This window comes from uncultured Roseovarius sp. (genome assembly GCF_947489715.1).
Taxonomy (GTDB): domain Bacteria; phylum Pseudomonadota; class Alphaproteobacteria; order Rhodobacterales; family Rhodobacteraceae; genus Roseovarius.
The window spans coordinates 1-51,204 of record NZ_CANLER010000017.1; the positions used below are offsets into that span (position 1 = coordinate 1).

A 51,204-nucleotide genomic window follows, 5' to 3' on the forward strand; every position below is an offset into this window, starting at 1 on the left:
ATTTCGCCCTTGTACCAGGTGCCGGGATCGAACCAGTCCCCATTGCTGATGGCAATGTGAGTCGCCTCGGAACGGGGAACAAGATCAAGCAACTGGCCATGTTCCGTCGCTTTTTGTGCGTCGTCCATATGCGCCGAGTGATCAGCTTCTGCCTTTACAGCGGCGACATAGGCTTCGACTTCACTTGGGTCAGGCTGGAGCCGGTGATCGTTTCGCGTGCGCCGCCGGAATCAGGGCCCGACCATTCTAACCTCAGCGTCTGACTGCCCCTATTTTCGATATAAAAAATTTCTATCGAATGTGAACCCGAATTCAACTCGATTTCACTGAAGCCTGACCGTAGCCCATCAAGACTGGGGTCATCGTTGCTGACAACAAGATTGCCGTCGACATATACAGCCGCACCATCGTCGGTAGTCAGGAATATTTCATAGGTTCCTGCTGTCACAACATTTAAGTTGCCACTGTAGCGCGCTGCGAACTTGTTAATTGCACCGTCTTCCCAGAACGCCTCGCGAGAGCGGTAGATATCCAAGCTATCAATCGACCCTTCCGCAACCGGTTCTTGATCGAAGTCTGCTTCCGAGAGAGTGTCAATCAAATCTGGAAGAAGATGGTATTCAACTTTGAGACCCAAGAGTTCTTTGTTTCCTTGGGAAAAACTTCCTCCGCTTATTATCTTGCGCGTGTTTCCTGAATCAGGGCCCGACCATTCTAACCTCAGCGTCTGACTGCCCCTATTTTCGATATAAAAAATTTCTATCGAATGTGAACCCGAATTCAACTCGATTTCACTGAAGCCTGACCGTAGCCCATCAAGACTGGGGTCATCGTTGCTGACAACAAGTTTGCCGTCGACATATACAGACGCACCATCGTCGGTAGTCAGGAATATTTCATAGGTTCCTGCTGTCACAACATTTAAGTTGCCACTGTAGCGCGCTGCGAACTTGTTAATTGCACCGTCTTCCCAGAACGCCTCGCGAGAGCGGTAGATATCCAAGCTATCAATCGACCCTTCCGCAACCGGTTCTTGATCGAAGTCTGCTTCCGAGAGAGTGTCAATCAAATCTGGAAGAAGATGGTATTCAACTTTGAGACCGACAGGCCCCCTTATACTGGATTGTTCATTGGTGGCCATGGACACCACTCCTATTGTAGTTGCTCGATTAGTCTTCTCTACTCTCACGCGCTCGATCTGCTGGGGATCATGGCAAAGCAACATAGGGTCAGATCTGTTGAGGTCCGGTTAAGAATTCGGAACAAATTCTTCTGAAAATTGAGGTAATAATTGAGGAAATTGCAGGTATACTTTTGAGCTTATGAAATCATATGCAGATCGTGTCTGACGTCAGCGCTCATTAGGCCTACCAGGGCGATTTGATATCTCAAGTTAGTCCGCTGGGGCTTGTTCTATCTGTAGTAAACCACTCCGGGTTTTCAAAGGAGCCAAATCAAGGAAGGATTGGAGCCACGGAAAAGGACAGCGGATGTGACCAGCATACCGGATCAAGCAATGCAAGCTGCGACCAGTTCACCGTTCTGCACAAGCCACGGCTGCTCAGCAAAATTAGTACCAGCTATATCTCTAGCGAGCTGGCAGAATGGCTAGAAGACCAGAAAATGGATCATGTCCGCGGCGCACCATATCATCCGCAAACCCAAGGCGAGATTGAGCGAGGACACCAGACCCTGAAGAACCGCATCTTGCTGGAGAACTATTATCTGCCCGGAGCGCTCGAACAGGCCATCGGCGACTTCATCGATCACCAAAACCACAACCGATACCACGAGAGTATCGGCAATCTGACACTCGCCGATGTCTACTTCGGTCGGGCCGAAACCATCCTCAGACGCAGAAAGGAGATCAAAAACCAGACAATCCAGAAACGACGCTTGCTGCATCAACAGAAAGCGGCATAGATTGAAACCACAGCAAGCCTGATCCTCCTGAACCAATCAATCGCTTGTGTTCCAAATCATTCGATGACGGACACATGAAACTCCAAAAGCTCAGATCGCCCTTGAGCCCAGAAACTCTGGTGACGGACACCCCGTTGACGCTGAAGCCAGATAGCTTAAAGCCGCCATAATCGGCACAGGTGATAACTAAGTAAACCTCGGTCAAACCCTTAAGAACAGGTTTCCGGAGCTGAGAAGTTCGTAGTGATTGAGGCAATTGTGACTACAAAAGTGTCTCCTTAACCAGAAAATCATAAATGGTAGAATATGGCAGGTTCAAAGCCGCCAAAGCCTCATGTTCCTTTTCATAGAGTTCCACCTTGATGCCGTTATCAAGCTCTGCAAGTTTTTGATACATGTGACTCAACCCAAAAATGTAGTCGTTCGGGCAGAATATAACGGTTTTTGTTTTGACACTTTGATACGTGGATTGCGAGTTTACATTCCTTAAAAGGCCTCGCATTTCGTGAAAACTCACATCGAAATCGATCATCTCTGATGTATCGATCAATTCGGAGCGACCGGGCATATAATGATCACCCTGCGTATAAGCATGAAACACATCAATAAACTCATTTACGGAAATGCGGCCTTGCCATTTGGCGTACAATACATCTCGCTTAAGGCATGTTTTGAAAAAAATAGTCATGTTTTAAGCTCTCTTGCAAAAATCAGTCCGGGGTATCACGCCACTGCACAAGCAGTTACTGCTGATAGTAACACAATGACCCTACACCACTATTTCCATGGACTATATGAAAGTCAAAATCCGCTTCAGTCATATGAGAATGTTTAATCCAAGTGAGGCCAATCAGATGCGTACTGAAGTGGTTCCACCTTTTCGAACAGTTTTCAGCGTTTCCAAAGTGTATCGTGTTTAGGTTTCATGCTGCGTTTCGTGGCTCTTGGGTAACCTAGTTTGATTGGTCTTGTTCGATTGTTAATGCATGGCAGGTTGTCTAGCCCCCTGTTTCCGTACCACTGATTTGAGGTTTCTCTAATAAGGTTTCAGGTACTGGTGGGCGCATGTTCAATGCGTGATGAGGTCTGACCCGGTTGTATTGCCTGAGCCACATATTGATGGCGACCTGGGCCTGTTTCGTGCTGTGGAACCACTCGGCATTCAGCACTTCTCGTCTTAAGGTTCCGTTGAATCGCTCGTTGTATCCGTTCTCCCACGGGCTGCCTGGATAGATTTGCATCGGTCGGATGCCGACCTTCTTCAACCAATCCTGCAGATGCGCCGCAATGAACTCTGGTCCGTTGTCGGACCTTATGAACTCGGGTTTGCCATGTTTCATCAACAGCGGATGTAGCACGTCCAGAACATCGTTTGCATTCATCTTGGGCCGAACTGCTACGCACAGAGCCTCACGAGTGTATTCGTCTAGCACCGTCAGCATTTTGTAGGGTCGACCATTGCTCAGCTTGTCATGCACAAAGTCGATCGCCCAAACGTGGTTGGGATGTGTTGGCCTCAAAGCCCGAAGAGATCATCTCGAAGTTACGACTGGTTGAAGTTCTGATGGGGCAAGGCATGCCGCTTCTGGACGCGATCAAACAGATCGGCGTTGTTGAACAAATCTATAACCGCTGGTGCAAGCAGTATGGCGGAATGGGCGTAGGTCAATTGAAGGAATTGAAGCGTCTTTAGAAGGAGAACGAAAGGCTGAGGCGAACTGTGTCGGAATTGACAATGGATAAGCTGATCTTGGCGGAAGCTGCAAAGGGAAACTACTGAGCCCCGCTTGTCCCCGGGCCTGCATCGATCATGTGCGATGCCAGTTCAAAGTAACCGAACGCAGAGCCTGCCAGGTGCTGGGGCGGGCTGTAAGAGACTAGATCGCGGCCGTCGGTTCGTAGACAGCTTACATCGAGCCACGAAGCCTTGGGAAAACGGATTCGGCGAAAGTTTCAATGGCCGGCTCCGGGACGGATTGTTCGATGGCGAGATCTTCTACACTCTGCGTTAAGCACAGATCATCATCATAAAATATCGCCCACCAGCGCCGGAAACCATCATCCCAATGGAACCCAGGCCGATCATGCACTAACAATCACAATGGACCAGTCAGATGAGGCTGCTCACTTCGATCAATTTTCAGCCTTCTTGACCCTCTCTCTCTGCACCTGAGACGCGGAACCGATCTTCAAGAAATATCCAAAGTGTGACAGACCGATGGTTCTAATATTGCGGGTGATTGCCCAGAGCCATACTAACAGCATGCTCGCGCACTTGGAGAGAATGCTTGTTCATCGCCTTGTTTATGACGTTCCAATTTGTTCAATATATGAGGCCTCCGTCAAACTTCACGCAGTTCTAATTATTGGCCAAAAAATAATGGGTTGATTTGAAGTTCTTTGGATTTCTAAGTGAAGTACGGGGCGATTGAAACACTGTCAAATTATTTTTACCATCGTATAAATAAATTGAATGATTATTCACCTTTATCACAGATGCCTGCAAATGGCGCAGGACATCGCCCACTAAACTTATCAACTGACTACTAAGAAAAAATTTCCCGAAGGCTTCAGGGCCTTCGGGGTTTTCATTTCAATCGTTTCGGTAAAAAACGATTCATTTGACCGACTGAAATGAGCAAGGTGATGATGAGAAATCATCGCTTTATTTTAAGAAGTCGAACTCATCAACGCCCATAATTGCATTCTCAAATAATGTTTTTTTGAATTCAGTACGAACCCTATTATTTGGACACTTGAGCATTTTACTAGGTTTCAAACGAATAATGCCAATATCAATTATTTTATCGAATTCATATTTGGCCTTTTTGTGTGGTACAAAATAAACTTTACCATCAGATGATAAAAAATATTCGCCCGAGTTTTCAAACAATGCGTTTTGCAAACTAGAGGCCGATCCAAAATTGTGATGTACATTGAGCTTCTTTTCGACTTCAAATTGGACAGGAACTGCTGAAACTCGTCCGGGGCCAGTATTTACTCTCTTTGAGTAGATGATTGGAAAGCCCAATGGCATTATAGATTTCTCCTTATTGGGTAGGGCAAAATAATGGCCGTAGTGATACCAAATTGGAGCCAACAATTACCCGGGACAGCTTACTGATTTAATTTAGAGAGCTTTTATTTCCGTTAAGGTAGGGCACTTGACCCAACCCCCTGAACCGGGCCGATCAGGTGTAGAATCCGTTCCTGTTTCTTTCTGTTGATTTTGTTGCGGTCAAAGCCTGGTGAGCGGAACCATTGCGTAGCTCAAGCGAAGCAGGCCGAGTAGGCACGGTTGAGATTGGCGTAGACGGGCGGAGCCAATCCACCAAGCGATGTGTGTGATCGTTGTGTGTTGTAGTCGATCCTCCAGTATTCGATGATCTGACGCGCCTCGTCGCCGTACTTGCATCGATCATGTTCGCAGTTAGTTCAAAATCTCGGAACGTCGAGCCTGCCGCGTGCTGGGAGAACACCGATCCACGCAAAGGCGTATTCCAGGGGGCAGACCGGATGAAGAACAACTGGTGACAGACATGATCGAGCTGGCCAGGAAAGGGCAGCTTTGGCTGAATCCTCTCGGGACATTGCTGCGCAATGCCCTGCCGGGCAGTGGATGGCTCATGTGTTCGGCTCAGGCCGGAACATCGCAATTATGTCTGGAGCTACGACTTCGGGCATTGCCGCACCGATGACGGAGAGGCATTCCGGATGCTGAACATCATAGATGATGACAGTCGTGAATGATGAGCCGTGTCGCGCCATTGGTCCGAGAGACAATGGCGAATGCGATCAGGGTGAAGCGGAAGCTAGATTCCATCGATGTCATCGATGCTCCTACGGATTTGTTCATTCTGCGAGGCACACCCTCCTACATCCTTTCAGATAACGGCTCTTAGTTCGTTGCGCAGGCTGCCAAAGACCGGATTGCGGCCGTTGGTTCGCGAACTGCCTATATCGAACTAGGAAGCCCTTGGGAGAACGGATATTGCGAAAGCTTCAACGGCCGCATAAGGGATGAGTTAATAAACGGGGCAATCTTTTACTCGCTCAGAGAAGCGCAGATCATCATCGAAGAATGGAGGAAACACTACAACACCAAACGACCGCACAGTGCACTGGGTTATCGCCCACCGGCACCAGAAACCATCATCCCAATGGAATCCAGGCCGATCACGCACTAACCATCAAAGTGGACCCATCAAATAGCGCTGCTCACTACTGGCAATGCTGGAACTAGAATGACAACCAATAACCTTGTGAGATAATTATTGATGTGGAACACACGCGACGCTCAGTGATGTCTTTGCGAGAGTTTCGGAGCCTCTGGTTTTTGCGCTGCCCCACTCAATCGCTTAATCTGATTTTGCAGGTCTTCGTTCAGTGCCGCCCTTGCGTCCCTTAACAAGTCGTCGGCATTTGGAAAATTCTGCTGCTTTGAAAAGTTTTCAATGTCGTTCAGCAAGTCAGCACAAAGCTTATAAATTGTCATATTTTGCATTCCCCAATTGAAATTGTGGCGTGTGAGTTTTTGCCGACAAGAACAACCTCTGGGAGAAATTTGTTAACAATTAGTAAAAACTGACCTTTCTTGCTGGTAACCTATCCGAATGCTCAGTGAATGTGATCGAATTCAGACGAAAGAGCAGTTATCTCTCCACCCGGAATAGTCGAGTTGGACTTCAATAATTCCAATAGATTTTCGACTATTTCGTCAAAAGCATCTGCAGTGTTGTAGAACCCTCGTTCACGTGCTTCCTTTGCGGCATGAATGGTTCTTAATAGAAGCTCGTTAGTAACCATGAGTGCGCTCCTGAATTGATACTTTGATAGACTGCTTATTGATTCAAGTTCTTAATAAAATGCTAAGGATTTCTTAGGGTTGATAAACTAAGCGTTATCTCGCCTAAATGGGATAAGTCTGCTGAAAAGTTCACCAGAACGGGCGCGTAGATTCAGCTTTGCATCCTACGAATGAAAATCCCTCAAGGTCAATCATGAGAATGCCAAGGAGACTTTCCATGCTGTTCTCGAGGTTGATACCTATCACCGTTTTTTCGCAGTGTATGACGTCAGCGCCAAGCAGCTAGTTTAGAGTGATTTAATAGAGAGAGTTGTGGCTGTTCAGCACCTATTTCGAATGGAGCCAGATATTAGAAGTGTTGGAACACAATTTGGAGAACATGCTGCAACCTTCCTTAAGTTAGAATCTTCGAATACCGGGCCACCAATAGATACTATCTTTAAGTCTGGAAGCTAAATTGCATTCACTCTTTGTTAACCAACTATGTTTCTCTTTGGATAAAAAGATTGGGGACAGTTGGAATGGCAAACTACGAGTGGATAATACACGTTATCGATGATCTAGAAAGTTTCTCCGAAAACGAGAACTTGGAAAATTTGCGACAATGGCTCAAGCAGGCGCGCACGGCGGTCAAATTGGATATACAATCTTTAGATGGCTTAGTTTCAATTTCGCAAGAGCCTAATAGAAGCGAAAAGGCTCGTTGAAGGAAGATGCGAGATAAGGTTACGATTCCAACTGAAAGGAGTAGATCAAAAGCTTAGGCGGAATACTCGTTTGACAAAGAACTATTGCGACTAATTGGGTCTGGGAAACGCGTAGAAATGGTTCGCAATGCCCCCAGTGTTTCCAGCGTCCAAAAGTTCTTCTGACGCCTTTGATCGCGTCTGGCTTAACAGATAATGAACATGATCAAGCCCGTTTGAAGCCGCATAAATCTCCAAATCTTTCAGGACGTCAACTAGCCATCTGTGATCTTTCAGCATGCTCTTTTCTCACCAGTAGCGAAAGCTATTTAATTCGATTAACAAATCGGTAGCACAATCCAAAGGGGAATCTTAATTACGTCGCGTCGGCGTCACTCATCTGGCGACTCCGAAAAGAGATAGCAAAACCGCAGTTCGCCCAGTGTTGGTCTGTCTTTTGCCAGTGCTTTCCCAATCATGAAGGCGAATGCTGGGAGACCGCAGCTTGAAAATATCTTGGTTCCCACAAGTCTTTAATTCAGTTCGATTGTTTCTCAATTCTTAACATCATTTTTGTTATCTGCGATTTTCTAGGTTGTGCGACTCCGGTAGCGAAGGAATTGGCCTTGGCTGGAAAATGTCTTGCCCACGCGCTCGCTGGCTATTGGCCCTAAACACAATTGAAGCAAATAGTTCTAACCTTCTACCGTGAGATGGCAGAAAGGCGTCTACGATTGCCAACGTCACGAGGCCTAGTATTCCGCAGCAAATGTATGCCGCGATTGCTAAAAGAAGAGGCCAATCGGTAAATACAAGAATAACGGCAAGTAGTGACGACCACGATACCGCGGTGAATATGATTCCAACCATTGTTTTTCCCACTGAAGCTCACATTTGCAACCATAGCGTGAAATATTTTGGTTAATTGAGAATTAATGCCATTAAAAAAACGTCACTATTCTCTTTCAGATTAAAGGGGTCTGACGTCAGCGCCAATGGGGCAATTTAGGGTAATTTGATAAGAGAGGGTTTCTGGCACATCGTAACCACCAAGGAGTGGAGCATTCGTCTTGGTCAAAGTCGAATTTCGGTCCATAGACGATTGTCTCTGAGCAGGGCGTTTGCCGCCACGAGCAGCTTGCGCATGATGGTTGTGAGAGCGATCTTTTTCTGTTTGCCTTATCTTAGCGGCTGATCGTATTTTTTCTTAGAGCTGGTTTAAAACGCGTCCGTCGTCAGGGATATTGGTACAGATGGCGGCTTGTAGCAGTTGAATTAGATGGTAATTGGGCGGATTCAGCCTTTCAACCTACACGGATATTTCTCGTGCTGGTTCACAGACAGGCGACAACCGTTAATAGTCACAATCCAGGGAGATTAACTAGCTAATCCAATTGATAACCTTGCACCCATAATGATTGGTTAACCTCGATGGAATGCTCGGCCCTTAAAAAAAGCCGGACGTAAGTTAGATATTTAGTCAGCAATCAGCCCTTTTAACCTATTTTCAAGCTAAGTATGGGAGGCTTCTCCGTCGGAGATAGAAATGAAATTTTCCATGGGCAACAGCAATCTCATACGGCTGTTGGTGGTCGCTCTAATTCCTGCATTGCCGGTCGCAATCGTGAGTATCTACAGCAACCTCTACGAAGATCCATATCTGCTACCGCTTGAGCCCACCAAAATAAATCGCGCTGCTGTCAGAGAAGGGAGGGTAGAAGAGGACCTTGCTACTATTGAAGTAAATGTGGGCTGGGGGAGCGATTGGACCGGCTCGATGACCCAAGTAAGGCTGCGCGAACTGGTTGCTGCCGTTCTGGAACATCGGACTGAATTCTACCGTTTTAAATTCGAGGATCAGCCGGGAGAACAAGTTAACATCACTTTTGTAGTTGGTCCCAACAGTTATGGTCCTTTTCCACCAGATCAGATGATTTCAGGTATCAAATCTGCGCTCATTGCATTGAGAATGACGAACGGGCCAGAGTTTTATTGACGGCGCTCGTCCTCGATTATTCAGCACTACCCTTGGCTGGCAGCTACGCCCCCGGTTGTCCAGAAACTGAATGCCTTGGGCTTCTAGGGCGAACTTCCATGCAATTTAGTCGATTTTGGGCATCATGGGAAAGTCGATAACATCGGCAGTTGTTTACTTCTTTGTCACTCATTTCTTCAACCTCATCCCATGACCTCCACCGTTGTCAGAGATACGGGAATCCCCGAATAGCTAAGGAAGTAGTGCGGCTTTACAAAGTGGTATCAACTCAAAAATGGTTTTCAATTATGCCCAAGATTAAGAAATCCCGAATTACACATTTGAACACGTTCACCGGCAATTTACCTACAAGGCCTGTAGAGAATGAAGGTGGGAACGAGAGTTCACTTGATTGCCCCGAGACGTTGGAAGAATTTGAAAACACAATTCTGGAGCTGTTTTCCCCTGCTCAAAATAAGAGCATGAGGCTTAATTGAGTTCCTGAGCGAACATCGGTGAATGTGTAAACAACGTCCCGTCAAGACCAGCGCACATCACGTCCCCTAAGTTTCTGTTTTAGCTCATTTATTCAAAGCGACACCCGGCCCAGCCGCCATTTCGCCATTATCTAGAAACTGAATGCCTTGGGCTTCTAAGGCTTTGCGGATCGCTTCGGCGCTAGCGTGCTGCATGCCGCCCCTCTCAGTTTCGAAACGGCTGATTGTGGTGAAAGACACGCCAGCCTTTTCTGCTAATTCACGCGTTCCAATTCGCAGGGCATTTCTTGCCATTCTTAACTGCGCCGGGGTCATTCGGATGCCTCGTATGTATTTTTGCATACAGGATACTGATATAGTGCTAACCCTGTAGCTATATTTAACACACTGTAAGCAGAATAGCAACGAGATTAGCAATGACCTATACCATCGACCGTTCAGAAATCTTTTCCTTCGCCTGGACCCTTGCCCGCAAGCAGCTTTGGTCAAACCGTCTGCCTGCGTCTGAACTCCGCAACCTGTTCCCCGATGCCCTGCGCCGTGCATGGGCTGAGATGAAACGCCGAGCTGTGATTGCCGCCGAGCGCGCCGCGTTGGTGCTTCACCCCGTCAGTGAATATCGCTGCTGAAATCGAAACCCTGGATAACCGCTCTTATCTGAGCCACGAGGGTATCACCCACCTGTCTGCCCTGCGCAGTGCCTATCACGCTTCCAGCACCCGTGAGGCCGAGGAAAAAGCCAAGGCGGAAATGGAAGCCAAGCGCCGGATGATTGCCGCTGCCAAGGGACAGTTTGTTTCGGTCACCTTCGCCAAGAAAGATGGCAGCGAACGTGTCATGTGCGTGCAGCCCGCCAAGCTCAAGTTCCACCTCAAGGGCAAGACAGCTTCAGAGAGCGCCCGTAAGGCCGCACTGACACATGCCAAGCGTCACCCCCACACCTCATGTCAGGTCTGGGATGCTGACAAGGCCGCGGCGCAGTCTGTGAACCTCATGACCATTTCGCGGATTTCTGTCTCATCTCCACTCCTTGGTGGTTACGATGTGCCAGAAACCCTCTCTTATCAAATCGACCTAAACTGTCCCATTGGCGCTGAAGTTAGACAGTCGCGGTATCTGACGGGGACGGTGGGGGCGCAGCAAGATGAGTGAAGACAGAGAATTCGGCATGCTTCAGATTACTTTTTCCTAAGCAAGCAACATAATCACGGCAGGATAATGCCGAGTTTACCAACGGTGAGCTAGGCTTAAGAAATCCTTAGCATTTTGTTAAGAACTTGCTTCAATAAGCGGCCTACTAAAATATCAAAACAGGCTTATTATAATGGTTACCAACGAGCTCTTAATAAGGACCATTCATGCCGCAAGGGAAGCGCGTGAACGAGGTTTCTACAACACCGCAGATGCGTTCGATGAAATAGTCGAGAATCTATTGGATTTGCTTAAGCCCAGCTCGACCATTTCGAGCGAGTTGGCAACAATAGAACTGTCTAAATTAGATCACATACACTGAGCAAATGGATAGGTTCTCAACTAGATAGGTCGGGTTTTACTATTTTTTAGGGATTTCTCCCACTGGTTGTTTCAGCGGTGCGCACTCACACGCCACAATTTCAATTGGGGAATGCAAAATATTACAATTTACAAGCGTTGTGCTGATTAGCTGAACGACATTGAGAGCTTTTCAAAACAGCAGAACGCCCCAAATGCCGAGGCACTGATACGGAAAGCAAGAACGGCACTTAACGAAGACCTATGTAACCTATTTGAACAACTAAGTAGCGCATAGAAGCAGATAAATGATGATGCTAAGAGCTGATCGAACCAAAGCAAGGGGCGCGCTTTAGATAATTAACCAATTTTAAACAACTTATAGATGAATTAAAGCTTCGTACAGCACGATATTGAATTTCTGCGGAGACCGAAGATGCCGAAAGAAACCACGACACCAGATTCCCTTCAACCAATTGAAATAATGCCGCTGAAGGTAGTCAGCGGCAAACGCAACAGGCTTCCAACTTTGACAGATGCAGAAGAATGCACAGGTCATAAAGGGATGTGGCTTTCGAAATTGGCCTTGACCATGCGCGATTTGGTTAAGCGTTAAACTTCGCCGAAACATTGCGAAAGCGGGATGTGTGAGAGCAACTGGTGCTTGTTGGGAGCAGCGGTGGGTTTAGCTAGCGACCCTCACACAATGCCCACAGCTAGAGCCAATTGATAAACAAAACGTGCCTAGCTGATAAACGAAGAGTCAGCGGTTTGATTTACCGTTCGCTTTACTACTTCAAGCGATAGCTTTTGGCGTGTGAGCTTGGTGCAAGTATCTCAGGAATTTCGATAAATTAGATGTGGTCCTTACTCAACCGACTCAGTTGTTTGCTCGTACTTTGCACCAAGCTTCTTGGCTGAGTTTTGCGAAGGTAGGCGCGTGAAGCAAGCCGCCAGTCACGACGTGGTTTACCTGCGCTTCATGGCAATCCCAGGCGTTCGGTCGTCGATGATCCGGCACGCTTCACCAGCTCTCGCACTGTCGCCGCGCCCTTCGGACTGACACCGCGATGATATCAATCTGGCGAAATGGAAAACCCCGGTCGCATCTCCAAAGCTAGCGACCGTGATGATGATGCGATCTGTGGCCAGTTCCGAGATCAAAAGTTGGGACCTTCGGCTGATGCGCCGCAAGGGCCGCGGCCGAGCCGTCGTTGCCGTCGCAAGGAAACTGGCCGTCATCATGCATCGCATGTGGGCCGATAAAACCGAGTTCCGTCACTGACCTTTGGAGGCCGCGCTATGATCTGACAGCTCGTGGATGACGCCGAATATGTCTGCTGCGACGATCAAGCGCGAGACGAAGCGGGGCGCCCCTCGTCCATTCCGAAACATGCATGCAGCGGCCTGACCGAACCGGGCCAGTAATGACTGCGAAGAGAAGCGTTACCCGGATGAGAGACAATGATCCCAAACGACGGAAACGAAACTATGAAATGAACTTGACCCAAACGCCCGATTAGAGAAGTTGCCGTTAGCCTGATGTAAGATACAACCACTTAAAGGTTGCCCTCGTCATTTTGGCTGAACCAATTCAAATTTACCGCTGCGAGTTCCGAGCGGAACGTGACTTCTACCAGATCCGGTGTTTGGTAGATGAGTACTTGTTCCGTGGTGAAAATCCTATCGCGTTACGACCGATTGTTAGTTTACACCTGATTGGTTCAATCCAAAGAAATAGAAGTTACCAAAAGCTCGTTACCAACAGAGCAAAGCTGCGCAAAAGTACGATGATAAACATCAAGCCCGAAAGTAGAATGGAAAGCCTGCCTAGCTTTTTCAAAATCGACGGTTGGCGGTTGTCATTTGCAGGAAACAAAGTTGATCCTTATTAGCAGATAGGGAAAAATCCTAACAAGATTCACATAACTTGCGCGAGATAGCGCCGACTTTACCCTACATATTCCAACCTTAAGGAATCATTAGTGTTCTGTTAATAACGTTGACTCATTAAAGCTAAAGTTTTTGACAAACCAGGAGTGAAACATGGATACGAATGAGCTGCTCGTGCGAACCATGAACGCCGCCAACGAGGCCCGCGAAAGAGGTTTCGAGAACACTGCTGAAGCTCTTGCTGAAATCGTAGAGAGTTTACTCGAACTATCGAATTCACCATTTCACTCTGTAGGTGAAAAACGCGCCAATTCACGTCCGGAATTCCAACAGATTCACTGACTGAAATGACGACTTCACATTTGTTACAAGGCACGTTTATCTTTTTTAACGATAATCCCTAAGCTTGTGTCGGTGGTGGATGTCACAGACTAACCATCCTAGGGATGCAATAGTATGACGAGTTACAAAGATGCAAATGTACTATTGAACGACCTCGAAGAAATTACCGACAGTCACGGATTCCCAGAAGCTGAAAACCTTATCGCCAAGGCTAGAATGGCTTTGGAGAAAGACCTGGGTGGCTTGTTCCCATCAGTACGAAAATCACCCAGGTCATTCCAAGTTTACCTGATCCAATAAACTGGCTTGGCGAGCACGCAAAGAATACCCTGTTTTCAACACACTCACGGATCAGTTTACCATTCTTCACATATAAAACTGTTCTCGTCGCATATCGTGCAACCCTACCTGCGATAGCATTGCCAATATGTCGGAGGCGTTTCTCGTGCTGGTTCACATCTCTATGGTGACAGGCGACAACCGTTAAAAGTCAAATCCAATAGAGGTGAACCAGCTAGGCCATTTGTTAACCTCGTGCGCTTAATGATTGGTTAACCACGAGAGGGGGACCAAGCTAATATCCTATAGGTGGCGAACATGGCGAAGTTAGCCAGACTACTGAGTTCCAAATGTATGGGTGTTACGCCCGCTGATCGGTTGCTTGGGAGGAGGCGCAACGCGGAAAAGCGGGCTGAGAAGCAGTAGTAGTAGTGGAAGTGGGGGAGGCCGCTTCTTAGCCTGAATATTAACGAACATGGTTAATTGCAGGTTAATTCGCCGTCCTACTGGTCTTGCTTATCGAGGTACATGAATTTCATTTGCAGTAGCCGTGTCGAGGCAATGCGCGACTTTGCATTGTTCCAAATTCGGCGTATCTCCCACTTGAATAGCGGGGCAATCGCGTGCCTGACCTGCCACAACTGCCAGAGCGCCAATGTCATTTTCTCTCAGGTAGCAAACGCCTATCCATCTATCCTTGTTCTTTTTGCCAGTCAGCCAGAATCGAACAGGCTTGCGCAGTAACAATTTCTGCATCCAAAGCTTGGCCTTCTTTCCACCGCGTTTATTCAACTCGGGTCCGTCAACACCTTCGAGCCGGACAGGAAGGTTGTTGACCTCAATCGTATCTACATCGTGGACGTGCGTTACACGCCCCTCGATCCACTCGCCAGCATCGGCATGACTCGCAATAGCCAGTGAGCCGACAAGAATTAAGAAATAGACTTTAACAATGTTTCTTTTACGAGCTGATTGATCACGCGCAGCACACCAAATGGTGGATTAATAAAGCTCATGGTTGCATTTTCTGCGATTTCGCGAGCGATTCACAGAAATGTATTTTCTGAGGCAATCCATGTATCTAGAATTTAGCTCTGTACAAGAGCCGAGTTTTAATAGTGCCCATAACGCATGCCGAGTTGATCGAGGAATTTGTTGCTGATTTCATCGTATCGAACGAGGACTATTCAGTGAGAGATGCCATTGCGGCAACAGTGAAGAAATTCCCCAATTACATGGCTATAGACGCGGTTTTTGCATTCGTCTCGATGGCCTCTGCACTTGAACAACCAATTTTTAGATACACTGACAATGACAAAAAAATCTCCGCACAACTATACCGTTCGATAGCAATGTTCATTGCAGACATTTATGCAGTTGAAAAGCTAAAGGGTTGGCCCGTCACTTGCGTTCAGGTCAGTGATTTTTGGGCGGAACAGGGGGACACGTTTTTTCTCCCCCCAGACCTCACACAGCTGAATACTAATCTGACTTAAGAGCCACATCAGGGTCTGCCGCCACTTCGCCGTTATCCAGAAACTGAATGCCTTGGGCCTCGAGGACCGCACGCTAATCAGTCACCATCGCGACCGGCTCGAACCCACAAGGGCAAGGTTGTTCCGCATCAATAGGCTCTTGGTGCAATTCCGCTTTTAAGCCGCGCCAAATTAGTTCAGACATTTCTGTGCCTGTTCTTTCGAAAATTTCACGCCGTGCAGCAAAGTGTTCGCAGGGTGTCCTATGCGCATCCTTGGCGGCGATGTCTAGAATCTTCGAGGTCGTTTTGTTGTTTTCGTTTGCAGTCACTTCCTCAATCTCACCCCAAGTCCATCGCCGTTTTCGGGGATGAACTCGAATGCTGGAGTAGCTTAGGGTATTTGTGCTGATGAAGGACCGAACATTAGACCAAGAATTTTTGCATTAATTTAGCTTATCTGGATCCGGCCTGCCTCGCGCCACGACATGCTCAAAGACGTCCACACGTTCTTCGGTGGTTTTCCCGTGATATGCCGCGATTAGTTCAGTAGCATCATCTTCGAATTCGTAGTTCTCTTCCTCAGAATTCAATTTCATCGAGAGAGCTTTCAATCCCTCAAAAAAATATGTCACAGGCACATCAAGAGCGTCAGCCATTTCAAAGAGCTTTGAGGCTTCAATTCTATCTAACCCCAGTTCGTATCGTTTGATTTGAAGAACGGTACACCCGATGACTCGGCCCAGAGACAATTCCGAGACCCCTAAGAGCAGACGACGCAAGTGAATGCGGTTGCCGACATGTGTATCAATAAGCTGACCCATTTGAACCATTGGCTGCGCAGGTGGCGAAAGGTGGAGCTTGCAGTTGCAATTTATAAAGTTGAGAGAACAGTTTGGATATAGGCATTACTACTAAGCCACGTGCCCTCAAATTCATCTTTTGCAAATTCCAAGAATGATTTCCGAATTGCCCTAGTGTTGCCGCGCAACTTTAAGTTACTCCAAGTTGGGTTCAGTCTTGTTCGTGGAGAGTAATTGAAATGCGAATTCATTTAGGTTTGGTGTTCTCGTTGGCGATTGCGGCTGCATCCAGCGGAGCTGAGCAACTAAACTACAGTCCGAGTCTGTGGCAGGCTCCTGAAGGTGCGTTTTCGCAGCAGAGCCGCAACCTAAAAGATAAGCTCGACGGGACCCAGTGGAATGCCGCTTGTTGTAAGGTTTGTAGCAAGGGCAAGGCCAGTGGGAACTCATGCATCAAACGCACGTACACGTGTCACAAGGGTAGAGGTTGTGCCTGTGACGGCTAACTACTTGCAATATGCATGTTAAGACAGACGAGGCGTTTCTCGCACCACAAAAAGCCCCGAAAGCGGATACTAATCTGACTTAAGAGACACACCCGGCCCAGCCGCCACTTCGCCATTATCTAGAAACTGAATGCCTTGGGCTTCTAGGGCTTTACGGATCGCTTCGGCGCTAGCGTGCTGAATGTCGCCCCTCTCAGTTTAGCGCCGGGCATCGGTGTTCTCTATGACGAGGTACACGACAACGCCACACCGGCCAGCAATGCTACGCACGCGCTCATTCACGAGGTCATTGCCAAGGCTGACCGGTTGGCGCGCGACCTTGATGCGCTGGATAGACACATGAAGCGCATTGTCGGCAGCCACCTTCTGGAAACCGCACTTGACCCATAGATCGGACACTCTAGCGGCTTTATTACCGCCTCCTTCGAGGTTTAAGATCCAGTTCGCAGACAGATATTGGTCGAATTAGGTAGCCACGTACATGCTGCTTGGTGTACCCGTCGTCGTCTTTCTTGCGATGACACTTTATTTTTCGCACGCTCGCCGCAAGGACGACTCTAAGTCCTTACGTACACTCAAAACGACTCTGTCCTTAATGTTCGCCGCTTTGACCACTATTGCCGCTGCTCCGTTGATCTATATTTTTCGCAATAATATGCGCACAAGGAAACTGTTGGCGCAGTTAATTCGCAAGGAATAGCCGCTCAAATACCCAAAATGTTGCGCTAAGTACCAAGGTCAGCATTCGGAAAATTGGAGAATTGATTTTCGGAATGGTCGAACGGCAGGTCAGGGCCGAGAACGTTAGATCAATAACTGATCTTCTTTCTTTCCAGACGCTAATGCCTTCTTGAACCACTCGGGCTGACGTCCTTTGCCACTCCATTTCTGCGACTTGTTTTCAGGATTAGCGTATTTCGCTACTGCTTTGGTTTTGCTTGTGGCTTTGGGTGCATTCTTTTTTAGTTTTGCGCTTGCCGCGATTTCGGCAAGGGTAAAGCCATGTGCATTTGCAGCCTTCTCGGCCGCGATGAGCGCTGCTTTGCGCTCTCGCTCAATCAATTTTGCAAGGGCAATGTCTACATCAACGCGAAGCCTTTCGAGCTGCTTTCGTGTCATGGACTTTAAGTCGATTTTCATTTTCGCATTCCTTAAATGGTTGATTTCATAAACCACAGACCATGACGGGAAGAAACTCCCCAGTAGCGCAACCTGAATTTGTGCAAGTTTTGCTTGATGCGATTTTACCTAAGACTGTGAGGTAGCTAATAAGAACACTAAAAGGTTGTTGATTTTTGGGATGGAGATGTGTTTTTGATTGTAGGTTCAAGAGTTTGTGAAGATAGAAGGACTGAAGATGAAGAGAATACTAGCTGTGACAGCTGCACTGTTTTTTTCAATAATCCAACAGAATGAAGCTAAAGCTGCCAGCTTCACATTCTACTTTGACATGCCTGCATTCACCGAAAAGGGCGGTAGCTATGATGCCTTCGCGGGCAAAACATCTGTCTTGGCGCTCGTTTTGGATAACGGTAGTTCCGATCCTTTCGATGAGGTTTTCGCAATGCGAGACCTATTGGGCGCTCAAGTTGTATCGATAGCCGGTTCGAATCTGGTCGGGCAGGCTGCACGGGTCAACGGGTTCAATAACACATTTGATGACCCCAGCCAGGTTTTGGTGACCACAGACAAGTCCGGGAAAGCGGTTCTAAATGTTGTTTCTTCCTCTCGGGGGACTGCACTTTTTTCGTCTGAACCCAACACCAGATACGATGGTTATCAGTTAGCCTTTACGGGCCCCTCGCGCTTCAAGGCTTGCACTTACTCGATAAACATCGGCGGTAAACGCGGCGGATTGTGCGATGGCGGTCAACCATTCATTGCATCCGGTCATCTGGGGGATGCCTTAGTGTTTCCAGCGATAGTTCCGCTGCCCGCATCGCTACCACTGTTATTAGGTGCTTTGAGCTGTGTTGGTTGCTTTGGCAGACGTGCACAGAAGCGTCGGCGGATTACGTAGCTTGCCCGCTGTTGACCTCGTCCGCCGCTATCTACCCATGGCGACCAAGCATGCTGATATAGCCTTTGCGCTCGTCTGCACGCGAGCAAAGCGTTCCTTAGCAAAATGACACAGGCTAAACTCTGGAGTTTTTGGACGAGTTCGAGCGAGCAAACAGAGAACTCTGAGCTTATGACCGCTTTGAGCCCAAAGCGACCGATGCTGTGCAACGTTCAAATGGCCGCTTGCGGATGTTTGTCATCCCAATCACATTGGAGAACAGGAACAATTTATGAAGAGAAACAGCGCTTAAAATGAGAGTTTTGAACTATTGGGGTATAATCTTCATCTTGCTCTGTCTCCTGGCTTACCAGTCCTTGATAGCTTGGGACGTTCGTAATGTCCGCGGTTTCCAGCGTGCCTATGGTCAGTTTGTCAAAGATGCCGCAACTTCAGGGTGTGTAACGAGATTATCTATTATTGAGGCGGCAGAAGCACGAGAATGGGAATTTGAAGACGACCGGCAACCTCCCTTTAGGAGCGGTTCGCCTGAGGTATGGTCCGTCGCTGTACGCGTATTTACTGTACCGCCCTTGAATTTTTCAAAAGAACCCGGCGTCATGTTTTTCTTTGACAAAAAGGACTGCATGATCGGAAAATGGTGACGGATCGCTTGATCGGTGTGCATCTCGAAGCGGTCATTGACATGTTCTACACAGATGACAGCAAAGTCCGCGTTGCAGCCACTCATGCCGTGCGCACCGTTAACCCGGCAAAACACCGAATTTCATACCGATATAATACCGACAAAATACCGACGTTATACCGACATGGGTTTTTCAGCGTTTTCAGCGTGTTAACCCGATTCTCACCGGCTTTCTGGATTTAGGCGGTTTTCACATCACTTTCGGGCCGATCCGAACGGCCCTTCCACGGCGGTGAACCGCAGCCTCAGACCCCGGCTTTTTCGGCCGCCTCGGTCAGCATGGGCGCAAGGCGACCGGCCCAGGCCTCCTGGCTTTCGGGCGTCTCGATCAGATCGTTGCGCAGCTCCAACAGGATATTGGGCCGCTCATAGGCAATCGCATGACGCGCAATCGTGTCGCCTGCCAGATGGCCGCTATAGGGCTCATTGTCACCGACGCACAGGTCGCTCTCCTCCCCCAACCTTGCCAGCAGGGGTTTGGCCAGCCGGTCATCCACGGCATAGAGCAGCCCCACATGCCAGGGCCGTGGCGGACGGCCCACGAACTGCCGCGTAAAGCTATGCACCGAACAGATGATCGTCCCCGGTTGCCGCGTCGCCATCTCTGACAACGCAGTGTGATAGGGCCGGTAGAGCTTGTTCAGACGGCGTTCCAGCTCGGCCTGATCCGCGTGGCGATTACCTTCGATGATCGTGCCATCGTACAGCTTCATCAACAGGGTCGGATCATCCTCGCCCCGGTTCGGATCAATCACCAGACGCGAGAAATTCGAACACAAGACCGGCGCATCCAAAAGCCGCCCCAGCGCCCGCGCCACCCCTGCGGCACCCACGTCATAGGCGATATGACGGGCCATATCCTCCGCCGCCAGCCCCAGCGTGCCGCCGTTGACAAACTCGGGCACGGTGTTGGCTGCGTGGTCACAGGTGACCAGCCACCGGGCGGGACGATCGGCCCCCTCGATCATGAAAGGTTGGTATGTCATCGGGTTGTCTTGTTCCTTCTCCACTCCTCTAGGACAGTTGCCCCGGAATGTGAATTGGGTAATAAGGATCGCAAGATTTGTTAGCGATAACGTCGAAAAGCGGTCACCATCACCGCAGACCCGACAAGCGTGTTGACAAGACAGGAAACTTCGCCCGACGCTTGGGCCCTTAAGAACGGCAGGTCAGACCCATGAGACGTCATCGCAATGTCAAGATCGTGGCCACCCTCGGCCCCGCCTCCGAGGATTACGATACCATCCGCGCCCTGCACGAGGCCGGTGCCGATGTGTTTCGCCTGAACATGAGTCACAGCGACGGCGCCCATGAAGGCATCGTCGAAAAGCATCGGATCATCCGGCAGGTCGAAAAGGACCTGAACAGCCCCATCGCCATTCTGGCTGATCTCCAGGGGCCAAAGCTGCGGGTCGGTGTCTTTGCCAACGAGGAAGAAGAGCTTGAGAACGGCGCGGCTTTCCGGCTGGATCTGGATGAGGCCGATGGCGATCTCACCCGGGTCTGCCTGCCCCATCCCGAGATTTTTGCGGCCCTTGAACCCGGCTCCAGCCTGCTGGTCAATGACGGAAAAATCCGCCTGAAGGTCACCGAATGCGGCAAGGATTTCGCCGATTGCGTGGTTGTCGCGGGCGGCACGATCTCGAACCGGAAGGGGGTGAACGTGCCCGATGTGATGCTGCCGCTGGCAGCCCTAAGCGAGAAGGACCGCGCCGATCTGGAGTTTGTCTGCGAGCTTGGCGTGGACTGGCTGGCCCTCAGTTTCGTGCAGCGGCCCGAGGATGTGAACGAAGCGCGTGCGCTTTGCAAAGGCCGCGCCGCGATCTTGTCCAAGATCGAAAAACCCTCGGCAGTTGAACGGTTTAACGCCATTCTTGCGGCGTCCGACGGGATCATGGTGGCACGGGGCGATCTGGGTGTGGAGCTACCTGTCCAGAACGTGCCGCCGATACAGAAGCGCCTTGTGCGAACCTGTCGGACTGCGGCGAAACCTGTGATCGTTGCCACACAGATGTTGGAATCGATGATCGAAAGCCCGATGCCCACCCGCGCCGAAGTCAGCGACGTGGCCACCGCCATCTACGAAGGCGCAGATGCGATCATGCTGTCAGCGGAATCGGCGGCGGGCAGTTATCCGATCGAGGCGGTGACGACGATGGATAACGTCGCCCGCGAGGTCGAGGACGATCCGACCTACACCCAGATCATCGAAGCCTCGCGCAAGGCGTCCCGGACCACGGTCGCCGATGGCATTGTCGCCGCAGCCCGGGAAATCGCCGAGACCACCGACATCAAGGCGATCTGCTGTTTCACCCAATCCGGCACCACCGCGCTGCTGACCGCGCGTGAACGCCCGCGCGTGCCGATTCTGGCGCTGAGCAGCGAGATGGATACCGCGCGCCGGTTGGGCCTGAGTTGGGGGGTGAACTGCGTGATGACCGAACGTCTGGATCGTTTCAAGATGGCGGTTATCAACGCCGCACGGGCCGCACGCACCCAAGGATATGCCAGTGCCTTAGATCAGATCGTGGTAACGGCGGGCGTGCCCTTCAACGTGCCCGGCACCACCAATATTCTCAGGGTTGCGCCCTGTCAGGAAAGTTTGATTTATTCAACGGATCGCGGGTAAACTCGGTCAGAGAACCTAGTTTTTCTGGGAAAGAGTGACGTGGATCCTGATCTTGCACTGACAATAGGATTGATATTGGCGGTCTTTTCCGTCCCGTCGATCCTGTCTGCTTTCTCAGAGGGACGGGCACCGCGCGTGGCGGCGTTTACCATCATCGCCTCGGGTGCACTGGTTGTCTGGGCGATCAGTCAGAAACCCGGTGGCTATGCGCTGAATGAAATACCGGATGTCTTTGTGCGGGTCATTGCCCGGTTTATTTCCTGACCAAGCCTTCTGTACCGCTCGAATCCCCCTTGCGTAACACGGGGATGGGGCGTATACGGCGCCTCTCACGCGCGCGTCCGGCCAAGTGGCATGCCGAGTCGCGCGTCCGACCGACTGACTAAAGAGGAGCCGGAAATGCCCAAGATGAAGACCAAATCGAGCTGCAAGAAGCGGTTCAAAGTGACGGCCAGTGGCCGCGTGGTGGCCGCACAGGCCGGCAAGCGTCACGGCATGATCAAACGCACCAACAAATTTCTCCGCAACGCGCGTGGCACGACCACGCTGTCAAAGGCTGATGAAGGTATCATCAAGCCAATGATGCCCTACGCTCGCTAAGGAGGATTTGACAGATGGCACGCGTTAAAGGTGGGACAGTTACCCACGCCCGTCACAAGAAAGTCGTCAAAGCCGCCAAAGGCTATTACGGACGTCGCAAGAATACCTTCAAGGTGGCCGCACAGGCCGTCGACAAGGCCAACCAATACGCCACCCGTGACCGCAAGAACCGCAAGCGCAACTTCCGCGCCCTGTGGATCCAGCGGATCAACGCCGCCGTGCGCAGCCATGACGAAGCACTGACGTACTCGCGCTTCATCAACGGTCTGAACCTGGCCGGTGTCGAAGTGGATCGCAAGGTGCTGGCCGATCTGGCCGTGCACGAACCTGCTGCGTTCAGCGCAATCGTCGATCAGGCCAAGGCAGCACTGGCAGCATAAGCCGGTCGCCCGAGGGACAATCAAAGAGCGCCGCTGGTCACCCGACCGGCGGCGTTTTTCTTATGCGCCCTGCTCTTGTTGATTTTTATCCGATGGCGGCTACGCTTTGAGATATCAATTTTTAGCAAATTTCAAAGCAGGATCATTCTATGCCCGAATTTCTGACCCCCGGTGTCTTTGTCTCTGAGATAGGGGCGCCACCCCCGCCAATTGCACAGGTGGCTACGGCACTGCCCGTCTTTATCGGCCATACGGAACAGGCATTGGACGGAGAAACACCACTGACCGGCGTTTCGCATCGCATCAGCTCGATGGCCGACTATCACCGCAGTTTCGGGGGCGCACCCAAGCCGATTTTCCGGATCGAAAAACATGTTATCCGCAATGGCATCTCCCCCCTCAGCGACGCGGGCGCAACCCTGCCCCCGGACCTGCCCGAGATACTCTTTGCTGCCGGGGCTGAAATCTATGCGCTGGTTCAGACCAACCCCGCCTATACGCTCTATGGTACATTGCGGCATTTCTTCATGAACGGCGGCGGGCCATGTCATGTGATTTCGGTCGGGTCATATGATCATCCGTTCGATGCCACGAAGATGCAGGCAGCCCTCTCTGCGCTCAACGACGAAGATGCGCCGACCCTGCTGGTCATTCCCGAGGTCACAAGGCTGCCGCGTGCGCAGGCCGCGCAGGTCAGTCAGGCCATGCTGGCCCATTCTGGCGCAGGGCAGCGAAACCGCTTTGCAATCCTTGATATTCCCGGGGGATTTATGGATCGGAAAAGCCCGCGGGGTGACCCGATAAAGGCGTTTCGCACGGATATCGGCACCGACGCACTGGAACATGGTGCAGCCTATTATCCGTGGTTGAACACTTCGGTTTTCCTTGCCCGGGACTTCACCTACCAGAATATCGAACCCGGCAGCCGCCCATTATTGGCAACGCTGCTTTCAAATTCCGAGCCGACGCTGAACACCGGTCAATTGACCGCGCCCCGCTTGACAGGTGATTTCACCATCGTCGCCGCGCCAGGGCAGACCGTCCTACTCAGCCCCGATGATTTCGAGGCACAGGACGACAGTCCTGATCGGAACCTGCGCTTCAGCGTTCTGGATGATGGCCGGATGACCGGGCATATCATGCGAACCGGCAAGACCAGACCACGGGCAGGCTTTCGTCAGAAGGGGTTGAAGAACGGCAAGATAAGTTTTGTCCGCGATGCCGACGCCACGACACCCGGTCAATTTGAACTGATCGTGACCGATGGGGATGGTTTAAAGAGTACAAGGCGCACGGTCTTTGTCGTTGATGACGATGCCCAGGCAGGCTTGCCAGATGTATTGGCGGGCATTTCCTCAGACGCGGCTGAGCAAGATGAAGCCGCGCAAAGCCTCGACACTGATCTGCGAGCGTCATCACAGCTCTATCGGGACATCACACAGGCAATGGCAGACAGCGCCAATGCGTTGCCCCCCGGCGCAGCAATGGCAGGCATCTACGCCAGAACAGACAGTACACGCGGTGTCTGGAAGGCCCCGGCTGGCACATCGGCAAACGGTGTGATCAGCCCGATGGTGCCCATCAGTGACCGGCAGCAGACAGACCTGAACCAGACTGCCAGCGGCAAGTCGATCAACGCAATCCGCAGGTTCAGTGGGAGAGGTATTCTGGTTTGGGGCGCACGCACAATGGCGGGCAACGCCTCGGAATTCCGCTATGTCCCCGTCCGCCGTTTCGCAAACATGATCGAGGAATCGCTTTATAAGGGGATTGAATCAGTGGTCTTTGCACCGAACACCGAGGCAACCTGGACCGCTTTGAAATCACAGATCGGAAATTTCATGACCCTGCTCTGGCGACAGGGCGCCCTGCGAGGTAGCAGAACATCAGACGCATATTTCGTCAAAGTGGGTCTTGGTGAAACCATGACACAAAGTGATATTGATCGCGGCGTGGTGAATATCCATGTGGGTTTTGCACCGCTGCGCCCGGCGGAATTCATCATCCTGAAAATCCAGCAAAAGACCGCTTCGACATAGGCCGTCAGGCAAGGACGCCAACCCGTTCAAAGAACCAATAGCCGGCAATCATCGCGATCACGACCGACGCGGGTACGACAACCCGCGCGTGATACCAGTTCCGCGCCCCGAACCAATATCCGACTGCCGCGTAACATAGCAGCACAACGGCCACCTGCCCCAGCTCAACGCCGACATTGAAACCAATTAAGCTGGCGGCGAACTGCCCATCGCCGATGGCAAGTTCACGCAACACACCGGCAAACCCCAGCCCGTGCAGCAACCCAAAGCCAAAAACGATGACCATGCGCCAGCGATGCAGGTTCTGGGTGAAGATGTTTTCAATTGCCACGAATACGATCGACAGGGCGATCAGCGGCTCGACGATCGATCCCGGTATGTTGATCCATCCCAATAGCCCCATGGCCAACGTAACCGAATGCGCCAGTGTGAATGTCGTGACTTGCAGCAACAACGGTTTCAATCGTGCGCTCAGCAGGAAAAGTCCGACAATAAAAAGCACATGGTCCAGCCCCTTGGGCAGAATATGGTCAAATCCCAGCTTGATGTACCGCAGCACTGTATCGCTGGTCGATGCCGCTGCCACGGCAGGGGTCAGTTCGATGGTCTCACTTGCGCCCGCGGCCAGCAGATTTGCATAGAACGGGGCCACCTCTCCCTGGCGGGTTATCCGCAAGACGACCGGACCAAATACCTCTTTGTAATGCCAGGTAAGCGACGGCGCCCCTGTAGGTAACTGTCCTGAGTAGGCCAGCACGGTACGCCTTGGCAGGTTTGGATCACCAATCTCGGGAATATCCAAGTCGTCGCGTTCCAAAACCAGACGTGTTTGCTTTTCCTTCAGGCTCAACCCTTCCAGAAACTGTTGCTCGAATTCAAGGAACGCTGCCTTCAGATCAGCAGGCGACAGACGGCGCAGTGCCTCGTATCTCTCGGACTGCGGTGCATTCTCTGTTCTATCATGCTCGGGTCCGATTCCGGCGATCAAGGCTTCCAAATTGGTCGCCAGTTCCAGCCGAACCGCACCGTCATCTCCCAATTCCATATTGACGATAGCAGGGTTCAATTCGTGGGCCTGTGCCAGACTTGCGCACAAGGAAGCCACCGTCAGAAACCAAATAGCCAGGATTTGTGAACGCCAACAATACGCTTGTTCACGCCACTTGGATCGGATGTTAATGCTGCGCATGATACCGCGTTTCCTTATTGCCGTTCTCGCTCTGCTCGTCGCTTGCCCTTTCAGCGTTGGCGCGCATGAGTTCTGGATTGACCCCATAGACCACATCCTGTCGCCCGGTGACACTCTTGAAGCAAATCTGAAGGTCGGTCAAAACTACGCGGGCGCGGTTTATCCGCTGCTGCCGGGGCGGTTGACGCAGTTTTCTGTATCCGGCCCCAAGGGCACAAACGACATCACCGGCACGGTCGGTGATGTTCCGGCGGCGCGCTTGCCTGAAATATCGACTGGTCTGCATATTCTGGCCTACGAATCCACCACCGATCGGTTGAAATTCGACGATTGGGAGCTGTTCAACACCTACGTTGCCTACGAGGGTAATGACTGGGCAGTCGCGGCGCATCTCAGGGCCGGGCTGCCGAAGACCGGCTTTACCGAAGGGTACCGCCGCTACGCGAAATCGCTGGTACAGGTCGGTGAACCGCAAACCGGTGACGCAGACAGACGGATCGGCCTGGCGATTGAATTGGTGGCTCTTGTCTCGCCCTACCTGCTTGCACCGGATCAACAGGAACTGCCTGTGCAGCTTCTGTGGCAAGGCGCGCCATTGGCGCAGCAACAAATCAATGTCTTTCACAACAGCAAGACAACAACGCTGAGCGCGGTCACCACCGATCAGGATGGCCGCGCGATGGTGCCAGTTACCAAAGGCGGGCGATATTTGCTGAATGCCGTGCATATGGTGCTGAACAATACGGACACCGACCTTGCCTGGGACAGTCATTGGGCGTCTCTGACATTCGAGATTTCCGCGAGAGATTCGCACTGAAAAGGCGCTGATATTTGCGGATCGGGCATTCTGTCTTCCTTTGGCGCGGGCACAAGAAGACACGTTTGAAAGTGAAGGTTAGTTTCGCCGACCGTCGAAAAAGATCCCGCTTTGTGGGGATCAGGTAGCCTTGTAGCGGGCCAGGAACATCTCGACCGCACCGTTGATCACGCGCTCGACGTTTTCCTCAGACACATCGCATCCGACACCGCACAGGCAACGAACGAACAAATCGCTCTTGCATAGTTCACCAAACTGGTTCGCCGCCAAATCCATGTCGTCTATCTTCAGAACACCCTGCTCGACATAAGGTCTCAAGACCTTGCTCATGCGCTCGCGCACCAAAGCCGGGCCGGAATTGTAGAACCTTTGGCCAAGCTCGGGAAAGCGATAGGATTCCGAAACACAGATGCGGAACACCTGCAGGCCGAAATCCGACAGAAAGAAGCGTACGATCCGGCTGGCGGCTTCGTGCAGCACGACCTCGATCGGCGCACCGACACCGATCACCTGTAATGCCTCTTCTGCCTGCCGGTTGCATTCGATACGTGCAACCTCGGAAAACAGGAGTCGCTTATCCGGAAAATAGCTGTAGAGGGTGGCTTTCGACACACCAGCTTCGCGGGCGATGTCATCCACGCTGGCCCCTTCAAAACCGTCGCGCATAAAGATACTGCGCGCGCCTTCAAGGACCTGGTCGAATTTCCGGCCTTTTTTGATTTCTGCGGCCATTGCCGTCATGCACGTCCTCCAACTGGCTTTACCAGTCTAGTCAGGTCAGGGTGCCTGCCGCAAGCAAATCTGCGTGATGCGGGCAGGCTTCCCTGCCCGCATGCCGTGAGTGGATCACTTGTTAATGCCAGAATTGTTCTTGCTCACCGGTTCCGGTTTGGGCTCCGGGAAATCCAGTGTGGGGGTCAGACTACCCATATCAAAGCTCTGCGCCATCACGGGCGCGGCAGTCAACGAAAGGGCAACGGCCAAGGCGATAAGGGGGTTTTTCATCTCATTTTCCTTTCTGAACTAAACAGTTCACATTACGATAAATAAACCGTGTAGTTCAGTTTACAAGAGGAAAATGAACTAAATAGTTCACTTTTTTGACGTCACGTTACAGAAAAGCGTTTAGGCGCTGATTTCATTGTGTTTTTTCTTTGACCATCTCCCGCATGGAAAAATACGACGCAAGGTCAATTAGTGGATGACACCGATCCCAACCGCCAATGCGAGGACGCCGCGCAAAGCGCGGAGGACAAGAGATCAGGCGTGAGCGACAGCGCACTCAATCTGGGAACAGAGAGCTATCCGGCCTGACTGGGCAGCCAGAGCACGATCCACGGAAACGCCACCAACAAAGCGATGGTAATCGCATCAGCGACAAAAAACGGCGTCACGCCCCGAAAGACATCCTGCACCGTCAGGTCATCGCGCACACCGGCCACGACGAAACAATTCAATCCGATAGGCGGGGTGATCAGGCAGAATTCGGCCATTTTCACAACCAATATCCCGAACCAGATCGCGCACATCGTGCCTGACATGCCAAAGGCGCTGTCCGCTGCCGCCACGCTCTCGCCGCCGTTCAATGCCATGACCGCCGGATATACCACCGGCAGGGTCAGAAGCAGCATGCCGATCGCATCCATGAACATGCCCAGCACCGCATAGGCCAGCAGGATGCAGACCAGGATCAGCAGTGGTGCCATATCAAGTGACGTGATCCAGTCGGCGAACGCGCCCGGCAGATCGGCAAAACCCAGGAACCGCACATAGATCAGCACGCCCCAGATGATGGTAAAGATCATCACCGTCAACTTGGCGGTCTCGATCAGCGCCTCTTTCAACTGCGCCCATCTCAGACCTCGTGCCAACGCCATCAGGAAAACGATGAACGCGCCCACGGCCCCGCCTTCGGTGGGCGTGCCCCAGGCATCGCCGAAAGGGTTGTAGACAAAGAAGATGATGATCACGACCACCGCCACGATGGGCAGTGCCGGCAACAGCGCCACGAACCGCTCGCGCCAGGTGAAGCCCCCCACCGGCGGGCCGACATTCTTGAACACCACCGCAATCGTGATGATCAACAGCGCATAGATCACCGCCGAAAACGCACCCGGAATGAACCCCGCCAGCAGAAGTTTACCCACGTCCTGTTCGACGATAATGGCGTAAATTACCAGAATGGCCGACGGCGGAATGAGCGAGGCAAGCGTGCCCCCAGCTGCCACCACGCCAGCCGCGAATTGCTTGTTATAGCCGATCTTCAGCATCTCGGGGATGGCGATACGCGCGAACACCGCCGCCGTTGCAACCGAGGCCCCGGATACGGCCGCAAAACCCGCGGTCGCAAACACGGTCGACACGGCCAGGCCCCCCGGCACCCAGGCGATCCAGCGTTTCGCCGCCTCGAAAAGCGCCGTGGTCAGGCGCGCGTAATAGGCCAGATACCCGATCAGGATGAAGGTCGGGATCAGGCTCAGCGCATGGGCCGACACCTTGGAATGCGGCACCTGACCGGCCACCTTGACGCTGATCTCCAGCGCCTTGCCAAACCGCGCCGGATCGTAATCGAACCCGTTCCAGCGCAGCCAGACCAACCCGACGAAACCGGCCAACCCGGCGGCAAACGCAACGCGCATGCCGATCACCACCATCGCCAGCATGCCCGCAGTTACCCAGAGGCCAATTTCGATCGACCCCATCAGTCGGCCCCTTCCAATGTATGCGCTTCGGCCTCGGCCTGTTCGGCCACCGACCGGTAAAGCGGGACTGCTGCGGGCCGTTCCAGCCCCAGCACCAGCGCGCGGCCATAGGCCCAGACCTGTAACGCCAGACGCAGGCACAGCACCGAAAAGGCGACAGGCACCAGCAGTTTCATCGGCCAGATCGGCAGGCCGATGTCGATCGAACTATCCCGGCTCCATAACGGTTTGGTCATGTCAAAGCTGCGGTCGAAATGCGCCCAGCTGCCCCAGACCAGCGCAATCATCAGCATCAGCATCAGCGATACGGTGAGTAATTCCAACGCCCACAGGGCCCGCCCCCGCAAAACACCGATCAGAATGTCCATCCGGATATGCCCGCCCTCGCGCTGCACATAGGCGACGCCCATGATCGCGATCAGCGGCATCAGCGCCTCGATCCAGTCGACATAGCCCGCCAGAGGCATTTCGAAAAACTCGCGCCCGCCGACCGAATAGGCCGCAAGGAACATCAGCGAAAACGCGGCCACACCGCTCAGCAGCGCAAAGAACCGCTCCAGCTTCAAAAGCCCGCGGTCCAGCCGGCTCAGCAGGCTGTCATCCTGCAATACGGTTGAATTTCCCGACATGTTACCCTTGCCCGATCAGCAGGGCCGCGCCACGCGGTGCGGCCCCGCCAAGGATCAGTTCGACATCCGCTTTTCTTTCAGCGTCGACATCACCAGATCATAAAGCTCCTGACCGGGCAGGCCCTGCGCTTCCATATCGGCGATCCAGGCAGCGCGGATCGGATCGGCGGCTTTTTCGCGGAACGCGGCCAGCTCGTCTTCGCTGATCTCAACTTTCTGAACGCCTTTTTCCTCCAGGATGCTGTCCCATTTGGTCAGCAGCTCGCCATAGTTGGCAAGGTAATGGTCAATCGCTTCGGGGATCGAACTGTCCAGCGCCTCGCGTTCGGCATCCGACAGCGATTCATACGCGTCGATATTCACCACCACCGGGCAGTTGACCGTGCCGGGGTTCAGGTTCGCGGTCCACCATTTCGCCTGATTGATCGTGCCAAAGCTCAGATGCGCATGCTGGGCAAAGGCCACCGTGTCGACCGTACCCGATTCCATCGCCTGATAGGCCTCGGTCGCGGTCACCGAGGTGGGCACCGCACCCACGGCCTTGAACGCATCGCCCAGCCCGCCGGTTGCTCGCACGCGCATGCCTTCGAAATCAGCCAGCTTTTCGCGCGGATCGCCAGTGCCTACGATATTATATTGCGGCATGGGCGAGGTCATCAGCAGCTTGGCGTTCCACTGTGCCAGTTCGTCCTGCACCGCCGGATGGCCATAGACCGCATGGCTCACGGCCACTTCCTCATCCAGATTGGCAACCCCCAGGAAGGGCAGTTCCAGCACTGTAATCGTGCGGTTCTTGTCGCGGTGATAGCCCGCGCAGAACTGCGCCATCTCGAAAGCGCCGATGGAAATACCGTCCAAGTTTTCCTTATTCTTGCTCAGGCCGCCATAGCTGATGTTCAGCGTGAACTCACCGCCGGTCTTTTCACTCACCAGCTCAGCCAGCTTTTCAACATGTTCGGTAAACGCCCGGCGTTTCCCCCAGAGCGAGACATTCCACTCCGTCGCCAATGCCTCGGATGCGAAGGCGAGTGTCAGTGTCGCGGCGGTCATACCACCCAAAATCTTGCGCATTTTCATTCCTCCCTAGAATCATATGCTGATTTCATGGGGGCGAGTTTAGCGATTCATTTCCGATTGGCTACCGGCTGTCCCAAAGCCTCTTGAACCGAAGCGCAGGATCGTTAGTTTAGAATTATTCTAATGTAGGAAAATGTCATGATCCCCGGAGTCACCTCGCGCCGCCGCTTTGCCGATCTGAGCGAACAGGAAATCCTCGCGCTGGCCATTTCATCGGAAGAGGATGACGCGCGCATCTACCGCAGCTATGGCGAAATGCTGCGCGCCGATTTCCCTGACAGTGCGCGCGTGTTCGATGGTATGGCCGAGGAGGAGGACGGCCACCGCCAGCAACTGATCGAGCTTCACCAGCAGCGCTTTGGCGACGTGATTCCCCTTATCCGGCGCGAACACGTGGCTGGTTTCTATGCCCGCCGCCCAGTCTGGCTGATCGAAAACCTGGGGTTGGAGCGTATCCGCGAAGAAGCCGCCGCGATGGAACGCGACGCCGAACGTTTCTACCTCAAATCCGCGGCCCGCACCTCGGATGCCGCCACCCGCAAATTGCTGGGCGATCTGGCCGCTGCCGAGGCGGGTCACCAGAATCGCGCTGGAGAATTGGAGGCCGAGCACCTTGATGATGACGCGCTGGAGGCCGAGGACAAGACGGCCAAGCGGCAATTCCTGCTGACCTGGGTGCAACCCGGACTGGCGGGGCTGATGGATGGCTCGGTCTCGACCCTGGCGCCGATCTTCGCCACCGCCTTTGCAACGCAGGACACCTGGACCACCTTCCTTGTGGGCCTCGCGGCCTCGGTGGGGGCGGGCATCTCGATGGGCTTCACCGAAGCCGCCAGCGATGACGGAGAGCTTTCGGGCCGCGGCAGCCCGGTCAAACGCGGCTTTGCCAGCGGCATCATGACCACGGTCGGCGGGCTGGGCCACGCTCTGCCCTACCTGATCCCCGATTTCTGGACCGCCACGATCATTGCGATCATCGTGGTGTTTATCGAGCTTTGGGCCATCGCCTGGATTCAGAACCGCTTCATGGAAACGCCCTTCTTCCGCGCCGCGTTTCAGGTGGTGCTTGGCGGTGCACTGGTTTTTTCGGCGGGCGTGCTGATCGGATCAGGTTGATAACGCTGATATTGGGCACCCCTGACCGCTTTTCAAAACATGGAGACCGTTTAACCCCGCCGCCCCGCCCGGCATCAAGTCGCAGACGCCGGGCGAGCGGTTACCATGATTGCGCCATTGGTTGGCGCACCTCTCGTACGATGGGCTGATGCTTCTGCTGAAGGGGCACGCTCTGGTGAAGGTGAAGGCATTTAGCCCAGTTACCCAATCGCATTGACGCGCCTTCTCAGCGTGCTACCACGATGCGATGCTAGCGATATTCCTGCAAACTCTGCCATTTTTCCTGATCATCGGGCTGGGCTTTGGCGCCGGGCGCACCGGGTTCTTCAACGAAGAGGCAACCGCCTGGCTGACCAAATTCGTCTTCTACTTCGCGTTGTCGGCGATGCTGTTCAAATTCGCGGCCAATCTGTCACTGGCCGATGTGCTGGACTGGCAATTCGTCACGGCCTACCTCTGCGCCACCGGCGCGGTTTACCTGCTGGCGACACTGGTCGCATTTCTGCGCAAGCTCAATATCGAGCAGGCCGCTGTCGAGGCGCAATGCGCGGTCATCGGCAATGTCGGCTTCCTTGGTGTGCCGATGCTGACCCTGCTGATGGGCGAGGCCGCCATAGGCCCGGTGATGCTGGTGCTGGCCGTTGATCTAATCGTTTTCGGTTCGCTGATCGTGATCCTGATCACCGGTGCGCGGGATGGCCGGATGAGTGTGCGCATCCTTGCCACGGTCGGCATGGGCCTGCTGAAAAACCCGATGATCGTGTCGATCGTGCTGGGGCTGGCATGGTCGGCCCTGGCACTACCAATCCCGACGGTGATGAACGACTTCCTGTCGCTTCTGGGCGGGGCCGCAACACCGGGTGCGCTATTCGCAATCGGCGCGTCACTGGCCGGTAAATCGGCCGAACGGCCTTTCGTGGCAGGCTGGCTCTCGCTTTGCAAACTGGTGCTGCATCCGGCGGCCGTAGCCCTGTCCGCGCTCTGGCTGTTTCCAATTGCGCCCTATGCCGCCGCAGTGATGATCGCCGCCGCCGCCCTGCCGGTCGCAGGCAATGTCTATATTCTGGCACAGCATTACCGCGTCGCCCCACAGCGCGTCTCGGCGTCTATCCTGATTTCGACGGTCGCTGCGGTTATCAGCGTCTCGCTGGTAATCGGCTGGGTGGCGGCGCTTTATTGATATGCCACCTCACGCAGAACCGACCGGGATGACGCGCCATGATTGACCAGATCAGACTGGACGCCTGGATGCGCCGGGGCCGGGACAGCGGGCGCCGTTTTCTGCTGATCTGCGTCGATGTGATGGACGCGCTCAAGCAGGACCCGGATGGCGGCTATTACCCGGTTTTCGTGGAGACGCCTAATGAGGTGCACGAGCGTCTTGCGAAATATCAGGGGTCCGACTGGCGGTCCAATGACCTGATTACCGACGCCTGCGAAGGCATCATCGACCTCAACACCGCGCCGCAAGACCGCGCCACCCGGATCGAGACCCCCGAAGACTGGTTACGGCACGCCAGCAGACACTAGGGGTTTGAACCCGGCTGCACATGCGCGCCACATCGTGAAACTGTCGCAGGCGTGACCTGCTGCGCCGGATTTCAATTCCACGGCGGCGCCGGGCCTGCTACAGACGTCTCAACAAATGAATACAGACGGAGGAACCCATGGAAACCCAATCGGAAAACGCCTGTTTCGGCGGTGTACAGGGGGTCTATTCCCACAAATCCGAAGCCTGCAACTGCGACATGACTTTCGGGCTGTTCCTGCCGGAAGAGGCACGCGACGGCCCCGTGCCGGTGCTATGGTACCTGTCCGGCCTGACCTGCACCCACGAAAACGCCATGACCAAGGCGGGCGCACAGGGCTGGGCTGCCGAACAGGGCATTGCGCTCGTGTTCCCCGACACCTCGCCGCGTGGCGACGACGTGGCCGATGATGACGCCTATGATCTGGGCAAGGGCGCCGGGTTCTATGTCAACGCCACACAAGATCCCTGGGCGCCACATTTCCGCATGTGGGACTATGTGGCCGAGGAATTGCCCGCACTGATCACCCGCAACTTCGCCGTCGATGCCGACCGCCAGGCGATCACCGGGCATTCGATGGGCGGTCACGGCGCGCTGACCCTCGCGATGGGGCTGCCGGGGCGGTATGCTTCGGTGTCGGCCTTCGCACCCATTTCCAACCCGGTGGCCAGCGATTGGGGTCGTAAGCAGCTGACCGCCTACCTGGGCAGCGACGAATCCAAATGGGCGGCGCATGACGCCAGCCTTTTGATGCGCGAGCGTGGCTTTGACGGGTCGATACTGGTCGATACCGGCACCAGCGACCAGTTCATCGACCTTCTGCGCCCCGAGGCATTGGCCGAGGCCGCCACCGCCCGCCGCCAGCAGGCAATCCTGCGGATGCAGCCGGGCTATGACCACAGCTATTTCTTCATCTCGACCTTCATGGAAGATCACGTCGCCTTCCACGCCGAAGCTCTCTACGCGGGGTAGCGCATGAGCCATTATGATCTGATTGTCATCGGCTCCGGCCCCTCGGGGCGCTCGGCGGCCATTCAGGCTGGCAAACTCAAGCGCCGGGTGCTGGTTGTCGACCGCAAGGACCGTCTGGGCGGCGTGTCGGTGCATACCGGCACGATCCCGTCCAAGACCCTGCGCGAAACCGTCCTGAACCTGTCGGGCTGGCGCGAACGCAGCTTTTATGGGCGGGCCTACCGGGTCAAGGATGATATCCACGCCGATGACCTCAAGGCCCGTCTGCACCAGACGCTGGATTACGAGGTTGACGTGCTGGAGCATCAGTTCAACCGCAACCATGTCGACACGATGATGGGCATGGCGCGCTTTACCGATCCCAACACTGTCGAAGTGGCAACCGAGGCGGGCGATGTCAGCACCGTCACCGCCGATAGGTTCCTGATCGCGACCGGCACCAAGACATACCGCCCCGATTACGTGCCCTTCAACGGCACCACGGTGGTCGACAGCGACGAATTTCTGGAACTGGGCCAGATCCCGCGCAGCCTGACCGTGGTCGGCGCGGGGGTGATCGGCGTCGAATACGCCACGATGTTCTCGGCGCTGGATGTTCGGGTCACCCTGATCGAACCGCGCGAAAGTTTCCTCGATTTCATCGACCAGCAGACAATCCGCGAATTCACCCACCAGATCCGCGAAAACGGTGTCGACCTGCGGCTTGGGTCCGAGATCGAAAAGATCGAGGATATGGGCGAACATGTCGAGGTCACGATGGGCAATGGCCGCCATGTGCGCAGTGAAATGCTGCTCTTTGCGGCGGGTCGGATGGGGGCCACGACCAAGCTGAACCTGGAGTCGGTCAGCCTTGAGACCGACCACCGGGGGCGTCTGGCGGTGGACCGGAAAACCTATCAGACCGCCGTGCCGCATATCTATGCTACAGGCGATGTGATCGGTCATCCCAGTCTCGCCTCGACCTCGATCCAGCAGGGCCGGGTCGCCGCCTGCCATGCGCTTGATGTGCCGACACTGGAAGAAAGCCCGTGGTATCCCTACGGCATCTATTCCGTGCCCGAAATCAGCACCTGCGGCATGTCCGAAGAGGAAATGCAGGAACGCGGTATCCCCTATGAAATCGGCGTCGCGCGCTTTCGCGAAACCAGCCGGGGGCATATCATGGGGCTGGAACACGGGATGCTGAAGATGCTCTTCTCGCTCAAAACCCGCCGGGTGCTGGGCGTGCAGATCGTCGGCGAAGGCGCGACCGAGCTTATTCACATCGCCCAGGCGGTGCTGAATTTGAAGGGCACAGTGGATTACTTCGTGCAGAACACCTTCAACTACCCGACCCTGGCCGAGGCTTACAAGATTGCCGGTCTTGATGCGTTCAACCGGATGCCGATCCCCGAGGAATTCAAAGTGAAACGCAGCAAGAAACCGGCCAAATCCAAGTGAGCGCGATTTATGTCGATGCCGATGCCTGCCCGGTCAAGGCCGAGGTCGAGCGCGTCGGCACCCGTCATGGGCTGCGCATGTTCGTGGTCTCCAATGGCGGGCTGCGCCCGTCGCAGAACCCGCTGGTTGAGACCGTGATCGTACCCGACGGTCCCGACGTGGCCGATATGTGGATCGCCGACCGTGCCGGCGCGGGTGACGTGGTGATCACCGGAGACATTCCGCTGGCCGCCAAATGCGTCGAAGCCGGGGCGCAGGTGCTCAAACATAATGGCGAGGCGCTGACACAGGCCAATATCGGCAACGTGCTGGCCACGCGTGACCTGATGGCCGATCTGCGCGCCGCCGATCCGTTCCGCCAGGGCGGCGGTAAGGGGTTCACCAAGGCCGACCGCTCTCGGTTTCTGGATGCACTGGAACGCGCGATCCGCGCGGCCAAGCAAGCCCGCTCATAAGTTTCAGAAGACGGCGCTCAGCCCCAGCCATCGGTCCATTCGTCGATCTTGGCCTCGATCCGGTTCTTGCGGAACCTGATCCACCGCACCCGGATGGCCCAGAACGTCGCGAAAAGGAAGGTCAGCAAGCCGATGTTGAACCACGGGATGATCCGCACATCGGGCCCCGCGACCGGGCGCACACCGACCGCATTGGGAAAGATCGACAGAAATTCGTTGCGCCAGCCATAATGCTTGACCGCCACCCATTTCGGCGCCTCCGAGGTTGATTTCAGATCCGCCGCCTCGGCCTGCAGATTGGACGTGTCGAACTTGAAATAGGGCGGCCATCCCCAGCCGGTATCCTCGTTGCGATAGACCATCACCCGGCCATTGGTGCGCACCGACTGGATGAAAAACACATCGCGGTTCTGAACCGTCGTGTCATTTCCCACATCCGCATTTGACCAGAAAATCGAATTCTCACCGAAATCGATCCGCTTTTCATAAGTGTCCGTTACCCGCGCGATATCGTGATGTGGTAATGTGTAATGCAGGAACGCGATCACCAGCAGCCAGACACACACCTTGAACACCCATTTCACATAGACCATTCAGGCCCCCTATCTGACACGCTTCATCTGGCTCATCGCCACATTCGGGTCCGTCGCGTGGATTTGACTCGTCATCGCCACATCCCATGCTACCCTCAGATCGATCTATAACCGGAAACGATGGGAGAAAACTATGTGCGATGCATGCGTCATGAAAGCGGTGAAGGAAAAAATGTTGTCCCGCCGCGCGTTTTTTACGGCCAGCGCCGCTGCCGGAGCCGCCGCGACACTGGGGGCGGTCACAGCGCCACCTGCCCTGGCCGCGGGTCATGGCACGGTCGAGGATCTGACCCATACCATCGACGCCGATTTTCCCACCTATTTCGGCAAGCCCGGTATCGAAATGACGCAGGCGTTCAATTTCGCCGATAACGGCTTCAATCTTTTCACCATGGACCTCAATGAACACACCGGCACCCATATCGACGCACCGCTGCATTTTTCCGCCGATGGCGCCTCGGTCGATGAAATCCCGGTCACCTCGCTGGTGGCCCCGCTTTGCGTTGTCGATATCGCCGCCCGCGCGACCGAGGATGCCGACACCCAGCTGACCCCCGATGACCTCAAGGCCTGGATCGACGCCAATGGCGACATTCCCGACAATGCCTGCGTCGCGCTCTATTCCGGCTGGGGTGCCAAGACCGGCAGTGACGCGTTCCGCAATGTCAAAGATGAGGTGATGCATTTCCCCGGCTTTCATGTCGAGGCAGCGCAGATGCTGCTGGAAACCGGCGCAGGTTCCATCGCCAGTGATACGCTGTCGCTGGATCACGGTCCATCCGGCGATTTCGCCACCCATTACGCCTGGCTGCCCACCGGTCGCTTCGGGATCGAAAACATCGCCAATCTCGACAAGATGCCCGCCAGCGGTGCCACCATCATGATCGGCGCGCCCAAGCATCGCGGCGGCTCTGGCGGACCTGCCCGTATCTTCGGCATGGTCTGAGGGCCGCTTTACCTAACAAGGGTCGGGATCACTCCCGGCCCTATCGCACGAACCCGTCTTTTCGCGGCGACGGGCTGACCAAGCAAGGCACGGTGTTTCGCCACCGTGCGGCGCGACATCGCGAAATTCGCCCGGCACATCAGCATGCAAAGCGCCTGATCCGACAGCGGTCTTGCCTTATCCTCGGTCTGGATCAGCAAGCCCAGCCGTCTCAGGACCTGGGCCCGCGTCCGATGCGCGGCGTGTTGACTGAAACCCCGGACAAAGAACGTGTCGGCAGGCAATACTCCATGCGGGGTCTGCACCGTACAACCCGCCATCGCCCGGCTGATCGTACTTTTGTGCAGGCCCAGCACCTTTGCCGCGCCCTCCATTGTCAATGGCACAAGATCGGCCAAACGACCGGTTGTCAGAAACCGCACCTGAACGCGGGCCAGGTGCTGCCCGATCCGCAGCATCGTATTGGCACGTTTTTGCAACGCGATGACAAACCCGGCCGCGGCCCCGTAGCAATCTTTGTAATAGGCCCACGCTGCCCCCTCGGTCTCGACCCGCTGAAGACGCGAGAACATGGCGTCATCGGCCAACACATCCGGGATCGCATCGGGGCACAGCCGGACGGCTAACCGACCTTGCGCATCATGGTCCATTTCCAGATCGGGACAGATCACCGGATCAGCGGGTGCGCCGATCATGGCAAGCGGGGCCGGGTTCAGCTCGCGGATATCCTCCACCATCTCCTCGGCATCCTCGCGGTCCACGCCACAGAGCGCGCAGATCGCGTCGAAATCCCGCTGGGCCACCAGATCAAGCCGCTCCAGAAGCACGGCAATGACCGGATCGAAGCGGTTTTTCTCCAGTAACTGCAACCGGAAACACTCAGTCAGCGAACGCGCAAAGGTGCCGATAGGCTCGACAGATGCGTGCAACCGGGCAATCGTGCTGCGCAGCGTTGCGGTATCAACCCCCAATTCGCCACAAAGCACCGCTTCCGTTTCAACCAGAAACCCCCTTTCATCCAGGCAATGCACCAGATCCCGAGCCAGATGCGCCTCGCCCCCGTCAAAGCGGATCAACCCGATCTGTTGCAGAAGCGACTGCGCGGCGTCTTCAAGCTGGACCAGCTCTGCGTCAGGCAGTGACGGGCGCAGCGGGGAACTGGCGCGAACCCTCAGAAATGGATTGCGTCGGCGCTCAGCAGCAAGCTGTTCGGCCACGTCACCTGGCGTCATGTGCAACAGCGACAGGGACGTGCGCATCCCCTGTGACAGGGCCAGTTTCTGTTGGGCAATCTGTTGATGCACCTGCCGCACGGCCACGGCCCCCTTTCCGTTTCCTGCTCCACCACGCACCCCGTCCGATGCACGCAAAACCGGTGGCGCGCAGATTTGGCACGGTTGTTGCTTGTTGATGGTAAGTGGGAGAGCACGACGTGTCAAAAGTAGGGATCATCGCCAATCCTGTTTCCGCGCGGGACATCCGCCGGATCGTCAGCCATGCCGGCAATCTACCGATCAATGACCGGGCCAACATCGTGCTGCGCCTGCTGACCGGGTTGCATACGGCGGGCGTGGATGAAGTGCTTGTCATGCCCGAAAACGGCGGCATCCGGACGCAGTTGATGCGCACCATCGACCGTGAAACACGGGTCGGCGGCGCGCGCTTCCCCAAGGTCACCTATCTGGACATGCCGGTGACCTGCACCGCTCAGGACAGTGCCATCGCCGCCCGGATGATGCACCGGCACGAGGTTGGCGCCATCGTCGTGCTGGGCGGGGACGGCACCAACCGGGTCGTCGTATCGGAATGCGGCAACACCCCAGTTTCGGGCGTGTCCACCGGCACCAACAACGCCTTCCCGGAAATGCGCGAACCCACGATCACCGGGCTGGCCGTCGGGCTGGCGGTGACCCGGCAGATCCCCTGCGATCACGCCTACAGCTTCAACAAGCGGCTTGAGGTCAAGGTCAATGACCGGCGCGAGATTGCGCTGGTGGACGTGGCCATCGTCGCCGAACGCTTCGTCGGTGCCCGTGCGATCTGGAAAACCGAGAATTTTCGCGATCTCTTTGCCACCTTCGGCTCCCCCGACGGGATCGGCATGTCCTCGATCATCGGCCTGCTGGCCCCGCTCAGCCGTGCGGAACCCGAAGGGCGGCGCGTGCAGCTGCACCCCGTGGATCAGGCCTCGCGCCGGATCACCGCCCCCATCGCACCCGGCCTGATCGAAGAGCTGGGCATCGGTTCGGTCGAAACCCTTGAACGCGATATTCTCTACCCGCCCAGCATTTCGGCAGGGTCCATCGCGCTCGACGGCGAACGCGAAATCACCTTCAGCGAGATAGACGAGGTCAGCATCCGGCTTCAGACCGATGCTTTCCGTACCATCAACGTGCCCGAATGCATGGCCTACGCGGCCCGCCACGGGCTTTTGACCAGCGATGCCGACACCCGGCGTCGCACTGCTCAGCACTAAAGGGAGGACAAGATGAGCAATAATCCGTTCCCATTGGACAAGGAGGGGCTTCTGGAAGCCTATCGCCGGATGAAGACCATCCGCGAATTCGAAGAGCGCCTGCATGTCGATTTCGGCCGTGGCGACATCCCCGGTTTCGTACATCTCTATGCCGGGGAAGAGGCCGCAGGCGTGGGCATCATGATGCATCTTGAGGATCACGACCGCATCGCCTCGACCCACCGGGGCCACGGCCATTGCATCGCCAAGGGCGTCGATGTGAAGGGCATGATGGCCGAGATCTATGGCAAATCCAGCGGGTCCTGCGCGGGCAAAGGCGGGTCAATGCACATCGCCGATCTGTCCAGGGGCATGATGGGCGCCAATGGCATCCTGGGGGCCGGCGCGCCACTGGTTTGCGGTGCGGCGCTGGCGGCGCAGAAACTGGGCCATGACGGCGTGGCGATCACGTTTTTCGGCGACGGGGCCTCGAACCAGGGCACGGTGCTGGAATCGATGAACCTGGCGGCGATCTGGAACCTGCCCGCGATCTTCGTCGTGGAAAACAACGGCTATGCGGAATCGACCTCTGTCGATTATGCGGTGGCCTCGGATTCCTATGTCGACCGCGCCACCGGTTTCGGCATGCCCGGCATCACCGTCGACGGCATTGATTTCTTCGCCGTCTACGAAGCCGCCGGAGAGGTCATCCGTCGCGCCCGCGAAGGTGCCGGACCAACGCTGATGGAATGCAAGATGATCCGCTTTTTCGGCCATTTCGAAGGCGACGCGCAGACCTATCGCGCCCCCGGCGAGAATGAGGCGAACCGCGCCAATAACGACTGCATCAAGATCTTCCGCGCCAAGGTGACCGAAGCTGGCGTCGTGAGTGATGCCGAACTGGACGCCATCGACAGCGACGTCATGGCGCTGATCGACGCCGCCGTGGAAGAGGCGATCGCCGCCCCGCTTCCGGGTCCGGCCGACCTGACCACCGACGTGTACGTGACCTACTGACACGTTTGAAAAGAAAGGAGAATTACCATGGCACGTACCTTAAGCATGAAAGACGCGATCAACGAAGCGCTGGATCAGGAGATGAGCCGCGACCCGACGGTGATCATGATGGGCGAAGATATCGTCGGCGGCACCGGCAGCCCCGGCGAGGAGGACGCCTGGGGCGGGGTGCTGGGGGTCTCGAAAGGGCTCTATCACAAGCATCCCAAGCAGATGATCGACACGCCGCTGTCGGAAAGCGCCTATGTGGGTGCCGCAATCGGCGCGGCCACCTGCGGGCTCAGGCCGGTGGCGGAACTGATGTTCATCGACTTCATGGGCGTTTGTCTCGATCAGATCTACAATCAGGCGGCCAAGTTCCGCTACATGTTCGGCGGCAAGGCCGAAACCCCGGTGGTGATCCGGGCGATGTGCGGCGCGGGCTTTCGCGCGGCGGCACAGCACAGCCAGATGCTCAGCCCGATCTTCACCCACATCCCCGGCCTCAAGGTGGTCTGCCCGTCCAACGCCTATGACACCAAGGGCCTGCTGATCCAGTCGATCCGCGATAACGACCCGGTGATCTTTCTCGAGCACAAGAACCTCTACGCCTCGGAATGCGACGTGCCCGAGGAATCCTATGCCATCCCCTTTGGCGAGGCCAACGTGGCGCGCGAAGGCAAGGACGTCACCATTGTCGCCTACGGTCTGATGGTACCCAATTCGCTCGCTGCCGCCGACACGCTCAAGGGCGAAGGCATCGAGGCCGAGGTGATCGACCTGCGCACCCTGTCGCCCATCGACATGGACACGGTGATCGAAAGCGTCGAGGAAACCGGGCGACTGGTCTGCGTGGACGAGGCAAACCCGCGCTGCTCCATCGCCTCGGATGTCTCGGCCGGCGTGGCGCAGGAGGCGTTCAGCGCCCTCAAGGCCCCGATCCGCATGGTCACCGCACCCCATTCGCCGGTGCCGTTTTCGCCCGCGCTCGAAGACCTCTATATCCCGTCCCCGGACCGGATCGCCGATGCCGTGCGCAAGACGATGGGGGCATGACCGGAATGAGTGACCTGATCACACCGATCATCATGCCAAAATGGGGGCTGTCGATGCAGGAAGGCACCCTGGCGGAATGGCATGTCGAAGAAGGCACCGAAATCTCGCCGGGGGACGAGATCATGGATGTCGAAACCGACAAGATCGCCAATGTCGTGGAGGCCGCCGATGGGGGCCTTCTGCGACGGCGCGTCGGCACCGAAGGGCAGGTCTATCCGGTGCGCGCCCTGCTGGGCGTCATGGCCCCCGACAGCGTCAGCGATACCGAAATCGACGCTTATGTCGACGCCTTCGTCGTGCCGAAGGTCGAAGAAGACGAAGATACCGGTCCCACCTACCAGTTCGCCGAGCTGCCCATTGGGCGCATCCGCTATGCCGAACGCGGTGGCGACGGGGTGCCGGTCCTGCTGATCCACGGCTTTGGCGGCGATCTCGACAACTGGCTCTTCAATATCGACGCCATTGCCGGAACCGCGCCGGTCTACGCGCTTGACCTGCCGGGGCATGGTCAGTCCATCAAAGCCGTGGACAATCCCGGACTGGGCGTCATGGTCGACGCGGCTCTGGCTTTCATGGATCATGTGCAGATCGACAAGGCCCACCTGGTCGGTCATTCGATGGGCGGGCTGATTTCGGGCCGGGTCGCCATCGACCATCCGGCGCGCGTGGCGTCCCTGACGCTGATCGGCTCCGCCGGTCTGGGGGACGAGATCAACCCGGACTATGTCGAAGGTTTCGTTGCCTCCACGTCGCGCCGCGAACTGAAACCCAAGCTGCAACACCTCTTTGCCGATCAGGGCCTGGTGAACCGCTCGATGGTCGATGACCTGCTTAAATACAAACGTCTCGACGGGGTGCAGGACTTCCTCGAAAACCTCAGCGCCAGCCTGTTCAGTGGCGGCCAACAGGCCGACCGGATCGCAGACGGGCTCGGCCCGCTTGACTGCCCCTGCCAGATCATCTGGGGTGCCGAGGATGCCGTGATCCCTGCGGCACATGCCAAGGCGATCTCAACCGCTTCCGTCACCGTGATCGACGGGGCCGGGCACATGGTCCAGATGGAACAGGCCGCCAAAGTGAACGACCTGATCAAGGCGCATATCAGCGCCTGATCAAGCGGCGCATCCGGCCAATCTCCCGGTCGGGTGCGCGGTTTTCTGACCGTTCAGGCCGTATAGACAAAGGCATAACTCGTCTTTTTCGGGAAAATTTGTTAACACTGCACGGATGTGACGATCCGGGTCGGGACAGTTTACACCCCGCTCGCGGCGGCACCACCTGGGAGGGGTTCTGCAATGTCCGATGCCAGCACATTTGAAAACCACGTCCGCGAAATCATCTCGGTGGCGGAAGGCGGCACAAGCTCGCGCGATCCCGAAGTGGTCAGTTCATGGCTGCGCTGCCTCAACGATCACAAGCTCGACCCCGAACATAAGGGCGAGGCGATCATCCTGCCCGAAGATCGCCTGCGCCAGCACCAGCAAGAGGCCGAAGACCTGCTGTCAATCGCCCGCTATGGCATGGAAGACCTCTACCGCCGCGTCAATTCGATGGGCTATGTCCTGCTGCTGACCGATGCCAAGGGCGTCACGGTCGATTTCATCGGCGATGAAAAAGTCGACCGCGAATTGAAACGCGCCGGGCTCTATATCGGCTCGGAATGGAGCGAGGAAAACGCCGGCACCTGTGGCGTGGGCGCGTGCCTGTCCTCGGGCGAGGCGATCGTCGTGCACCAGACCGATCATTTCGACATGGCGCACACTCCGCTCAGCTGTACCGCCGCCCCGATCTATGACCTGACCGGCGCGCTCAAAGGGGTGCTTGACGTCTCACTCCTGATGTCCCCGACCGAAAAATACAGCCAGGCCCTGACCCTCGAAGTGGTCAAATCCTGCGTCCGCCGGATCGAGTTGGCCAATCTGGAAACCCATCGCAAGACCGACTGGATCGTGCGGATGAGTTCCTCGACCGAGTTTCTGGGTGTCGATCCCACCAGCGCCTTTTCGGTGGCCGCGGACGGTACGATCTCGGGCATGACCCACGGCGCCATGCAGATGATGGCGCAGGCCGCCAGCGGCGCACCTCAGGACCCGACAAAACTGATCGGCAGACCGTTCGAGGATTTCTTCGATTTTGATTTCAACGATCTGCCGCGCCTGCTGGGGGCCAACACGCCGGGCGAACAGGCGATGGAAACCAGCGACGGTCAGATCGTCTTTGCCAATGTGCAGGCACCGGTGCGCATCCCGCAATCGACCACGCGATCAGACCTGCCCGCCCCCCTTGCGCAAACCCATGGCGGCGATCCTGCGATGAGTTTGCTGGCTGCCAAAGCCGCCCGGATCGTCGACAAGCAGATCAGCATCATCCTTGAGGGGGAAACAGGTGTCGGCAAGGAATTCGTCGCCCGCGCCCTGCACGCCTCGCGCAAAAAGAAGCGCCCGTTCGTGGCGATTAACTGTGCCTCCCTGCCCGAGGCGCTGATCGAAAGCGAGCTTTTCGGATATGCCCCGCATGCCTTTACCGGTGCCGACACCAAGGGCAAAAAGGGCCTGATCGAACAGGCCAATGGCGGCACGCTGTTCCTTGATGAAATCGGTGACATGCCGCTGGCGCTTCAGGCCCGGCTGCTCAGGGTGCTGTCGGAACGCGAGGTGATGGCCGTGGGCGGCACCCGTCCCATCCCGGTCGATATCCGCGTCGTCTCGGCCTCGCACCGCGACCTCAAGCTGCTCGTTGACAGCGGTCAGTTCCGCCAGGACCTGTTTTACCGGCTCAACGGCGTGGTCCTCAGCATCCCGCCCCTGCGCGACCGGCAAGACAAGATCTGGCTGATCAAACGCCTCTCGTCGCTGGTGGCAAAGGATCAGGCTTTCAGCTTCTCCGATGACGCCATCGCACATCTTTGCGCCTATCACTGGCCGGGCAATATCCGCGAGATGATCAACGCGTTCGAACTCTGCTTCGCCCTTTGCGATGGCAATCTGATCGAAGCCAGCGATCTGCCGGAACATATCCGCCCCAGCCCCTGACACCGTTTGACCTCGGCATGAAAAAAGGGCGGCCCTTGCGGACCACCCTTTGCATTTTGCCCGCCCAACGGTTTTGGAAACCGCACCGACGCAATACCGACGTTTTACCGACGTGATACCGACAAGCGTTTTGGCCTATCCAACGACGTTGAAATCGGGGCCGTAGGGATAGCCGGTGATGTTCTCGTTGCCATCCTCGGTGATCACCAGCACGTCATGCTCGCGGTACCCCCCAGCACCGGGTTGACCCTCGGCGATGGTCAGCATCGGCTCCATTGAGATTACCATGCCCGGTTCCAGCACCGTGTCGATATCCTCGCGCAGTTCCAGCCCGGCCTCGCGGCCGTAATAGTGGCTCAACACCCCGAAGGAATGACCATATCCAAAGGTGCGGTATTGCAGCAAATCACGCTCGGCAAAGAAGTCGTTGATCTTATGCGTCACCTCGGCACAGCTCACGCCGGGCTTCAGCAGCGACATGCCATATTCATGGGCGGCCACGTTCGCCTCCCAGATTTTCAGGCTGGCATCGTCGACTTCACCCACGAACATGGTGCGTTCAAGCGCCACGTAATAGGCTGAAACCATTGGGAAAGTATTCAGGCTCAGGATATCGCCGCGTTGCAGATGACGACCGGTAACCGGATTATGCGCGCCATCGGTGTTGACGCCTGACTGGAACCAGACCCAGGTGTCACGATATTCCGCATCCGGGAAGACGCGGGCAATCTCGGCCTCCATCGCGTCGCGGCCCGCCATGGCCACGTCAATCTCGCGGGTGCCTTCGCGAACCGCATCGCGGATAGCATAACCGCCCACATCCGCAATTGCGGTGCACTGACGAATAAGCGCGATCTCGGCGGCGGATTTATGCATCCGCTGCACCATGGTGTGCCCCGCCATATCGACGGTTTTGCCGGGTTTCAGGAACGCTTCCAGCTTACCCTTCTGCACCAGTGTCAGGTGATCACCCTCATAGCCCACGACCTTACCTTCGCCAGATACTGACAGGATCGCCCGCCAGTAATTGTCGCGCTGCCAGTCGGTATAGGTGATATTGTCGCAAAAACACCGCCGCCACGGCTGCCCGGCATCAATCCCGGCGCTGATGGTGACGCATTCGTCCTTGGTCACGACCAGCCCGTAGGGGCGGCCAAAGGCGCAATAAAGAAAGCCCGAGTAATAGGCGATATTATGCATCGAGGTGAAGACAGCGGCGTCAACCCCCGCCTCGGCCATGATCCGGCGCAGACCGGCAACACGGGCTTCGTATTCGGCAACCTCAAAGGCCAGCGGAGCCTTTTCGCCATTGTGGAAACGGTACATTTCCGGGCGGGCGGTGCCGCCAAATTGGGTGGATTCTGGATGTGCAGTCATAGTGACCCTCCTGAAAAGAAAGGTCCCGGCGTTCAGGACTGTTTGGGATATGTATAGGCTTGCGGGGCGACGCCATCGCCCCAGCCTGAGGCTTTTCTTGCCGATCCCGCGCAATCTGGCAAGATGAATCGCGACACCAAGGGGACGTTTTTAAACCATGAGCGCAAAACCCGGCCCGATGAACCTGATCACCGATGTCGCTGGATTGCGCGTGGGCTGCGCGAAGGATGAAACGATCAAGACCGGCGTGACCGTCCTGCTGGGCGACGCGCCCTTTACCGCCGGCGTGCACGTTATGGGCGGCGCGCCCGGCACGCGCGAAACCGACCTGCTGGCCCCCGACAAGACGGTCGAGCAGGTCGATGCGCTGGTCCTGTCCGGTGGCTCGGCCTTCGGCCTTGATGCCGCTTCGAGCGTGGCCGACGGGCTGCGTTCGCTGGGGCGCGGCTTTGCAGTGGGCGATCAGCGCGTGCCCATCGTGCCCGGCGCGATCCTGTTTGACCTGCTGAACGGCGGCGACAAGACCTGGGATGAGAATCCCTATAAACAGCTCGGCCAGCAGGCGCTCGCCGCCGCCGACACCCGCTTCGATCTTGGCACGTCAGGCGCGGGCACCGGCGCGACCACCGCCACGCTCAAGGGCGGGCTGGGATCGGCCTCGCTGGTGCTGCCGTCGGGCCATATGATTGGCGCGCTGGTGGCGGTCAACGCGCTTGGATCGGCGACGGTCGGCGACGGCCCGCATTTCTGGGCCGCCCCGTTCGAGATCGGGACCGAATTCGGCGGTCTCGGCCCGGCACATCACTTCCCCGGTATTCTGGTCCCACCCACGAAACTTGCGCAGCACGCCAATACCACCATCGGCATCGTCGCCACCGATGCGACCCTGACACAGGCGCAATGCACCAGGCTGGCGACTGCCGCCCATGACGGGTTTGCCCGCGCGCTCCTTCCGTCGCACACCCCGATGGATGGCGATCTGATCTTTGCTGCCGCCACCGGCGCCAAACCGCTGACGGACCCGCTGTCCGATACGCTGATGCTGGGGCATGCCGCGGCCACCTGCATGGCCCGTGCCATCGCCCGCGCGATTTTCAATGCAACCCCGGCAGTGGACGATACGCTGCCCTGCTGGTCTGATCTGCCCGGCAGTTGACCGAGCGCTCTGTTAACGGTGCCCGACACCGCCCCAATTACCGACGTAATACCGACGTTTTACCGACGTGATACAGCCGCCGGTTTTGCCTTGTTAACCAAGGGATTGGCCGCTGATTCGCCAACCTCTCAGCCAGATCCCGAAATCAGCGCTTCTGTGATCGCGCTCTGACCATCTTTCAACCCGTCGATCACATCGAAATGATGCCGGTTCGTGTCGACCACATGCGCAGCACCCCAAGCCTCGGCCAGCCATCGCGCCTGATCCAGGAAAACCGGGCGTTCCTCTGCCCCGACCCAGACGGTCACCGGCACCTTCAGCGGTGTCATCAGCGCCGGGCTTTCCGCCACCGCGCGCGCCTCATCCAAGCGGAAATCGGCATTCATCGCCGTCTTGATCAGGGGTCGCAGATCCGACACCGGGGAAATCGGCATGACATGCCCTACGCGCTCGAACACCGCCTTCGGCAACACTCCCGCAACGCACATCCGCGCCACCAGATGCCCGCCCGCCGAATGGCCCGCCAACAGGATTGGCCCATCGGCCCGGGCAGCGACAGCGGTAATCGCCTGCGCTATTTGTCCTGTGATATCAGCAATGTGGACCTGCGGGCAAAGATCATAAGACGGCATCGCCACCGTCCATCCCCGCGCCAGCATGCCGGCGGCGAAATGCGACCAGAACGCCCGGTGAAACTTGAGCCAATAGCCGCCATGCACAAAGACGCAAAGCCCTCTGGACACCCCCTCGGGCATGAAGAGATCAAAGCGCTGCCGGTCGGACGCGCCATAGGCAATCCCAAGCTCGGTCAGCCCCTTGCTGCTCATTCGTCCGCGAAACGCTGCCGCCTCGGCTTCCCAGCGGCCCGGATAAGCCTCTGCCCCCGGAATATAAGGCGCATTGGCATACGCATCGTCCCAATCCATAGGTCTAACTCCCCCGTGGTACTGGACAAGCCTAGCGCAAGATGCTTTGGCTGTGCGAGACCAATTTCAGGGGACACGACATGACCGAGACGAATTTGAAATCGCTGCTGAATGACCCGTCGCTGCTGGCTGAAAAGGCCTATTCGAACGGGGAATGGATCGAAGGCGAAGGCGGCACTTACGATGTGACCAACCCCGCCCGCGGGGACGTGATCGCAAAGGTGGCAGACATGTCGCGCGCGCAGGTCGCCAGCACCATCGCCGGTGCCGAAGCCGCACAAAAGGAATGGGCCAAATGGACCGGCAAGGAGCGCGCCACCGTCTTGCGCAAATGGTTCGACCTGATGATGGAAAACGCCGATGATCTGGCCACCATCCTGACCGCCGAACAGGGCAAACCGCTGGCCGAAGCCAAGGGCGAGGTTGGGTACGGTGCGTCCTTCATCGAGTTCTTCGCCGAAGAGGCCAAGCGCATCTACGGCGAAACCATCCCCGGCCATCAGCGCGACAAGCGCATCACCGTGATCAAGCAACCTATCGGGGTTGCGGCCTCGATCACGCCCTGGAATTTCCCCAACGCGATGATCACCCGCAAGGCCGCCCCGGCGCTGGCCGCAGGCTGTGCTTTCGTGGGCCGTCCGGCAGCGGAAACGCCTTTGTCGGCAACCGTGATGGGCGTTCTGGCCGAACGCGCGGGCATCCCCAAAGGCGTGTTCAATATCGTCACCTCCTCGCGCTCATCCGATGTGGGCAAGGAATTCTGCGAGAACCCGGCCGTGCGCAAACTGACCTTCACCGGCTCTACCGAAGTGGGCCGCATCCTACTGCGTCAGGCCGCCGACAGCGTGATGAAATGCTCGATGGAACTGGGTGGTAACGCACCGTTCATTGTTTTCGATGACGCTGATCTGGATGCGGCCGTCGAAGGCGCGATCATGTGCAAATTCCGCAACAACGGTCAAACCTGCGTCTGCGCCAACCGCATTTATGTTCAGGCCGGTGTCTACGATACCTTCGCCGCCAAGCTGAAAGACGCGGTCAGCAAGATGAAAATCGGCGATGGTATGGAAGACGGCGTGGCGCTTGGCCCGCTGATCAATGCTGATGCCATCGACAAGGTTCAGGAACATGTCGCCGACGCCAAATCGAAAGGTGCCGAAGTGATCCTGGGCGGTGGCGAACCGATGGAAGGCACCGGATATTTCCTGCCTCCGACCATCGTGACCGGCTGCACGCAGGACATGCAGGTGGCGACGGACGAAACCTTTGGCCCCTTCGCGCCGCTCTTCAAATTCGAGAACGAGGACGACGTGATCGCCATGGCCAATGACACGATCTTCGGCCTGGCCAGCTATTTCTACGCCAAGGATCTCAGCCGCGTCTACAAGGTCGCCGAAACCCTGGAATACGGCATCGTCGGCGTCAACACCGGCATCATCTCAACCGAGGTAGCGCCCTTCGGCGGCGTCAAGCAATCCGGTCTGGGCCGCGAAGGCAGCCACCACGGGATCGAAGACTATCTGGAAATGAAATACATCTGCATGTCGGTCTAAGGACTTCAATAGACACGCGAAAGGCGCGGCGAGAAATCGCGGCGCCTTTGTTGCAAAAACGATTTAATTCAAGGGCGGGTTTGAGCCCACTTTGACAAATGCTGCATACTGCACGAATGTCCGTCAAAGCCTGGGTGAACGACAGAAAGGCCCAATCGA

At 55.6% G+C, this 51,204-nt stretch carries 49 protein-coding genes and 4 pseudogenes; 32 read left to right on the forward strand and 21 right to left on the reverse strand.

The features are described from left to right. Positions 1–154 precede the first annotated feature (154 nt). Complete coding sequence (locus tag Q1B27_RS23620; protein ID WP_299852332.1) at positions 155–1,141, reverse strand: PA14 domain-containing protein; 987 nt, start codon at positions 1,139–1,141, stop codon at positions 155–157. 386 nt (positions 1,142–1,527) lie between these two features. Between Q1B27_RS23620 and Q1B27_RS23625 the strand changes: the two are divergent. Next, positions 1,528–1,923: pseudogene (locus tag Q1B27_RS23625) on the forward strand (integrase core domain-containing protein); the annotation flags it as partial. Positions 1,924–2,185: 262 nt separating this feature from the next. Here Q1B27_RS23625 and Q1B27_RS23630 read toward each other — a convergent pair. Both Q1B27_RS23630 and Q1B27_RS23635 read right to left on the reverse strand, forming a co-directional pair. After that, positions 2,186–2,611: a hypothetical protein gene (locus tag Q1B27_RS23630; RefSeq protein WP_299852335.1), complete on the reverse strand. Its 426-nt coding sequence runs from the start codon at positions 2,609–2,611 to the stop codon at positions 2,186–2,188. 310 nt (positions 2,612–2,921) lie between these two features. Then, positions 2,922–3,401, reverse strand: coding sequence for an integrase core domain-containing protein (locus Q1B27_RS23635; protein ID WP_299852338.1), 480 nt, complete (start codon positions 3,399–3,401; stop codon positions 2,922–2,924). A 29-nt stretch (positions 3,402–3,430) separates the two neighbouring features. On the opposite strand from Q1B27_RS23635, the pseudogene Q1B27_RS23640 reads away from it, so the two are divergent. Then, positions 3,431–4,016: pseudogene (locus tag Q1B27_RS23640) on the forward strand (integrase core domain-containing protein). 572 nt (positions 4,017–4,588) lie between these two features. On the opposite strand, the gene Q1B27_RS23645 reads toward Q1B27_RS23640, so the two are convergent. Next, positions 4,589–4,960: a hypothetical protein gene (locus tag Q1B27_RS23645; RefSeq protein WP_299852340.1), complete on the reverse strand. Its 372-nt coding sequence runs from the start codon at positions 4,958–4,960 to the stop codon at positions 4,589–4,591. 233 nt (positions 4,961–5,193) lie between these two features. After that, positions 5,194–5,319 (reverse strand): annotated as a pseudogene (locus Q1B27_RS23650) (integrase core domain-containing protein); the annotation flags it as partial. Between the two features lie 2 nt (positions 5,320–5,321). Between Q1B27_RS23650 and Q1B27_RS23655 the strand changes: the two are divergent. Further along, a pseudogene (locus tag Q1B27_RS23655) lies at positions 5,322–6,110 on the forward strand (integrase core domain-containing protein); the annotation flags it as partial. Positions 6,111–6,220: 110 nt separating this feature from the next. On the opposite strand, the gene Q1B27_RS23660 reads toward Q1B27_RS23655, so the two are convergent. After that, on the reverse strand, positions 6,221–6,418 hold the full coding sequence (locus tag Q1B27_RS23660; RefSeq protein WP_299852343.1) for a hypothetical protein: 198 nt from the start codon (positions 6,416–6,418) through the stop codon (positions 6,221–6,223). 833 nt (positions 6,419–7,251) lie between these two features. On the opposite strand from Q1B27_RS23660, the gene Q1B27_RS23665 reads away from it, so the two are divergent. Further along, positions 7,252–7,437, forward strand: coding sequence for a hypothetical protein (locus tag Q1B27_RS23665; RefSeq protein WP_299852346.1), 186 nt, complete (start codon positions 7,252–7,254; stop codon positions 7,435–7,437). A 1,525-nt stretch (positions 7,438–8,962) separates the two neighbouring features. Next, positions 8,963–9,412: a hypothetical protein gene (locus Q1B27_RS23670; RefSeq protein ID WP_299852349.1), complete on the forward strand. Its 450-nt coding sequence runs from the start codon at positions 8,963–8,965 to the stop codon at positions 9,410–9,412. A 560-nt stretch (positions 9,413–9,972) separates the two neighbouring features. On the opposite strand, the gene Q1B27_RS23675 is transcribed toward Q1B27_RS23670, so the two are convergent. Continuing rightward, entirely contained in the window at positions 9,973–10,203 is a 231-nt protein-coding gene (locus Q1B27_RS23675; protein WP_299852352.1) for a helix-turn-helix transcriptional regulator, read from the reverse strand. 101 nt (positions 10,204–10,304) lie between these two features. On the opposite strand from Q1B27_RS23675, the gene Q1B27_RS23680 reads away from it, so the two are divergent. The 4 genes from Q1B27_RS23680 (at position 10,305) to Q1B27_RS23695 (ending at position 13,614) form a co-directional block, all read left to right on the forward strand. Then, the gene (locus Q1B27_RS23680; RefSeq protein ID WP_299852355.1) at positions 10,305–10,517 is read left to right on the forward strand and encodes a hypothetical protein; all 213 of its coding nucleotides are present in this window, start codon (positions 10,305–10,307) and stop codon (positions 10,515–10,517) included. Next, positions 10,501–11,040 (forward strand): hypothetical protein, encoded by a 540-nt coding sequence (locus Q1B27_RS23685; RefSeq protein WP_299852358.1) that lies wholly within the window; start codon positions 10,501–10,503, stop codon positions 11,038–11,040. The genes Q1B27_RS23680 and Q1B27_RS23685 overlap by 17 nt, the downstream gene beginning before the upstream one ends. 775 nt (positions 11,041–11,815) lie before the next feature. Next, positions 11,816–11,995: a hypothetical protein gene (locus tag Q1B27_RS23690; RefSeq protein ID WP_299852361.1), complete on the forward strand. Its 180-nt coding sequence runs from the start codon at positions 11,816–11,818 to the stop codon at positions 11,993–11,995. A gap of 1,430 nt (positions 11,996–13,425) precedes the next feature. Beyond that, positions 13,426–13,614, forward strand: coding sequence for a hypothetical protein (locus tag Q1B27_RS23695; RefSeq protein WP_299852364.1), 189 nt, complete (start codon positions 13,426–13,428; stop codon positions 13,612–13,614). A 795-nt stretch (positions 13,615–14,409) separates the two neighbouring features. Here Q1B27_RS23695 and Q1B27_RS23700 read toward each other — a convergent pair. After that, positions 14,410–14,685, reverse strand: coding sequence for a hypothetical protein (locus Q1B27_RS23700; RefSeq protein ID WP_299852367.1), 276 nt, complete (start codon positions 14,683–14,685; stop codon positions 14,410–14,412). 347 nt (positions 14,686–15,032) lie between these two features. Here Q1B27_RS23700 and Q1B27_RS23705 point away from each other — a divergent pair, with 347 nt between their 5' ends. After that, positions 15,033–15,389, forward strand: a complete 357-nt coding sequence (locus Q1B27_RS23705; protein ID WP_299852370.1) for a hypothetical protein — start codon at positions 15,033–15,035, stop codon at positions 15,387–15,389. Between the two features lie 424 nt (positions 15,390–15,813). Here Q1B27_RS23705 and Q1B27_RS23710 read toward each other — a convergent pair whose 3' ends face one another. Further along, positions 15,814–16,191: a helix-turn-helix transcriptional regulator gene (locus Q1B27_RS23710; RefSeq protein ID WP_299852373.1), complete on the reverse strand. Its 378-nt coding sequence runs from the start codon at positions 16,189–16,191 to the stop codon at positions 15,814–15,816. 659 nt (positions 16,192–16,850) lie between these two features. Here Q1B27_RS23710 and Q1B27_RS23715 point away from each other — a divergent pair. Beyond that, positions 16,851–17,066: a hypothetical protein gene (locus Q1B27_RS23715; RefSeq protein ID WP_299852376.1), complete on the forward strand. Its 216-nt coding sequence runs from the start codon at positions 16,851–16,853 to the stop codon at positions 17,064–17,066. Between the two features lie 414 nt (positions 17,067–17,480). Here Q1B27_RS23715 and Q1B27_RS23720 read toward each other — a convergent pair whose 3' ends face one another. Next, entirely contained in the window at positions 17,481–17,816 is a 336-nt protein-coding gene (locus tag Q1B27_RS23720; RefSeq protein ID WP_299852379.1) for an H-NS histone family protein, read from the reverse strand. A 217-nt stretch (positions 17,817–18,033) separates the two neighbouring features. Between Q1B27_RS23720 and Q1B27_RS23725 the strand changes: the two genes are divergently transcribed. Beyond that, positions 18,034–18,696 carry a hypothetical protein gene (locus tag Q1B27_RS23725; RefSeq protein WP_299852382.1) on the forward strand — a complete coding sequence of 221 codons (663 nt, stop codon included), beginning with the start codon at positions 18,034–18,036 and terminating at the stop codon, positions 18,694–18,696. 930 nt (positions 18,697–19,626) lie between these two features. Here Q1B27_RS23725 and Q1B27_RS23730 read toward each other — a convergent pair. Further along, the gene (locus tag Q1B27_RS23730) at positions 19,627–20,367 is read right to left on the reverse strand and encodes an N-formylglutamate amidohydrolase (RefSeq protein WP_299852385.1); all 741 of its coding nucleotides are present in this window, start codon (positions 20,365–20,367) and stop codon (positions 19,627–19,629) included. A gap of 191 nt (positions 20,368–20,558) precedes the next feature. On the opposite strand from Q1B27_RS23730, the gene pyk reads away from it, so the two are divergent. From pyk to Q1B27_RS23755, 5 genes are all read left to right on the forward strand, one after another. Next, a complete protein-coding gene (pyk, locus tag Q1B27_RS23735) occupies positions 20,559–22,010 on the forward strand; it encodes a pyruvate kinase (protein WP_299852388.1) in 1,452 nt (483 codons plus the stop codon). Between the two features lie 39 nt (positions 22,011–22,049). Next, the gene (locus Q1B27_RS23740; protein ID WP_299852391.1) at positions 22,050–22,274 is read left to right on the forward strand and encodes a hypothetical protein; all 225 of its coding nucleotides are present in this window, start codon (positions 22,050–22,052) and stop codon (positions 22,272–22,274) included. A gap of 135 nt (positions 22,275–22,409) precedes the next feature. Beyond that, the gene (rpmI, locus tag Q1B27_RS23745; protein WP_080454996.1) at positions 22,410–22,610 is read left to right on the forward strand and encodes a 50S ribosomal protein L35; all 201 of its coding nucleotides are present in this window, start codon (positions 22,410–22,412) and stop codon (positions 22,608–22,610) included. Positions 22,611–22,624: 14 nt separating this feature from the next. Continuing rightward, a complete protein-coding gene (rplT, locus tag Q1B27_RS23750; RefSeq protein ID WP_299852400.1) occupies positions 22,625–22,990 on the forward strand; it encodes a 50S ribosomal protein L20 in 366 nt (121 codons plus the stop codon). Between the two features lie 149 nt (positions 22,991–23,139). Further along, positions 23,140–25,029: a phage tail sheath C-terminal domain-containing protein gene (locus Q1B27_RS23755; RefSeq protein WP_299852403.1), complete on the forward strand. Its 1,890-nt coding sequence runs from the start codon at positions 23,140–23,142 to the stop codon at positions 25,027–25,029. A gap of 4 nt (positions 25,030–25,033) precedes the next feature. Here Q1B27_RS23755 and Q1B27_RS23760 read toward each other — a convergent pair whose 3' ends face one another. Then, on the reverse strand, positions 25,034–26,125 hold the full coding sequence (locus Q1B27_RS23760) for a HupE/UreJ family protein (RefSeq protein ID WP_299852406.1): 1,092 nt from the start codon (positions 26,123–26,125) through the stop codon (positions 25,034–25,036). An 82-nt stretch (positions 26,126–26,207) separates the two neighbouring features. Here Q1B27_RS23760 and Q1B27_RS23765 point away from each other — a divergent pair, with 82 nt between their 5' ends. Continuing rightward, positions 26,208–27,035: a DUF4198 domain-containing protein gene (locus tag Q1B27_RS23765; protein ID WP_299852409.1), complete on the forward strand. Its 828-nt coding sequence runs from the start codon at positions 26,208–26,210 to the stop codon at positions 27,033–27,035. Between the two features lie 120 nt (positions 27,036–27,155). Here the strand turns inward: Q1B27_RS23765 and Q1B27_RS23770 are convergent, their stop codons facing one another. From Q1B27_RS23770 to Q1B27_RS23790, 5 genes are all read right to left on the reverse strand, one after another. Beyond that, on the reverse strand, positions 27,156–27,776 hold the full coding sequence (locus Q1B27_RS23770) for a TetR/AcrR family transcriptional regulator (protein WP_299852412.1): 621 nt from the start codon (positions 27,774–27,776) through the stop codon (positions 27,156–27,158). A gap of 105 nt (positions 27,777–27,881) precedes the next feature. After that, positions 27,882–28,040, reverse strand: coding sequence for a hypothetical protein (locus Q1B27_RS23775; protein ID WP_299852415.1), 159 nt, complete (start codon positions 28,038–28,040; stop codon positions 27,882–27,884). Positions 28,041–28,336: 296 nt separating this feature from the next. Then, entirely contained in the window at positions 28,337–29,737 is a 1,401-nt protein-coding gene (locus tag Q1B27_RS23780) for a TRAP transporter large permease (protein WP_299852418.1), read from the reverse strand. Then, on the reverse strand, positions 29,737–30,366 hold the full coding sequence (locus Q1B27_RS23785) for a TRAP transporter small permease subunit (RefSeq protein WP_299852421.1): 630 nt from the start codon (positions 30,364–30,366) through the stop codon (positions 29,737–29,739). The genes Q1B27_RS23780 and Q1B27_RS23785 overlap by 1 nt, the downstream gene beginning before the upstream one ends. 54 nt (positions 30,367–30,420) lie before the next feature. Beyond that, complete coding sequence (locus Q1B27_RS23790) at positions 30,421–31,437, reverse strand: C4-dicarboxylate TRAP transporter substrate-binding protein (RefSeq protein ID WP_299852424.1); 1,017 nt, start codon at positions 31,435–31,437, stop codon at positions 30,421–30,423. Positions 31,438–31,581: 144 nt separating this feature from the next. Here Q1B27_RS23790 and mbfA point away from each other — a divergent pair, with 144 nt between their 5' ends. The 6 genes from mbfA to Q1B27_RS23820 all read left to right on the forward strand — a co-directional run bounded on the left by mbfA (position 31,582) and on the right by Q1B27_RS23820 (position 36,955). Then, entirely contained in the window at positions 31,582–32,559 is a 978-nt protein-coding gene (gene mbfA, locus Q1B27_RS23795; RefSeq protein WP_299852427.1) for an iron exporter MbfA, read from the forward strand. Positions 32,560–32,806: 247 nt separating this feature from the next. Next, positions 32,807–33,739 (forward strand): AEC family transporter, encoded by a 933-nt coding sequence (locus tag Q1B27_RS23800; RefSeq protein ID WP_299852430.1) that lies wholly within the window; start codon positions 32,807–32,809, stop codon positions 33,737–33,739. A gap of 38 nt (positions 33,740–33,777) precedes the next feature. Further along, positions 33,778–34,089 carry a hypothetical protein gene (locus tag Q1B27_RS23805; protein WP_299852433.1) on the forward strand — a complete coding sequence of 104 codons (312 nt, stop codon included), beginning with the start codon at positions 33,778–33,780 and terminating at the stop codon, positions 34,087–34,089. A gap of 137 nt (positions 34,090–34,226) precedes the next feature. Next, entirely contained in the window at positions 34,227–35,060 is an 834-nt protein-coding gene (fghA, locus tag Q1B27_RS23810; protein WP_299852436.1) for an S-formylglutathione hydrolase, read from the forward strand. A gap of 3 nt (positions 35,061–35,063) precedes the next feature. After that, entirely contained in the window at positions 35,064–36,500 is a 1,437-nt protein-coding gene (gene sthA, locus Q1B27_RS23815) for a Si-specific NAD(P)(+) transhydrogenase (RefSeq protein WP_299852439.1), read from the forward strand. Next, positions 36,497–36,955, forward strand: coding sequence for a YaiI/YqxD family protein (locus Q1B27_RS23820; protein ID WP_299852442.1), 459 nt, complete (start codon positions 36,497–36,499; stop codon positions 36,953–36,955). Before sthA ends, Q1B27_RS23820 begins: the two co-directional genes overlap by 4 nt. A gap of 17 nt (positions 36,956–36,972) precedes the next feature. On the opposite strand, the gene Q1B27_RS23825 is transcribed toward Q1B27_RS23820, so the two are convergent. Beyond that, positions 36,973–37,548 carry a DUF1523 family protein gene (locus Q1B27_RS23825; RefSeq protein ID WP_299852445.1) on the reverse strand — a complete coding sequence of 192 codons (576 nt, stop codon included), beginning with the start codon at positions 37,546–37,548 and terminating at the stop codon, positions 36,973–36,975. Between the two features lie 133 nt (positions 37,549–37,681). Between Q1B27_RS23825 and Q1B27_RS23830 the strand changes: the two genes are divergently transcribed. Then, positions 37,682–38,494, forward strand: coding sequence for a cyclase family protein (locus tag Q1B27_RS23830; protein ID WP_299852448.1), 813 nt, complete (start codon positions 37,682–37,684; stop codon positions 38,492–38,494). Positions 38,495–38,502: 8 nt separating this feature from the next. Here Q1B27_RS23830 and Q1B27_RS23835 read toward each other — a convergent pair whose 3' ends face one another. Continuing rightward, the gene (locus tag Q1B27_RS23835; protein WP_299852451.1) at positions 38,503–39,813 is read right to left on the reverse strand and encodes a hypothetical protein; all 1,311 of its coding nucleotides are present in this window, start codon (positions 39,811–39,813) and stop codon (positions 38,503–38,505) included. Between the two features lie 113 nt (positions 39,814–39,926). On the opposite strand from Q1B27_RS23835, the gene Q1B27_RS23840 reads away from it, so the two are divergent. The 5 genes from Q1B27_RS23840 (at position 39,927) to Q1B27_RS23860 (ending at position 46,033) form a co-directional block, all read left to right on the forward strand. Beyond that, positions 39,927–40,970, forward strand: a complete 1,044-nt coding sequence (locus tag Q1B27_RS23840) for an NAD(+)/NADH kinase (protein WP_299852454.1) — start codon at positions 39,927–39,929, stop codon at positions 40,968–40,970. A 12-nt stretch (positions 40,971–40,982) separates the two neighbouring features. After that, the gene (locus Q1B27_RS23845) at positions 40,983–41,966 is read left to right on the forward strand and encodes a thiamine pyrophosphate-dependent dehydrogenase E1 component subunit alpha (RefSeq protein WP_299852457.1); all 984 of its coding nucleotides are present in this window, start codon (positions 40,983–40,985) and stop codon (positions 41,964–41,966) included. Between the two features lie 27 nt (positions 41,967–41,993). Next, a complete protein-coding gene (locus Q1B27_RS23850) occupies positions 41,994–43,001 on the forward strand; it encodes an alpha-ketoacid dehydrogenase subunit beta (protein WP_299852460.1) in 1,008 nt (335 codons plus the stop codon). Further along, positions 42,998–44,113 (forward strand): acetoin dehydrogenase dihydrolipoyllysine-residue acetyltransferase subunit, encoded by a 1,116-nt coding sequence (locus Q1B27_RS23855; RefSeq protein WP_299852463.1) that lies wholly within the window; start codon positions 42,998–43,000, stop codon positions 44,111–44,113. The genes Q1B27_RS23850 and Q1B27_RS23855 overlap by 4 nt, the downstream gene beginning before the upstream one ends. A 183-nt stretch (positions 44,114–44,296) precedes the next feature. Beyond that, on the forward strand, positions 44,297–46,033 hold the full coding sequence (locus Q1B27_RS23860) for a sigma-54-dependent Fis family transcriptional regulator (protein ID WP_299852466.1): 1,737 nt from the start codon (positions 44,297–44,299) through the stop codon (positions 46,031–46,033). 135 nt (positions 46,034–46,168) lie between these two features. On the opposite strand, the gene Q1B27_RS23865 is transcribed toward Q1B27_RS23860, so the two are convergent. Next, complete coding sequence (locus Q1B27_RS23865) at positions 46,169–47,410, reverse strand: aminopeptidase P family protein (protein WP_299852469.1); 1,242 nt, start codon at positions 47,408–47,410, stop codon at positions 46,169–46,171. A gap of 157 nt (positions 47,411–47,567) precedes the next feature. On the opposite strand from Q1B27_RS23865, the gene Q1B27_RS23870 reads away from it, so the two are divergent. Then, complete coding sequence (locus Q1B27_RS23870; protein WP_299852472.1) at positions 47,568–48,566, forward strand: P1 family peptidase; 999 nt, start codon at positions 47,568–47,570, stop codon at positions 48,564–48,566. 128 nt (positions 48,567–48,694) lie between these two features. Here Q1B27_RS23870 and Q1B27_RS23875 read toward each other — a convergent pair whose 3' ends face one another. Further along, entirely contained in the window at positions 48,695–49,492 is a 798-nt protein-coding gene (locus Q1B27_RS23875) for an alpha/beta hydrolase (protein ID WP_299852475.1), read from the reverse strand. Between the two features lie 80 nt (positions 49,493–49,572). Between Q1B27_RS23875 and Q1B27_RS23880 the strand changes: the two genes are divergently transcribed. Then, positions 49,573–51,045, forward strand: coding sequence for an NAD-dependent succinate-semialdehyde dehydrogenase (locus Q1B27_RS23880; RefSeq protein WP_299852478.1), 1,473 nt, complete (start codon positions 49,573–49,575; stop codon positions 51,043–51,045). Positions 51,046–51,204 lie beyond the last annotated feature (159 nt).

What these genes read in the sequence shown, in the direction of transcription:
- Q1B27_RS23870 (WP_299852472.1), top strand. Translation starts at nt 47,568, where the DNA reads ATGAGCGCAAAACCCGGCCCGATGAACCTGATCACCGATGTCGCTGGA.
- Q1B27_RS23845 (WP_299852457.1), top strand. Translation starts at nt 40,983, where the DNA reads ATGAGCAATAATCCGTTCCCATTGGACAAGGAGGGGCTTCTGGAAGCC.
- Q1B27_RS23690 (WP_299852361.1), top strand. Translation starts at nt 11,816, where the DNA reads ATGCCGAAAGAAACCACGACACCAGATTCCCTTCAACCAATTGAAATA.
- sthA (WP_299852439.1), top strand. Translation starts at nt 35,064, where the DNA reads ATGAGCCATTATGATCTGATTGTCATCGGCTCCGGCCCCTCGGGGCGC.
- Q1B27_RS23765 (WP_299852409.1), top strand. Translation starts at nt 26,208, where the DNA reads ATGCTGCGCATGATACCGCGTTTCCTTATTGCCGTTCTCGCTCTGCTC.
- rplT (WP_299852400.1), top strand. Translation starts at nt 22,625, where the DNA reads ATGGCACGCGTTAAAGGTGGGACAGTTACCCACGCCCGTCACAAGAAA.
- Q1B27_RS23825 (WP_299852445.1), bottom strand. Translation starts at nt 37,548, where the DNA reads ATGGTCTATGTGAAATGGGTGTTCAAGGTGTGTGTCTGGCTGCTGGTG.
- Q1B27_RS23695 (WP_299852364.1), top strand. Translation starts at nt 13,426, where the DNA reads ATGGATACGAATGAGCTGCTCGTGCGAACCATGAACGCCGCCAACGAG.
- rpmI (WP_080454996.1), top strand. Translation starts at nt 22,410, where the DNA reads ATGCCCAAGATGAAGACCAAATCGAGCTGCAAGAAGCGGTTCAAAGTG.
- Q1B27_RS23670 (WP_299852349.1), top strand. Translation starts at nt 8,963, where the DNA reads ATGAAATTTTCCATGGGCAACAGCAATCTCATACGGCTGTTGGTGGTC.
- Q1B27_RS23865 (WP_299852469.1), bottom strand. Translation starts at nt 47,410, where the DNA reads ATGACTGCACATCCAGAATCCACCCAATTTGGCGGCACCGCCCGCCCG.
- Q1B27_RS23855 (WP_299852463.1), top strand. Translation starts at nt 42,998, where the DNA reads ATGACCGGAATGAGTGACCTGATCACACCGATCATCATGCCAAAATGG.
- Q1B27_RS23850 (WP_299852460.1), top strand. Translation starts at nt 41,994, where the DNA reads ATGGCACGTACCTTAAGCATGAAAGACGCGATCAACGAAGCGCTGGAT.
- Q1B27_RS23630 (WP_299852335.1), bottom strand. Translation starts at nt 2,611, where the DNA reads ATGACTATTTTTTTCAAAACATGCCTTAAGCGAGATGTATTGTACGCC.
- Q1B27_RS23620 (WP_299852332.1), bottom strand. Translation starts at nt 1,141, where the DNA reads ATGGCCACCAATGAACAATCCAGTATAAGGGGGCCTGTCGGTCTCAAA.
- Q1B27_RS23755 (WP_299852403.1), top strand. Translation starts at nt 23,140, where the DNA reads ATGCCCGAATTTCTGACCCCCGGTGTCTTTGTCTCTGAGATAGGGGCG.
- Q1B27_RS23805 (WP_299852433.1), top strand. Translation starts at nt 33,778, where the DNA reads ATGATTGACCAGATCAGACTGGACGCCTGGATGCGCCGGGGCCGGGAC.
- Q1B27_RS23680 (WP_299852355.1), top strand. Translation starts at nt 10,305, where the DNA reads ATGACCTATACCATCGACCGTTCAGAAATCTTTTCCTTCGCCTGGACC.
- Q1B27_RS23775 (WP_299852415.1), bottom strand. Translation starts at nt 28,040, where the DNA reads ATGAAAAACCCCCTTATCGCCTTGGCCGTTGCCCTTTCGTTGACTGCC.
- Q1B27_RS23675 (WP_299852352.1), bottom strand. Translation starts at nt 10,203, where the DNA reads ATGACCCCGGCGCAGTTAAGAATGGCAAGAAATGCCCTGCGAATTGGA.
- Q1B27_RS23720 (WP_299852379.1), bottom strand. Translation starts at nt 17,816, where the DNA reads ATGAAAATCGACTTAAAGTCCATGACACGAAAGCAGCTCGAAAGGCTT.
- Q1B27_RS23880 (WP_299852478.1), top strand. Translation starts at nt 49,573, where the DNA reads ATGACCGAGACGAATTTGAAATCGCTGCTGAATGACCCGTCGCTGCTG.
- Q1B27_RS23785 (WP_299852421.1), bottom strand. Translation starts at nt 30,366, where the DNA reads ATGTCGGGAAATTCAACCGTATTGCAGGATGACAGCCTGCTGAGCCGG.
- Q1B27_RS23770 (WP_299852412.1), bottom strand. Translation starts at nt 27,776, where the DNA reads ATGACGGCAATGGCCGCAGAAATCAAAAAAGGCCGGAAATTCGACCAG.
- mbfA (WP_299852427.1), top strand. Translation starts at nt 31,582, where the DNA reads ATGATCCCCGGAGTCACCTCGCGCCGCCGCTTTGCCGATCTGAGCGAA.
- Q1B27_RS23710 (WP_299852373.1), bottom strand. Translation starts at nt 16,191, where the DNA reads ATGGGTCAGCTTATTGATACACATGTCGGCAACCGCATTCACTTGCGT.
- Q1B27_RS23860 (WP_299852466.1), top strand. Translation starts at nt 44,297, where the DNA reads ATGTCCGATGCCAGCACATTTGAAAACCACGTCCGCGAAATCATCTCG.
- Q1B27_RS23730 (WP_299852385.1), bottom strand. Translation starts at nt 20,367, where the DNA reads ATGACATACCAACCTTTCATGATCGAGGGGGCCGATCGTCCCGCCCGG.
- pyk (WP_299852388.1), top strand. Translation starts at nt 20,559, where the DNA reads ATGAGACGTCATCGCAATGTCAAGATCGTGGCCACCCTCGGCCCCGCC.
- Q1B27_RS23665 (WP_299852346.1), top strand. Translation starts at nt 7,252, where the DNA reads ATGGCAAACTACGAGTGGATAATACACGTTATCGATGATCTAGAAAGT.
- Q1B27_RS23830 (WP_299852448.1), top strand. Translation starts at nt 37,682, where the DNA reads ATGTGCGATGCATGCGTCATGAAAGCGGTGAAGGAAAAAATGTTGTCC.
- Q1B27_RS23800 (WP_299852430.1), top strand. Translation starts at nt 32,807, where the DNA reads ATGCTAGCGATATTCCTGCAAACTCTGCCATTTTTCCTGATCATCGGG.
- Q1B27_RS23725 (WP_299852382.1), top strand. Translation starts at nt 18,034, where the DNA reads ATGAAGAGAATACTAGCTGTGACAGCTGCACTGTTTTTTTCAATAATC.
- Q1B27_RS23660 (WP_299852343.1), bottom strand. Translation starts at nt 6,418, where the DNA reads ATGACAATTTATAAGCTTTGTGCTGACTTGCTGAACGACATTGAAAAC.
- fghA (WP_299852436.1), top strand. Translation starts at nt 34,227, where the DNA reads ATGGAAACCCAATCGGAAAACGCCTGTTTCGGCGGTGTACAGGGGGTC.
- Q1B27_RS23790 (WP_299852424.1), bottom strand. Translation starts at nt 31,437, where the DNA reads ATGCGCAAGATTTTGGGTGGTATGACCGCCGCGACACTGACACTCGCC.
- Q1B27_RS23645 (WP_299852340.1), bottom strand. Translation starts at nt 4,960, where the DNA reads ATGCCATTGGGCTTTCCAATCATCTACTCAAAGAGAGTAAATACTGGC.
- Q1B27_RS23780 (WP_299852418.1), bottom strand. Translation starts at nt 29,737, where the DNA reads ATGGGGTCGATCGAAATTGGCCTCTGGGTAACTGCGGGCATGCTGGCG.
- Q1B27_RS23875 (WP_299852475.1), bottom strand. Translation starts at nt 49,492, where the DNA reads ATGGATTGGGACGATGCGTATGCCAATGCGCCTTATATTCCGGGGGCA.